Genomic DNA, 56,660 nt, shown 5'->3' with positions numbered 1-56,660 from the left:
CGGCAGCCGCCGCAGCCCGGACGCCTCGGCGAGCTCCACCACGGCGCTGCGGCCGTTCACCGCCAGCCGCGCGGTCACGGGACGGCACGTCGGCCCGCACACTTCGACCTCGACCCGCCGCCATCCGGCCGCCACCGCCGCCTCGACGGTGCCCTCCCCGCCGTCGGCGACCGGCAGCTCGACCAGCGGGACGCCGGGCCGGGCGCGGCGCAGCCCGGCCGCGAGGTGCCGGGCCGCCTGCGCCGCGGTGAGCGCCCCCGCGAACCTGCCGGGCGCCAGCAGCACATGACCTGGCGGAGACAGGTGCGGGGGAGAGTCCGCGGACACCACAGGCACGCCTTTCACGCCGGGGGGTAAGGCCCTACCTTCTGCTTACGCCATGACGGCACTATTTGACACCCGCAAGCGCGTCCGGGACTTCCAAATGAACGGAGAGTGCCCAGAAAGGACCTTGTGAAGACGTGCCGGACGGCGGCTAGCGCACGTCCAGCCACTGCTCGATCGGCTCGATCGCGAAGAAGACGAGGAACAGCAGCACCACCGGCCACAGCCACACCGAGACCTCGCGCCACCTGCCCCTGGCCAGCTTGATCAACGCGAAGCTCACCATCCCGCCGCCGATCCCGATCGTGATCGAGTAGGTGAACGGCATCAGCACGATGGTGAGGAACGCCGGGATCGCGATGTCGAGGTCGTCCCAGGCGACCTTGGCGACCTGCGTCATCATCAGCGCGCCGACGACGACCAGCGCGGGCGCCGCGGCCTGCGCCGGGACGGTCGCGGCGAGCGGGGTGAGGAACAGCGTCACCGCGAACAGCGCGCCCGTGGCCATGTTGGCGAGGCCCGTCCGGGCGCCCTCCCCGACGCCGGCGGCCGACTCGACGAACACGGTGTTGGCGGACGAGCTGGTCACGCCGCCGAACGCGGCGGACAGGCCGTCCACCGACAGGATCCGGCCGAGCCGCGGCACCTCGCCCTTCGGGCTCACGAGGCCGGCCTCGTCGCTGATGCCGAGGATCGTGCCCATCGCGTCGAAGAACCCCGACAGCACCAGCGTGAACAGCACGACCAGCGCGGTGATCACGCCCGCCTCCGCGAACCCGCCGAACAGGTCGATCTCCCCGAACAGCCCGAAGTCGGGCGTCGCGAACAGCTTGTCGGGCATGTTCGGGGTCACCACGCCCCAGCCGCCCTCCTTGATCGACGCGTTCTCCTGGATGACGACGGCCGCGACCGTCCCGGCGACGATGCTGACCAGGATCGCGCCCGGCAGCCGCCGCACGTACAGGACGATCATCAGCAGCAGGGTGAGTGCGAACACCAGCGACGGCCACGTCGACAGGTGGCCGCCGGTGCCGAGCGACAGCGGCGGGCTCATGTCGCTGGACGAGACGAACCCCGCGTCGTAGAACCCGACCAGCGCGATGAACGCGCCGATGCCGACCGCGATGGCGTGCTTGAGCGCCAGCGGGATCGAGTTCATGATCCGCTCGCGGATCCCGGTGAGCGCCAGCACCACGATGACCGCGCCCTCGATCACCACCAGGCCCATCGCCTGCGGCCACGTCATCACCGGCGCCGCCTGGAACGCCACGACCGCGTTGATGCCGAGCCCGGCGGCGAGCGCCAGCGGCGCGTTCCCGACCAGGCCCATGATCACCGTGGCGATCGCCGCGGAGAGGGCCGTCATCGTCGTCAGCTGCGGGATCGACAGCGTCGCCCCGGTGACGTCCTTCGCCCCGCCGAGGATGATCGGGTTCAGCAGGATGATGTACGCCATCGCGAAGAACGTGGTGACGCCGCCGCGCAGCTCGCGCGCCACGGTCGTCCGGCGCCCGGAGAGATCGAAGAGCCGTTCCAGCGGTCCGCCCCCGCCCGCCGGCGGTGATTCGTCGGTCCTGGCGGCGTCGGTGTCGGGCATGCGCGCGCTCCGCTTTCCACAGCGTGATCTCGAAATGGCGTGCACAGGGTAGCCGGTATAGCCTGCGCTGGTGCGGAACACGCTCCGGTACCGAATCAGCGGAATCGCAGCCCCGACCGGCCGTGATCTGGGCACACTTGTGGAGCGAGTCGACTTCATCCTCGTCCTGCGCGCGGCGCAGCCGGCGAGCTTCCCGTAGGCGGTGGTCACACGATGGATCGGGAGACACTGGGGCAGCGCATCCGCGCCCTGCGGATCCGGCAGGGCGTGAGCCAGGCGCAGCTCGCCTTCCCCGAGCTGTCCGACAGCTACATCTCGCTGATCGAGAGCGACAAGCGGGTGCCGGCCCCGAGCGTGGTGGAGCTGCTCGCGGCGAAGCTGAACTGCTCGGCGACCTACCTGGTCAGCGGCGTCAGCGAGGACGTCGTCGACGAGCTGCGCGTCACGCTCGACTACGCCGAGATCGCGCTGAGCAACGGCGCGGCCGTCGAGGCGCGGGCCCGGTTCGCCGAGGTGCTCGCCAGCGCCGACGCCGTGGCCCTGCCCGAGATGCTGCACCAGGCGCGGTGGGGCCACGCGCTCGCGCTGGAGGCCGCGGGCGAGCTGGAGGAGGCCATCGCGCAGCTCACGGAGCTGACCGAGGAGGCGTCCGCCGAGGCCGACCTCGACCACTGGGCGAAGGTCCACGTCGCGCTGAGCCGCTGCCTGCGCGAGCGGGGCGACACCAGCGCGGGCGTCCAGGCCGCCGAGAACGCGCTGCGGCACCTCATCGCGACCGGCGCCGACTCCACCGACGCCGCCGTCCACCTCGGGGCGGCGCTGCTCGCGGCGTTCATCGAGCGCGGCGACCTCGTCCGGGCACGGCAGCTCGCCGCGCAGCTCGTCGAGCGCGCCGAGCGCATCGCCAGCCCCCGCGCCCGGATGGTCGCCTACTGGGAGGCCGCGTACGTCGCCGAGATCCGCGGCGAGTACGAGGACGGCGTCACCCTCGCCGAGCGGGCCCTGATGCTCGCCGGCGACGGCGAGGACCCGCGCAACCTCAACCGGCTCCGCGTCATCTACGCGGGTCTCCTGCTGCGCGCCCGGCCCGACCAGGCCGCCCGCGCCCGCGAGCTGCTCGCTCGCGTCCGCGGCGAGATCAACGCCAGCTCGTCCGGGGAGATCGACGTCGCCTGGTGCCTGACCGAGCTGGCCCGCGCGGAGACGGCGCTCGGCCGTCCCGCCGAGGCGGTGCGGCTCGCGGAAGAGGCCCTTGACCTGCTCGGCGACGCGCCGCGCCGCGCCACCGCGGGGGCGCTGACGGTGCTCGGCGAGGCGTCGGTGCGGCTCGGCCGCCGCGACCGCGCGGTGGAGGTGCTGACCCGCGCCGCGACCTGCCTGGAAGAGATGGAGTCCTCCCGGGAGGCCGCGCAGGCGTGGTTCGACCTGGCCGAGGTCCTCGCCGAGACGGGGACGGCGGAGGAGCCGCGCATGGCCGCCTACCGCCGCGCCCTCACGTGCGTCGGGGTGTAGCCCGGAACGCCCGATAACCCGGGACGGGCCGGTGCCGGGGGCTCAGTAGGGTAGAGACGCCCCGTCGACCCCGCACAGAACCCGGCCTCCCATGAGCACCCAAGGATCACCGGACGTCAAGCCGGACGTGAGCAGGGCCGCCCTGGGCGTCGTGCGCGCAGCCGTGATCGCGGCGGTCGCGTGCGGCGCCGTCCTGGTGGGCGGGCTCGTCCTCGGCGGTTCCGTCACCGAGAAGGTCATCCCCGGCCTCGGGGACGCCGGCGTCCTCACCCGGTGGGGGCTGCCCGCGTCCCGGGCGGCGATGGACCTGCTGTCCGCGCTGACCGTCGGCGCGCTGATCGCCGCCGCAGCCCTCCTGCCCATCGAGGCAGGACGCCCCGGTGAAGGCGCCAAGGAAGGCGGACGCGGCCCGGGACGGCTGTCCAAGGACGCGATCACCTACCTGCGCGCCGCGTCCTGGCTCGCCGCCGTCTGGGCCGCGGCCGCGGCGGCCACCCTGGTGTTCACGGTCGCGGACGTCCTCGGCCAGCCGGTCGGGCAGGTCGTCACCGGCAGCGAGCTGAGCAGCTACGTCGGCTCCCTGCCGCAGGGCACCGCGCTGATGATCGTGGTGCTGCTGGCCGTCGTCGTGGCTCTTTTGGCCCGCACCACCACGACGCCCGCCGCCGCGTTCGGGCTGCTCGCGCTGGCCGGGATCGCGCTGCTGCCCGCGCCGCTGACCGGGCATTCGGCGTCCGCCGCCAACCACACCGTCGCGACGACCGGCGTCGCGCTGCACGTCGCCGCGGTCGCGCCGTGGGTCGGCGGCCTCGCCGTCGTCGGCGTCCACGCCCTGCTCCGCCGCGACCGGCTGCCCGTCATGGCCGACCGGTTCAGCCGCATGGCCCTGTGGTGCTACATCGTCGTCGGCGCCAGCGGCCTGGTGAACGTGATCGCCCGGCTGCCCGACCCGGTCGAGCTGGTCGAGACGGACTACGGACGGCTCGCCCTCGGCAAGATCGCCCTGTTCGGCGCGCTGGGCTGGTTCGGCAGGTGGCACCGCAACCGGACCCTCCCGGCCCTGGAGGCGGGCAGGCCGTGGTCGTTCGCGCGGCTCGCGTCCGTCGAGGCCGCCGTGATGGGCGCCGCGGTGGGCCTCGCCGTCGCGCTGGCCCGTACCGCGCCGCCCGCGCCGGCCGAGCCGGAGTCCGCGGTCAAGGCGCTGCTCGGCTACGAGATGCCGCCGCAGGTGACCCCGGCGCGGCTGGCGACCCTGTGGCAGCTCGACCTGCTCTTCGTCGTCCTGGTCGTCGCCCTCGGCGGCCTCTACCTCGCCGCGGTCGTCCGGCTGCGGCGGCGCGGCGACTCCTGGCCGCTGGGACGCACCGCGGCCTGGCTCATCGGGCTGGCGACGATGGTCGCCGTCACCCAGACCGGCGTCGCCAAGTACGCGCCGATCCTGTTCAGCGTGCACATGGCGCAGCACATGGTGCTGAACATGCTGACGCCGATCTTCCTGGTCCTCGGCGCGCCGGTGACGCTGGCGCTGCGCGCCCTCAAGCCCGCGCGCGTCCGCGGCGACCGGGGCCCGCGCGAGTGGCTGACCGCGATGCTGCACAGCCGGTACGTCGCGGTCATCGCGCATCCGGCGGTGGCGACGTTCATCTTCGTCGTGAGCACGTTCGCGCTGTACTTCACGCCGCTGTTCGAGGCGGCGATGCGCAACCATCTCGGGCACATGGCGATGTCGCTGCACTTCCTGGCGGCCGGGAGCCTGTTCTTCTGGGTGCTGCTCGGCGTCGACCCGGCGCCGAAGAAGCTGCCCTACCCGGGACGGCTCCTGCTGCTGTTCGTCACGATGCCGTTCCACGCGTTCTTCGGCATCGCGCTGATGAATCTGAGCCAGGCGCTGGCGCGGGGCTGGTACGCGTCCGTCGACCCGCCGTGGGGGACGACGATCCTGAAGGACCAGCACACCGGCGGCGGTATCGCGTGGGGCTTCGGCGAGGTGCCGACGTTCATCGTCCTGATCGTCCTGGCGTTCCAGTGGTACTTCCACGACCAGCGCCAGGCCCGGCGGATGGACCGCAAGGCCGACCGCGCGGCGGCCCCCGGCGGACGGGCCGAGGACGACGAGCTCGCCGCCTACAACGCCCGCCTCGCCAAGCTCGCCGAACGCGACAAGCCCGAGTGACCTCCCCTTTCCCTCTCGCGGGGGAGTGGGCACGGGGTGCCGGTCTGCCAGGATCGATGGTGTGATGCGCGTCCTCCGGCCGCTGATCGAGCGGACGACCTGGCTGCGCTGGTCCCATCTCGTCGTGGGCGGCGCGCTCCTGATGCCGTACTGGTTCCTCGCGATCAGCCTCATCCCGCTGCTGCCGATCGGCGACGAGGCCGTCAAGTTCGTGGGGATGCTGCTGTTCATGCCGGCGGCGGCGACGTTCGTCACGGGGCTGGTCCCGACGGTGCGGCTGCTGGAGGGCTCGCTCGCCAAGGAGCTGCTCAAGGGCCCGGCCGCGTCGATCGTGCCCGGGTCGGCGCGCTCGTGGGAGAGCCGGGCGCGGGCCGGGGCGTGGTTCGCGGTCCATCTGGGCGTCGGGGTCGTCGTGAGCGGGCTGAGCCTTTCGGTGCCGCCGTTCGCGGTCGTGCTGATCCTCGCGCCGCTGGTGAGCTGGGACGTCGAGTTCCTCGACGCCTGGGGGTGGCAGGACGGCTGGAACCAGTGGCTCACGCCGCTCGCGGGGTTCGCGTCGCTGGCCGCGCTGCTCGCGCTGATCGTCGGCGTGGGGGAGCTGCTGTCGCGGCTGGCGCCGTGGTTCCTCGGCCCGTCGGCCGCGGAGAAGCTCGCCGACATGGAGGCCAGGGCCGTCAAGCTCGCCGAGCGGAACCGGCTGGCCAGGGAGCTGCACGACTCGGTCGGCCACGCGCTCAGCGTGGTGACGCTGCAGGCCGCCGCGGCGGGACGGGTACTGGACGCCGACCCGGCGTTCGCCCGGGAGGCGCTCGGCGCGATCGAGGACTCGGCCCGCGCCGCGCTGGAGGACCTCGACCATGTGCTCGGGCTGCTGCGGGAGGACGCGTCCAGGCCCGCCGCCGCCCCGCAGGCCACGCTGAAGGACCTCGGGCGGCTGCTGGAGCAGACGCGGATCGCCGGGGTGAAGCTCGACGCGGAGATCGGCGACGAGGTGGAGCACGTCCCGGCGGCGGTGTCGCGGGAGGCGTACCGGATCGTCCAGGAGGGGCTCACGAACGCGCTGCGGCACGCCGGGAAGGTCCCGGTGCGGCTGCGGCTCGGGGTGGAGCGCGAACGGCTGGAGATGGAGATGACCAATCCGCTGGACACGGCGGCCGGCGCCGGCGCCGACCACGGCGGCGGACGCGGCCTCGGCGGCGTCCGCGAGCGCGTCACGGTCCTGCGCGGCGAGATGACCGCGGGGCCGGACGGTGACCGCTGGCGCTTCCACGTGTCCCTGCCGCTAAGGTCCGGGTCATGACGGGGGACGGGAACATGACGATCAAGGTTCTGCTGGTCGACGACGAGCGGCTGATCAGGGCGGGTCTCGCGGCCATCATCGAGGCCGAGGACGACCTGACCGTGGTGGGGGAGGCCGCGGACGGCGCGGAGGTGCCGGACGCGGTGAAGCGGCTGCGTCCCGACGTGATCCTCATGGACGTGCGGATGCCGCGCCTCGACGGCATCCAGGCGACCCGCCGCATCCTGGAGACGGTCCCGGAGCCGCCGCGGATCATCGTCGTCACGACGTTCGAGAACGACGAGTACGTGTACGACGCGCTGAAGGCCGGCGCGAACGGCTTCCTGCTCAAGCGGACGCGTCCGGAGGAGATCCTGCAGGCCGTCCGGATGGTGGCGCACGGCGACAGCCTGCTGTTCCCGGCCGCGATCCGGGAGCTGGCGGCGCGGCACGCGCCGTCCGGGGGCGGGGCGGACGCGGCGCGCTGGCACGGGCAGCTCACCGAGCGGGAGGCCGACGTCCTGCGGCTCATGGCCAAGGGACGCTCGAACGCGGAGATCGCCGAGGACCTGTTCGTGAGCCCGCAGACGGTGAAGACGCACGTCGGGAACATCCTCGCGAAGCTGCAGGCCCGCGACCGCACGCAGGCGGTGATCCTCGCCTACGAGACGTCCTTCATCAGGCCCGGCTGACTTTCGGCCCGGCGCTTACGCCTGATTTACCTGCCGGTAGCTAGAAAGAGCAGAAGGGAAGAAGTCCGACGAATCGGGGGATCATGGACGCCGTCACGCTGGCCGAACTCCGCAAGCCGAGGGCCTATCCGGCGGTGTCGGTGCTGATGCCGACGCACCGGTCCGTCCCGGCCAACCGGCAGGACCCCATCCGGCTGCGCAACCTGCTGGCCGAGGTGCGGCGGCGGCTGCACGACGACCCGCGGGTGGCGCCCGACGCCGCCGACCACGTGCTCCGCGGCCTGGAACGCGCCGCCGGGGAGGTCGATCTGCGGCACGCCTCCGACGGGCTGGTGCTGTTCGCCGCGCCCGGCGGCGAGCACCACGCGTTCACGATCGCGCAGAACGTGGACGAGCGCGTCGTCGTCGACAGCGGCTTCGCGACCCGCGACCTCGTCGCCGACTTCACACGCACCCCGCGCTACTGGCTGCTGTCGCTGTCGGACCACCGGACGCGCCTCTGGGACGGCCACGGCGAGGAGCTCACCGAGCGCACCGGCGGCGGCTTCCCCGTCGAGCCGGAGCCGATCGACGAGGCGGGCTCCGGGCGCCAGTCGCGCCGCGCGGCGCAGGGCGGCGACGGTGAGCGGCACAAGCAGATCATGCGGGACGTCGTCGGCGCCCTGGACCGGGTCCTGGCCCGCGACCGCCGCCCGCTGATCGTCGCGGGCGTCACCCGCCACCAGGCGTTCTTCGACGAGGTCGCGGGCCCGCACATCACCGTGGCGGGACGCGTCGACGGCAGCTTCGACGGCGCCTCGCCCAGCGCGCTCGCCGAGGCCGCCCGTCCCGCGCTCGCCGCCTACGAGGACCTCCGCGAGGTCGGCGTGCTGTCCGAGCTGGAGGCGGCGCGCAGCATCCAGCGCTACGCGGGCGGCCTCTGCGAGGTCGCGCGGCTGGTCGAGGAGGGACGCGGCGAGCACCTCGTCGTCGAGCGCGGCTACTACGCGCCCGCCGTGAAGACCGAAGACGAGCTGATCCCGGTGGACGGCATGCCCGGCGTCCTCAAGGGCGCGGACGTCGTCGACGACGCCGTGGACGACGTGATCGAGACGACGCTGGAGTACGGCGGCGAGGTCACCTTCGTCTCGGACGGCTTCCTGGTCGACCACGACCGCATCGCGCTCGTCACGCGCTACTGAGGAGCCGCGCCGCAGGACGGGGCGTGCCAGCTGACCCAGCCGATCGACCAGGACCGTCCCGCGTGCGGCCGCCATCCCGCCGGGTGGGCGGGCCAGGACGCCTCCGGGGCGGTCCCGTCCGGCAGGGGCACGACGACCGTGCACACGCCGGGTGCGGGGCGGCGGCCGTCCCGGATGTCGATGCGGCCGATGCGCGTCCACCACACGGGGTGCAGGAGGCTGGTCCTGACCGCCCAGTGGAGGGACGCGTCCGCGGCGACCCCGCCCGCCGCCGGCCCCGGAAACGGCGACGGCGGGCGGACCCGCTGCGGGGACGGCCCCATCGCGAACGTCAGCGCCGCGAGGTTGATCCCCGCCAGGGCGGCGGCCGTCACGATCGCGCCGGGGCGTCCGCGCAGCCGTGACAGCGCCAGGAACCCGCACAGCAAGGCGCCCGCCATGAGCGTCACCGCGGGCAGGTGCAGTGCGCTGCGGTCGCCGGTCAGGAACGTGGTCTCGGGGAAGTCGAACGCGATGAAGGTGTGCGTGCGGAGCCGTCCGCCCGCGTAGGCGGACACCCAGAGCGCGGCCGTCCCCAGCACGAGCAGGGACGCCGCCGCGAGCCGGATCGCCGTCCGCGGCGCGGAGCGCACCAGGGCCGCCACGCCGATCAGCGTGTAGACGAGGGCCAGGCACGACAGGTAGCGGCCGTAGGCGAAGTTCCCGACGCGATGCTCGTCCGGGAGCGCGGCCGAGGAGGCGTAGGCGATCGCGAGGGTCGCGGCGAGCAGCGTCGCCGCCATGATCCGGTCCGGGCCCGGCGCCCGGCGGCGGACCAGGACCGCCGTGACGGCGGCGAGCCCTGCCCCGGCCAAGCCCCACGTGGACACGACCAGGTACCAGAGCTGCCCGGCGGCGCCCGACAGAGCCCATTCCTGGCCCGCGATCGTGGTGATCCTCAACTCCAGCGACGCGGCGAGATCCCGCGCGCCGCCCGGATACAGCTCGCCTTGGACGCGCGCGTTCAGCAGGACCCCGGCCGCGTATCCGGCGAGCGCGACCGTGCCTCCGGCGAGCGCCGCCGTACCCCTGGCGAGCGCGGCCCGGTCCCTCGGGCGGTGCGTGACCGCCCCGCCGACGAGCACGAGCACGTGGACGACCAGGAACACCATCCCGCGCGTGTGGACCATCGCCGCATAGGACGCGACCACGCTCGCCGCGACCGCGTCGAAGGCCCGCCCGTCCCGGACGAACCGGTCGAGCGCCAGCAGCCAGGCCAGGGCCAGCGCGGGCAGGACGGCGTCCGCGAGCGCGAACGCGCCGAAGAACGTCGTGGCGGGCAGCAGCGCCGCCGCGAACGCCACGGGCAGCGCGCGCGACCGGGCGAGGCCCAGCCGCCGCGCCGCCGCGTACCCGAGCGGGAACAGCGCCGCGCCGACCACCGCGTTGATCACCATGACGAGCGTGTAGACGGTCGCCGGGTCGTGCGACACCCAGTACACCGGGGCGAGCAGCAGCGGATATCCGCCCTGGTACAGGGTGTTCCCGGACATGTCGCCACCCGCGGACCCGGCCAGCCACCGGGCCGCCACCAGGTAGCCGGTCTCATCCGGGTTGGCCGCCGGGGCCGTCCGCGCCCGCGCGAACCACAGGCGCACGATCACCTGTGCCGCCATGCCCGCCGCCAGCAGCCACGGCGGGACGGCGGGTCGGCGGGCGGGACGCGGGTCCGGCGGGGCCGGCGGATCGTCACGGCGGGGCGGCGCGGTCGCGAGCGTCATGGCGCCCACGCTCCGCGCCGACTGTCATGATCTTGTGCGGACGATGTCCGGATCTCGTGACATAACCGGATCTCTGATCATTCGTGCCCGATACTGGCGGGGTGGCGAGCATTCTCTTCGTCGAGGACGATCCCGCCGCCCGGGCCGCCCTGGAGCTGGCGCTCACCCGCCAGGGGCACGGGGTGACGTCCCGGGCCACCGGCGAGGACGGGCTGGACGCGCTGCGCGCCCGGCGCCCCGAGATCGCGATCCTGGACGTCATGCTGCCCGGCATCGACGGCATCGAGGTGTGCCGCCGGATCCGCCGCGAGGACCCGCTGCCGGTCATCCTGCTGACCGCGCGCGGCGACGACCTCGACGTCGTCCTCGGCCTGGAGGCGGGCGCCGACGACTACGTGGTCAAACCCGTCGAGCCGCGCGTGCTGGACGCCCGCATCCGCGCCGTCCTGCGCCGCGCCGACCACACCCGCGTCGACCGGTCCGTCTACGGCGACCTCGTCATCGACCGGGCCTCGCTGAAGGTCACCAAGGCCGGGACCGACCTGCGCCTCACCCCGACCGAGCTGCGGCTCCTGCTGGAGCTGACCCGGCGGCCGGGCCAGGCCCTCACCCGCCAGCACCTGCTGTCCGAGGTGTGGGAGCACACGTATCCCGGCGACTCGCGGCTCGTGGACGCGTGCGTGCAGCGCGTCCGCGCGAAGATCGAGGACGAGCCCGCCGAGCCGCGCCTGATCGAGACCGTCCGGGGCTTCGGCTACCGGTTCGCCGCGCCGTGACCGGGGTCGGCGGCCGCCGGTTCACCGGCCTGCGCCTCCGCCTCGCGGCGGCGTTCACCGCGGTCGCGCTGCTGGCCGCGCTGATGGCGTCCGGCATCTCCTACGTCCTGCTCAGGCGCGTGATGCTCCAGCGCGCCCAGGACGCGGTGCTGACGGACGTCCGCGACACCCTCGCGCAGCAGATCCCGTCCGCCCTGCCGCCCGACGTGACGCCGCTGATCGGCGCCAGGCTGGAGCGCACGCTCAGCTCGGTCCCGGGACGCAGGGTGGCGGCGGTGCCCGTGGCGCTGGACGGCGGTGTCAACCTCCCGCCCCATGGCAGACTGCACGTTCCCGTCACCCGGGAGTTCGCCCGGCGCGCGGTCCAAGGCGTGGTCTTCCAGCGCGTCGTCCGGGACGGCACGCCCTATCTGCTCGTCGGCGCCCGCGTCCTCGGCTACAGGGTGTCGCCGGCGGAGCCGTGGCGGGAGACGCCGCCCATGGTGTTCGTCTCCGCGAGCCTGAGCCGGGAGGCCGCCGACCTGCGCCTGTTCACCCGCGCGCTGATGATCGCGGACGCGCTCGCGGTGGTGTTCGCGGCCGGTCTCGCGCTGCTCGCGACCCGCGGCGTGCTGCGTCCGGTGCGGCGCCTCGGCGCCGCCGCGCGCGCTCTCGGCGAGGGCGAGCTGGAGACGCGCGTCCAGGTGCGCGGCCGCGACGAGCTGGCCGACCTCGCCCGCACCTTCAACCGCACGGCCGAGGCGCTGGAGCGGACGGTGACGGAGCTGCGCGCGATGGAGGCCGCGTCCCGCCGCTTCGTGGCCGACGTGTCCCACGAGCTGCGGACCCCGCTGACCTCGATGATCGCCGTGACCGACGTGCTGGCGGAGAACGCCGCGGGCGAGGACGGCGCGGCGGCGAGGCTGGTCGCGGGCGAGACCCGGCGGCTCGGGCAGCTCGTCGAGCACCTCATCGAGATCAGCCGGTTCGACGCGGGCGCCGCCGGCCTCGTCCTGGACGACGTGAACGTCGCCGACGCGGTCACCGCCACCCTGGAGGCGCGCGGCTGGCGGGACGAGGTGGCGGTCGAGGGCCCAGGGGACCTGTTCGCCCGGCTGGACCCGCGGCGGTTCGACGTCATCATCGCCAACCTCGCGGGGAACGCCCTCAAGCACGGCCGTCCGCCCGTCTCGCTGCGCTTCGCGGCGGCGGACCACGGCGTGCGGGTCGTGGTCGCCGACCGCGGCCCGGGCCTGCCGGACGATCTGGTCGCCGTGGTCTTCGACCGCTTCGTCAAGGCGGAGGCCGCGCGTTCCCGCAGCGAGGGCAGCGGACTCGGCCTCTCGATCGCCAAGGAGAACGCCGTGCTGCACGGCGGGACGCTGGAGGCGGCCAACCGGCCGGAAGGTGGCGCGGTGTTCACGCTGTGGCTGCCCGCCGGGGACGGGGACGAGCGCCCATGAAACGACCGAGCCGAGCACCGCGGGCCCTGGCGCTCGCGGCCCTGCTCGCCCTGACGGGGTGCGGCATCCGGCCGACCGGGGTCATCGACGCCGGAAAGCCGCCGTCCGCCGAGGGATACGCCGCCACGATCACCCTCTACCTGACGCACGGCGGGAAACTGCGGCCCGTCACACGGCCCGGCGTGCCCGGCGAGCCGTTCCTCGCCATCGAGCAGCTGGCCATGCAGCCGACGACGCAGGAGCGTGGCCGGGGACTGCGTACCGAGGTCCGCCATCCGCTCGATGCCTACACGGTCTCCAGCGCGTCCGACCCGGTCGGCACACGCTCCACACTGATCGTCCTGCCGCCCGGCGACCGGCCCATGCCGCCGGCCTGGCCGCGGATGGCGGTGGCGCAGATCGCGTGCACCGGGGAGGCCATCGCCGGCATCGAGCGCGTCAGGCTGTGGCACGCCCCGGACGCCGACAAGAGCGGATGGGGATACGCGACGTGCGACCAGTTCGCCGACCTGCTCGAATGATCAGCCCGTGCCCGGACGCGCTCAACCCCTCGTGAGCCACTGGGTGGTGGCGTCGCCGAGGACGGAGCGGACGGCGAGGACGGCGATGCCGAGGCTCAGGACGGGCATCACGACCCAGCGCTCCACCTTGCCGTCCGTCCTCGGGATGACGGGCACGTCGATCCGGTACGGCAGCGGCCAGAACACCGGGCAGCCGCGCGGTGTCAGGCAGTCGCCGACGACGTGCGCGAAGCAGCCGAGCCCCACCGCGAACCCGACGAAGCTCATGTCGATGTTGTGCATCAGCCAGACCGCGGCGAGCGCGAGCGCGCAGTCGGCGAGCGCCGACTGGGGCTCCTTGCCCTCGAAGTCCAGGCCGACGCCCCGCAGCCCCAGGCCGACGATCATGAACAGGCAGGCCCACCAGGCGTAGACGTAGTGGGTCGCGAGGACGTCCATCGCCAGGCCCATGGCGACCGCGAACAGGAGCGAGTGGGTCGCCTGCCGGTGCCCGCCGGAGAGCTTCCCGATCCACTTGCACATGTGCTCGGTGATGGGCCCGAACGTGTTGGCGATGCGCCCGTTGTGATGGTCGATGTCGGGCAGGATCGCCGCGCCCGCGCACACCACGGCGCCCGCCGCGACCTGCTCCGCCGACAGCGACACCGCGTAGTCGCCCAGCAGCCGCTCCTGAGCGATCACCGGCACGGCGCCGAGCCACGCCAGCGCGCCGCTCAGGGCGTGCGTCTTGCCCATCATGTGCCCGTTCCCCCGCCTCTTCAGCACGTCCCGCCGCCCGGTTCAGAGCGGGACTCTAGCCCGCTACTGATCGTTTTCAGCGGCGACGCGCCGAAGCTGGCGCTACGCCCGTTTGATGCGGGACGCGCCGTGCGGGTTCCGCCGTGCGGCCTCCTTTGGGCGGCTTCCTCTGGGCGGCCTACGCCGGGACGGGGATGAAGCGCCAGGCGCCCGAATCCTCGCCGGCCTCGTAGGGCGAGTCGAGGCGCTTGGCGACGACGCCCGGCAGGCCCTGATCGGCGGCGGCGTCGCGGACGGCGTCGCCGTCACCGGGGAACCACGGGGCCGTCTGCCACCGGGGGCCGGAGAGGTCCAGCCCGTCGAGCCGCTCCCGGCGCTCCCGGTACGGGACGTCCAGCAGCGGGTGCCCGTCGAGATGCAGCAGGTCGTAGATCATGTAGATCTCGCGGCCCTCCAGGACGGCCAGCTCGCCGTCCAGCAGCGCGGGCCGGGCGCCCAGCGAGGCGCCGAGCCGGGCGCCCAGCCCGCCGGGCCCGTCGACGGCGCGGCCCCGGTCGTCGGTGAACCGCGTCCGTCCGCCCTCGACGTAGGCGGGCATCCGCTTGCCGCCCCACGCGAACTCGAAGCCCCATGCCTCCTGGTCGCGCGGGAGCCGGGCCCTCTCGACCGGGCGCATCGGCCGCAGCGAGTCGGGCAGCGGCTCGGCGTCGGGGTCGGCGGGCGGGTCCATCCGGTGGATCATCCAGTTCCTGCCGCGCGTCCGGAACAGCACGTACCGGCCGGAGACCCGCGACCCGTGGATCACGATCTTCACCTCGCGCTCGGACCACTTCTCCGTCTCGTACGTCCCGCGATCCCAGATGAACATCTTCCCTGCGCCGTACTCGCCGCGCGGGATCTCGCCCTCGAACGTCGCGTACTCCAGCGGATGGTCCTCGGTGTGGACGGCGAGGTGGTTCGTGTCCGGGCTCCACGGCAGGCCCTTCGGGACGGCCCACGAGACGAGCACGCCGTCGCGTTCGAGCCGCAGGTCCCAGTGCAGGCTGGTCGCGTGGTGCTCCTGGACGACGAACGTGTCGTCGTCGCCGTGCGGCAGCGCCCTCTCGTCCGGGACGGGCTCGGGGGTCCGTCCGGGGTCGCGCTTGCCCCGGTACTCGGCGAGCCGGTCGGCATCGCCGTCCTTCTTCTTCTGTTTCTTCGGGGTCACGCCCGATTCGTACCCGCGATCAGCGGAGGCGCACGGTCAGCGGATCCACACGATCGGCGGAGGCGCACGGTCAGCGGATGAACACGGCGTAGTCGGCGAGGTCGCCGGTGAGGGACGGCGGCAGCCCCGCCACCGCGGACAGCTCCTCGGCGGACACGAACCCGCCCGTCTCGGCCCGCACCCGCTCGATCTTCCCCGCCAGCTCGGGCGTGATGCCGGGCAGCAGCGTGAGCGCCTCCACCGGCGCGTGGTTGACGTCGACGAGCCCGCCGTCGTTGTACTGGCGCTGCAGGTCGGGACGTCCGATCCGCAGCTCCTTGGCCAGGCCCGGGTCGGAGGCGGCCAGCTCCCGCGCCTTGTCGCGCAGCAGCCGCCGCCGCTTGACGCGCTCGACCACCGCCTCGTTGTCGACCGCCGACAGCCCGTGCGGGTCGAACACGCGGCGGCGGATGATGAACGCGTGCGCGCAGCCGACCACGGCGAGGACGAACAGCAGCACCCCGACCGTGCGTTCGGCGCCGTCGTCCTTGCCGATGTCGGGGAGCATGAACAGCATCAGCGTGAACACGCCGATGTAGGCGGCCGTGGAGATCATCAGATGCGCGCTGCGCCGCCACAGCGCCGCCGCCGCGAACGTGAACGGCGTGGCGTAGCCGAGGGTCAGGAAGGGCAGCGCCGCCCACGTCACGCTGAGCGCCGCGCGCCCCGGCGGCATGCTGTCGGACGGAACCCTCGGCTCGTACGGCGCTGGGGCGTTCATCTCTAGAGGGTCTCCCGGCCGGATGTGGGGCGAATCGGACTCTAGATCAAGAGGTCTGTCACGGCAGGGTGAGGATTTCGTGGCCGTCCTCGGTCACCAGCAGCGTGTGCTCGAACTGGGCCGTGCGCTTGCGGTCCTTGGTGACGACCGTCCAGCCGTCCTTCCAGATGTCGTAGTCGTGGGTGCCGAGCGTCAGCATCGGCTCGATCGTGAACGTCATCCCCGGCTCGATGATCGTCGTGGCGCCCGGGTCGTCGTAGTGCGGGACGACCAGCCCCGAATGGAACGTGGTGCCGATCCCGTGGCCGGTGAAGTCGCGGACGACCCCGTACCCGAACCGCTTCGCGTACGACTCGATGACCCGTCCGACCACGTTCAGCGCCCGGCCCGGCCGCACCGCGCGGATGCCGCGCATCGCCGCCTCGTGCGTGCGCTCCACGAGCAGCCGCGACTCCTCGTCCACGTCGCCGCACAGGAACGTCGCGTCGGTGTCGCCGTGCACGCCGCCGATGAACGCGGTGATGTCGACGTTGACGATGTCGCCGTCGCGCAGGACCGTGTCGTCCGGGATGCCGTGGCAGATCACCTCGTTGATCGAGGTGCACAGCGACTTCGGGAAGCCCCGGTACCCGAGCGTGGACGGGTAGGCGCCGTGGTCGAGCAGGAACTCGTGCCCGATCACGTCCAGCTCGTCGGTCGTGACGCCGGGCCGGACGTGCTTGCCGACCTCCTCCAGGGCCTGCGCGGCGATCTTCCCCGCCACCCGCATCCGCTCGATGATCTCGGGCGTCTTGACGTCGGGCTCGCCGGTCTTCGGCCGCTTCTTCCCCACGTACTCCGGCCGCGGAATGCTGGACGGGACCTTGCGCATGGGGGAAACGTGTCCGGGCCGGAGAAGCTGGGTCGTCATAGTGGCGAGTGTAGTCAGCCGGGATCGGGCAACGAATCCCGTGCGCGCACATGATCGAGAGGAGCGCCCATGGCCGCCGACGACGGTGACTGGTGGTTCTGCCTGAAGCACATGAAGGTCGAGCACGGGCCCGGCTGCCCCGGCAAGGACCGCATGGGCCCCTACGAATCCGAGAGCGCCGCGGCGGCCGCCCTCACCCTGGCCCGCGAACGCAACGAGGCATGGCGCCGCGACAACGCCGACGACTAGACCACCGCCGGATCACCTTTCAGGAAACGAACACCGGTGGCGTTAATGTGGTCCATACGGGCTCCGCGCGGGTCTTCCTCGGCGTGGCATTGGGGAATCTCGCCATTCCTCTGATGATCTCCGCGGGTGTCGCCGCCGTCGTCAGCATCTGGCACGGCCTCTTCTTCATCGCCGCGGAGCACGCGGGCACCCTGTCCTGGAGCGTCCAGGCGGCGGCTCTCACGGGATCCGCGGCCATCGCCCTGCTCATCGGCGTGGCCGGTGGAATCAGCGCCGCCCGGCAGGCCGGGCGCTGGCGCCCGGGCGCCGACTGAGCTACGGCGCGCCCACCCGGCTACTCGACGACCGGGCCCGACACCGTGTCCAGGAGCTTGGCGAGGCGGCGGCGGAGACCGCGGGGGCTTCGTGCCGGTTCCTGGCCGGCCGCGGCGCTGACCAGGTGCTGCGCGCCGTCGAACGAGATGATCGACTCGTCCGGCGGGACGGTCAGCGCCTCGTGGGCGAGGCCGCGCAGGTCCTTGTCGCCGCCGTCCAGCGCGAGGACGGTCGCCCCGACGCGGCGGGCGTCGTCCACACGCTCCAGCAGCGGGACGGGCGCCTCCTCCTCGGCGACGACGAACAGCGTCTCGCCGCGCCGCGCCGCCTCCAGCCGCTCCAGCCCGATCCGCAGGTGCGCGGGCGCGTCCGCGGGCGGCTTCCAGCGCACCAGCGTCGGCGCGAGGCCGGGGACGTCCGCGAGGCGGCTCTCGTCGTCCAGGTGCGCGGCCAGGTGCCACGGATCGTCGCCGGGGGTGCCGACGAGCAGCAGCCCGCCCGGCGTCCGGGACGTGACCCGCAGCGCGCGGCCGAACTCCTCGGTCCGCTCCAGCCAGCCCGTCGTCGACAGGACCTCGCGCAACATCACGATCTGCTCGGCGTCCACGGGAACCATGGTGCCCCACGCCACGCGCCGGGCAGGCGGTTTCCGCGATGCGGGGGAGCCCGGGGCGCGCCGCCCGGACGCCCGCCTGGCAGACTCGGCGGCATGACTGAGCAGCAGCGCAAGACGCCCTATGACCTCCCGGACGTGAGCGGCCTGTCGATCGGGATCCTCGGCGGAACCGGGGACCAGGGCAAAGGGCTCGCGCGGCGGTTCGCGCTCGCCGGCCACCGGGTGACGATCGGGTCGCGGAAGGCGGAGCGCGCCCAGGCCGCCGCCGACGACCTCGCCGGGGGACAGGACGCGGGCCTGCCCGTGTCCGGGGCGGAGAACCCGGTGGCCGCCGGAGGATCCGACGTCGTGATCGTCGCGGTGCCCTGGGAGGGGCACAAGGCCACGCTGGAGTCGCTGCGCGCCGAGCTCGCCGGAAAGATCGTCGTGGACTGCGTGAACCCGCTCGGCTTCGAGAAGGGCAAGGGCGCGTTCGCGCTGCCGGTCGAGGAGGGCAGCGCCGCCGAGCAGGCCGCCGCCGTCCTGCCGGACAGCCGCGTCGTCGCCGCGTTCCACCACGTCTCCGCCAAGCTGCTGCTCGACCCCGGCGTGGACGGGATGGAGCTGGACGTCCTCGTCCTCGGCGACGACCGGGAGGCGACCGACCTCGTCCAGGCTCTCGCCGGGCGCATCCCCGGCATGCGCGGCGTCTACGGCGGCAGGCTGCACAACGCCCACCAGATCGAGGCGCTCACCGCGAACCTCATCTCGATCAACCGCCGCTACAAGGCCCACGCCGGCCTCCGGATCACCGACGTCTGATCGCCGTCCGATGAAGAGCGACCCGCGGGCGGTGGCGGCGGTGCGGCCGCCGCGCCTCCTGCTGCCCTCGGTCAGCCGCAGCCCGCTGCGCGCGGTCACGCAGCGGGTCGTCTTCGCGATCGCGCTGCTCCTCGCCGTGGTCGCGGTCGTCTACGCCGACCGCGACGGCTACCGCGACAGCGCCGGCGGGCCCCTCTCGCTGCTGGACGCGTTCTACTACGCCACCGTCACCATCACGACCACCGGTTACGGCGACATCACGCCGGTCAGCGCCACCGCCCGGCTGGTCAACATCGTCTTCGTCACGCCCGTCCGGGTGCTGTTCATCATCGTCCTCGTGGGCACGACCCTCGAGGTGCTCGCCCAGCGCACCCGCGAGGAGTGGCGCCAGGCCCGCTGGAGGAATCGCGTGCGCGACCACATCGTGGTGGCCGGCTACGGCACGAAGGGCCGCAGCGCCATCGAGACGCTGCTCCGCACCGGCGTCGACCGCGACCGGATCGTCGTGGTGGACCCCGACCCGAAGGCCGTCGAGGAGGCGGCCGCCGCCGGGATCGCCGGCATCGTCGGCGACGCGTCCCGCAACGTGGTGCAGCGGCGGGCGGCGGTGCCGCTGGCCAAGGAGATCGTGGTGGCGGCCGACCGGGACGACGCCGCGGTGCTGATCACCCTGACCGCGCGGGAGCTGAACCCGTCCGCCCGGATCCAGGCGGCGGTCCGCGAGTCGGAGAACGCCTCGCTGCTGCGGCAGAGCGGCGCCGACCGGGTCGTGACGTCGTCGGAGGCGGCGGGACGGCTGCTCGGGGTGTCCACCAGCCGCCCGCACGTCGGCGACGTCCTCGCGGACCTGATCGAGCACGGCAGCGGCCTCGACCTGGCCGAGCGGGACGCGCGCCCGGACGAGGCGGGCCGCCCGATCGGCGAGGTCGACGAGCCGGTGCTGGCGGTGGTGCGCGACGACCGCGCGCTCACGTTCGACGACCCGGACTGCTCGCCGATCAGGCCCGGCGACCGGCTGATCGTGGCACGGTCCCTGCCCCGCCTGCGCCCGGGCGGCGCTCACCGCGAAGGGTCGGATTCCTGACATTCCAGGGAGCGGTGCGCGGCCCTGGCGCGTCCGATTACTGGCAAAATGATCGGGTCGGCGACAGGTGGGTGGAGATGAGAGAGATCCGGTCGGCGGACCCGTGGAGCGCGTTCCTGGCCCCGTCCGGGCGGAGCGCGGCGGCGGCGGCCCGGCCCGGCACCGGCGAGTACCGCCGCCCGCCCGGCGATCAGCCCGGGGAGCCCGGGGAGCCCGGCGGGCCCGGTGAGCAGCAGGACGCGGAGGACGTGCGCAGGCGCGTGCTGGCGCAGCTGAGGGCCGCGCAGGGCCCGATGTCGCTGGAGCGGATCCACCACGCGACGAGGCTCGGGCTGCTGGAGGTCGCGAAGGCCGTCGACGCGCTGCGCGCCCGCGGCCTGGTCTCCGTGGAGCGCGAGGTCGACGAGATCGTCAGGCTGACCGAGTCGGACGGCTGACCGAGGAGTGACCGGGGACCGTCGAGCGGAGCTCGTCCGTTGGATGGCGGCGGGTGGGGGGTGGAGGACGGACTGATGATCGGATACCTCGTCGCCGTCTCGCTGAGCTGCCTCGTCGGCATCGCCGAGCTCGTCAGCCGGTACCGGGACCGGCCCACCACGCTGGTCCGGGTGCCGAGCACCTGGGCGTACGTGCTGATCAACGGGGCGGCGGGAGCGGGCTCGCTGCTGGCCCTGCACACGTTCGACTGGCGGTTCGGCGTGCAGTCCCCGGACGTCGTCGCCGCCACGCAGGTGCTGGTCGCGAGCTTCGGCTCGATGATGGTGTTCCGCAGCGCGATCTTCACTGTCCGGGTCGGGGACGAGGACGTCGCGGTCGGGCCTAGCACGCTGCTGACCGCGCTGCTCGCCGCCGCCGACCGCGGCGTCGACCGGATGCAGGCCAAGACCCGCGCGCACGAGGCGGGCGAGATCATGCGTGGAGTGTCGTTCGCCAAGTCGAGGCTCGCGCTGCCGACCTACTGCCTTGGGCTGCTGCAGAACGTGTCCGCCGAGGACCAGGCCGACCTGCGGACCGCCGTGGACGCCCTCGCCGGCAGCGAGATGACCGACGGCCAGATGGCCCTCAACCTCGGCCTGCTGCTCATGAACGTCGCCGGCCCCGACGTGCTGCGGTCGGCGGTCGAGACGCTCCGCGCCGAGATCATGTCGGACGACCCGGACGCGCACCGCGTCCCGCCGCCGAGGGACGGCCAGACCCGCGACGGCCAAGCCCGCGAGGGCGGCGACGCCGCCCTCGCGGATCTGGCCCGCGCCGACCCCGACCGCTGAGGCCCGGGCCGGCGGACGGTCAGCGGTAGCTGTGCTCCGGCGCCGGGTACACGCCGCTCACGACCTCGTCGGCGTAGGTGCGGGCGGCCTCGCCGAGCAGCGTGTTCATGTCCGCGAACTTCTTGACGAACTTCGCCGTGTGCGGGGTGAGCCCGGCCATGTCCTGCCAGACGAGGACCTGCGCGTCCGTCTGGTTGCCGCCGCCGATCCCGATCGTCGGGACCGACAGGGACGACGTGACCCGCGCCGCGAGGTCCTCCGGCACGCATTCGAGGACGACGGAGAACACGCCCGCCGCTTCGAGGGCCTTGGCGTCCGCCATGAGCTCGTCGCCGTCCTGCCCGCGGCCCTGCACCCGGTAGCCGCCGAAGACGTTCACCGACTGGGGGGTGAGGCCGAGATGGCCCATCACCGGGATGCCCGCGGCGACCATCGCCTCGACCTGCGGGAGGATCCGGCGGCCGCCCTCCAGCTTCACCGCGTGCGCGCCGGTCTCCTTGAGGAACCGCGTCGCGGCGGCGAGCGCCTCAGGCACGCCCGTCTGGTACGAGCCGAACGGCAGGTCGGCGACCACCATCGCGCGCTTGGAGCCGCGGACGACGGCCGCGGTGAGGGGGATCAGATCGTCCACGGTGACGGGGATCGTCGAGTCGTAGCCGTACACGACCATCGCGGCGGAGTCGCCGACGAGCAGCACGGGGATGCCGGCCTCGTCGAAGATCCGCGCGGTCATCGCGTCGTAGGCGGTGAGCATCGGCCACTTCTCGCGCCGCTCCTTGGCGGCGGCGATGTCGCGTACGGTCACCCTTCGCCCGCTCGTACCGCCGTACAGTGCGGTCGGCTGTGCTGGGGGTGCGACAGAAGAAGACATGCGAGAGACCTCCGGTCTTGAGGCGCCACGGTGGCGTACCCAGACGGAACCGATCGTGCCACTTCGGAAACGATTCGGGTAGCCCCGCCATTCCCGGAGACCCCCGCCGGAAGGCCCTGCGGGACCGCGCGTGTGGGCCTGGCGGAGGCAGTGTGATGTCTCGAACAGACGCCGGAGCGCCCGGAATGTGGCCGAGGGGGGCATATACCGAAGGGATTTCCCCGTGGTAAGCGTGATCTTCTCCCCTTGAAACGGTGTCATGCCCCATACTGTCGCTGGATAGTGCTGATACGACCGGCTGTCTGGGAGCGCGTCAGGTGAGATCCGTCATGGCGCCGCGAGGCGATGCGCCCGCTACCGATTCCGCGTCCCGGACGCTGGTCCTGGGCATCGACGGTTCCCGGCGGATCGTGCAATGCGGCCCGAACGCAAGGGCCGTCCTCGGCCGTGCCCCCGAGGACCTGATCGGCCATCCCGCCACCGAGCTGGTGGGGGACGACGGCAAGGCCGAACTCGAGGCACTGCTGGAGGCCAACGACGCCGGGCAGGAGCGCAACGGCGTGATCACCGTGCTGCGCGGCGACGGCACGTCCACCGAGGCCGTCATGACCGCGCAGCCCCTGGTCGGCGGCGACTCCGAGGCCGCGCCCGCGACGCTGCTGTTCGTCCGGGTCGCGCTGCCGCCGAGCGAGCGCTACCAGGACCCGGCGCTCATGCGGCGGGCGCTGATGGACGACCAGCTCACCCGGTTCGGCGCGTCCCTCGACCTCGACCAGTCCGCCCGCGGGCTCGTCGACGTCGTCGTCCCGCACTACTGCAACGCCGCGTCGGTGCTGGTGCTGGAGAGCCTGGTCGCGGCCGACGAGGTGCACGCCGAGTCCGGGTCGGCCGTGCTGCGCCGCATCGCGGTGACCTCCGACGACGGGAACGCGGCCTGGACGTCGACGTTCCCCGTCGGCGAGGTGCTGGTGTTCCCCGAGGGGACCCCGTACCGCCAGGTCATGGACACGGCCCGGCCCGTCCACCTGCCGCACATCGACGTGGACGCCGCGTCCGAGATCGGCAAGCTGTGGAAGCGCCGCCCGGCGGGGGAGCTGCTGTCCGGCGTCTCGATGGTGCTGCTGCCGATGATCGCCCGGGACACGCTGCTCGGGTTCATCGCCTGCACCCGCGTCCCCGGCTTCCGCAACTTCGACGCCTACGACGTCGAGATCGGCATGGAGTTCGCCACCCGCGCCGCGATCGTGATCGACAACGCGCGGCTGTTCAGCCGGGAGCGGGCCACCGCCCTCGCGCTGCAGCGCAGCCTGCTGCCGAACCGGCTGTCCGCGCCGTCGTCGGTCGAGGTCAGGCACCGCTACCTGCCCGGCAGCAAGCTCGTCGAGGTCGGCGGCGACTGGTACGAGTCGATCGCGCTGCCCGGCGCCCGCGTCGCCCTGATCGTCGGCGACGTCGCGGGTCACGGCGTCCGCGCTGCCGTCACCATGGGACGGCTCCGCACCGCCCTGCACACGCTCGCGAACCTGGAACTCCCGCCCGCCGACGCCCTGCACGTCATGCACGAGCTGATGATCGAACTCGGCGAGCAGGAACCGCATTTCGCCACCTGCGTGTACGCGGTGTACGACGCGACCACCGGCACGATCGAGATCGCGTCCGCCGGGCACCTGCCGCCGCTGCTCGCCGGCCCGAACGGCGACAACGAGTACCTGCAGGTCCCGCCCGCGCCGCCGCTCGGCGTCGCGGGCGGCGCCGCGATCGAGAGCCGCGAGTTCACCGTCGAGGACGGCAGCCTCTTCGTCATCTACACCGACGGCCTCGTCGAGAACCGGGGCCGCGACATCGACGACGGCCTCGCCCGCCTCCAGACCGTGTTCGGGCCCGACTCCGTCGGCCACTCGATGGAAGATCTGGCGAAGGCCACCCTCGCCGGCGTGTACGCCGACCAGCACCGCGACGACATCGCCGTCCTCATCGCCCGGCTCCGCCGCCTCCCCGAAGACCGCTACGCCTCCTGGACGCTGCCCGCCGACCCCGCCGCCGTCCGCCGCGCCCGCGGCCTCGTCTCCAGCCGCCTGGAGGACTGGGGCCTGGAGGAACTCGGCTACACCACCGAACTCCTGGCCTCGGAACTGATCACCAACGCGCTCCGCTACGCGCCCGGCCCGATCGAGCTGCGCCTCCTCCTGGAACGCACCCTCGTCTGCGAGGTCCTGGACCGGTCCGCCGCGCTGCCCAGGCTCCGCCGCGCCGAGGACGACGACGAGAACGGCCGCGGCCTCCTCGTCGTCAGCCAGCTGGCCCACCGCTGGGGCACCCGCCGCACCGCGGCGGGCAAGGTCGTCTGGTGCGAGCAGATCGTCCCCGGCGTCGACCCGGACGCCTCCGAACAGGTCCCCGGCTGGCCCGGCGAAACCTGGCCCGGCGAGAACCACCACAGAGAGTAATCGGGCGCGCTTACCTCTCGCGCCAGCGGTTGGTGATGGGGAGGCGGCGGTCGCGGCCGAAGTTCTTCGGGGTGATCTTGGGGCCGGGCGGGTATTGGCGGCGTTTGTACTCCGCCAGGTCCACCAGGCGGATGACGCGGTCGACGAGGGCGGCGTCGTGGCCGGCGGCGATCAGGGCGTCGCGGCCCATGTCGCGTTCGACGTAGTCGGTGAGGACGGGGTCGAGGACGGCGTACTCGGGCAGGCTGTCGACGTCGCGCTGGCCGGGCCGGAGTTCGGCCGACGGCTCCTTGACGAGGATCGCCTCGGGGATGGGCTCCTCCGCGAAGCCGTGCAGGAACGGCGTGCTCTTGCCGGCCATCGTGTTGCGCCAGCGGGCCAGCTCCCAGACGGTGAGCTTGAAGACGTCCTTGATGGGGCCGAAACCGCCCGCGGAGTCGCCGTAGAGGGTGGAGTACCCGGTGGCGAGCTCGCTCTTGTTGCCGCCGGTCAGGACGAGGTGGCCGTGCTCGTTCGACAGGCCCATCCAGACGTTCGCGCGGATCCGGGCCTGGAGGTTCTCGGCGGCGATGCCGTGCAGGTCGAGCTGCGCCTCGAACGCCTCCACCATGGGCGCGATGGGGACCGTCCGGGAGTTGACGCCCTGCCGTTTGACGAGCTCCTCGGCGTCGACCACCGAACCCTCGGAGGAGTAGCGGCTCGGGAGGAGGATGGCGTGGACGTTCTCCGGCCCGATCGCGTCGGACGCGATCGTGGCGACGAGCGCCGAGTCGATGCCGCCCGAGAGGCCGAGGACCACCGAGCGGAAGCCGTTCTTGCGGACGTAGTCGCGCGTGCCGAGGACGAGGGCCGCGTACACCTCGGCGAGGTCGTCCAGCGGCTCGGCGACGGTCTGCGGCTCGACCGGGTAGGCGGGCAGCGGGTCGGCGGAGACGACGCGCCGGTCGATGGTGATCGTGGTGCCGTCCAGCGCGTCCACGGGGGTGCCGTGGGCCGGTTCGGGGGACGGGGCGGCGGCGGGCACCGCGAGGTCGGCGACGAGGAGGTGCTCGACGAACTGCGGCGCGCGGGCGAGCGGCGCCCCGTCCGCGCCGACGATGAGGGAGTCGCCGTCGAAGACCAGCTCGTCCTGGCCGCCGACCAGGTTGACGTAGGCGAGCGCGCAGCCGGCCTCGCGGGCGCGGCGGGCGCACAAATCGAGGCGGGTGTCGTCCTTGTCGCGCTCGTACGGGGAGGCGTTGATGGACAGGAGCAGCCCGGCGCCCGCGGCGCCCGCGGCGGTGACCGGGCCGCCGTCCTGCCAGAGGTCCTCGCAGATGGCGGTGGCGACGTCGACGCCGTGGACGCGGACGACGGGCAGCCGGTCGCCGCGCACGAAGATCCGGTACTCGTCGAAGACGCCGTAATTGGGGAGGTGGTGCTTGGCCGAGCGGACCAGGACCTCGCCGCCGTGCAGCCACGCGGCGGCGTCCAGCGGCGCGCCGGCGGGCTGCCCGGGACGGACGAGCCCGACCGTCCGCCGGTCGAGGTAGCCGACGACGACGGGCAGGTCGCCGAGGCCCTCGTCGGCGAGCCGCCGGGCGAGGCGTTCGAGGGCCGTCTGGGACGCCTCGACGAAGGACGCGCGGAGCGCGAGGTCCTCCACCGGGTAGCCGGTCAGCATCATCTCGGGGAAGGCGACCAGGTGCGCGCCCGCGTCGGCGGCGCGCCTGGTCCATTCCACGACTGTGCCGGCGTTGCCGTCGAGGTCGCCGACGGTCGAGTTCACCTGCGCGAGCGCGATCCTGAGCTGTGCCACCCACCAAGGATAAGTCGCCCGGATCAGTTTCGTCACTCTGACGAAAAGGTGGCCTTCAGCACACCGTCGTGGCGGCGCCGGATCGCGGGGGCGAGCGCGAGCAGCGCGGCCGCGGCGGCGAACGCGAGGCCCATGCAGGTCAGCCACAGTGCCGGGCCCCCGCCGAGGGCGAGCAGCTGCGTCCCGCCGAGCGGCGCCAGCAGGAAGCCCCCGGACCACGCCATCCCGTACAGGCCGTTGTAGCGCCCGCGCAGGTGGGCCGGGGCGAGGTCGGCGACGATGGCCTGCAGGACGGTCGCCGCGATGATCTCGCCGAGCGTCCAGACCAGGATCGCCGCGGTGTAGGCGAGGAGCGAGGACACCGGCGCCGTGAGCCCGAACCCGATCCCGACCAGGACGCAGCCCGCCGCCATCACCAGGCTGTGGTCCCGCCGCGCGAGCCACGCGTTGACCAGCGGCTGGACGGTGATGATCACCACCCCGTTGGCGGCGATCGCGATCCCGTAGTCGCGCGGGCCGAGGCCGTCCTCCTTCATCGCCAGCGGCATCGTCGTCATGGCCTGCATGAGGACGAAGACGTACACGAGGCTGATCAGCGCGTAGCCGACCATCACCCGGTCGCGCAGCACCTCGCCGAACCCCTTGACCACGCCCGCGCCGCCGCGCCCGCCGGCGCGGGTCTCCGGGATCGCCCGCCACACCAGCAGCCCGAACCCGGCGCAGGTGAGCGCGTCGATCCAGAACAGCCACAGGAAGCCCTGCTGGGCGAGCACCCCGCCGACCACCATCGCGACCGCCCAGCCCAGGTTGATCGCCCAGAACAGCAGCCCGAACGCGCGCGGGCGGTCCTGCGGGGGGATGATGTCGGCGATCATCGCCTGCGCCGCGGGCCGGTGCATGTCCAGCAGCATGCCGACCAGCAGCGCCGCCGCGACGATCGCGACGATCCCGTGGGCGTAGCCGAGCGCCAGCAGGCTGACGCCGCTGCCGACGGTCGCGAGGGTGAGCGTGGCGCGGCGTCCGATCCGGTCGGCGAGCGCGCCGCCCGCGAGCGTCCCGCAGAGCGAGCCCGCGCCGAGGGTCGCCATCACCACGCCGGCCTCCCCGAGCGACAGGCCGCGGACGGTCGTCAGGTAAAGACCGAGGAAGGGCTGGACCATGGTCCCGAGCCGGTTGAGGAGCGTTCCCGTCCAGAGCGCCCAGAACGCGCGGGGGAGGCCGCCGACCCGGGGACGGAAGAAGGCCGCGAACCTGCCCGACGAGGGGCCGACAGGAGTGTCTTCCAGAGTCGTCACTTTCACGATGGTGACGGCTCCGCGCCCCGGCCGGTAATCCTTTAGCCTGGACTAAATGATCGAGTTCGTGTTCACGCCGGACGACGTGGCGCGGGTCAGGTTCGCGTTCTCCCCGCTGTGGGAGATGGTGCGCAGCCTGCGGGTGCTCGCAGACCCGTCCGGCCACGCGCTGCACCTGCCGTGGGTGCACGCCGCCCGGCCCAGGCTGCGCGGGCTCGACATCGGCCCGCTCCGCGAGGTCGTGGCCGCCGCGGGGTACATTCCCGACTTCCTCACCCCGCCGCCCGCCACCCCGCTGCCCGACCTCGCCGCCGAGCTGGAGACCGTCCGGGCCACGCCGCCCGAGGTCGTCGCCGCCGAGCTGCGCTGGACGGCGCGCGGCAGCCGTCCGACGCCCGCCCGCCACGCGATGGCCGCCGACCCGGAGCGCACCCTGGAAACGCTCGCCGACCTGCTCGGACGGTACTGGGCCGCCGCCATGGAACCGTTCTGGCCGCGCGTCCGCGACCTCCTTGAGGGCGACGTGCTGCGCCGCACCGCCGCGCTCGCCGTCGAGGGCGCCGCCGGGGTGTTCGGCGACCTGCACGAGGCGGTCTCCTGGCGGTCCGGCACCCTCCGCGTCGATCGGCACTGGACGTTCAGCGGCGAGCTGGCCGGACGCGGCCTCATGCTCATCCCGAGCGCCTTCGTATGGCCGAATGTCTCGGTGATGGTGCCGCCCTACCAGGCCATGCTCAGCTACCCGCCGAACGGCGTCGCGACCCTCTGGGAGACGGGGCCTCCGGCCGGGGACCGGAAGGACGCGCTCGCCGCGCTCATCGGCCGCCGCCGCGCCGAGCTGCTCACCGCCCTCGCGACGCCCGCGTCGACGACGGAGCTGGCACGGCGGATGGGCGTGACGGCCGGGGCGGTCAGCCAGCACCTCGGCGTCCTGCGCGCCTGCGGCCTCGTCACCGGGCACCGCCTGGGCCGCCGCGTCCTCTACGTCCGCACCCCGGCCGGCGACGCCCTCGCCCAAGGCTGAGCCGCACCCCAACGACCCGCCAGCGCCGGCCGTCAGCGCCGGCCGTCAGGGCGGGCCGTCAGGGTGGACCGTCAGGGCGAGACGGAGCGATGCAGTGACCGCATCGCGTGTCCCGGCGCCGGAGGCAATCCAGGGCCATGGGAAGAGCGGAACTCGATGTAGCGACCGGATTCGGCCAGCCAGTCGATGTGGGCGCGCGGGGTGTCCAGCAGGACCTTGACGACCCGCGCGGCGGCGGCGCGCTGCGCCACGGTGAGCTCCAGCCGGTCGAGCATCTCGGGGAGGCTGCGGGCGGCCCGCCAGGCGTCCTCGATCCGGTCGGCGATCTTCTCGGCGACCATGCCGGCGATCCGGCCGGCGGACCGCGCCGGGTCCAGCCCGTGCGCGCGGGCGAGCACGGCGGGCAGGGCGTGGACGTCGCCGCGCGCCGACTCCAGCTCGTGCGACGCCACGTCGTTCGACCAGGCCACGACGTCGGCGACGCTGTGCGCGAGCGTCTTCCACCGCGGCGTCCGCAGCAGCCGCGCGGGCAGCTCGACGCCGAGGACGGGCTCGACCAGGTCGTACAGGAACGGTCCACACGCGCGGCGGCGCAGCGGCGCGTACTGCGCCTCGGTCGGGACGTGCCTGATCCGGCGGTTGACCGACTCCTCCGCGCAGCCGTCCCGGTGCGCCTCCAGCTGCAGCATGAAGCGGCGGCGCCATTCGCGGCTCATGCCGGCAGCGGTGGACTGCCACAGCTCCACCAGCGCCGCCTCCAGCGCCCGGGCGCCCGGCCGGGCGTGCCCGCGCCGCATCGCGCGCAGCAGGTCGTCGTACATCGCGTGGACGGCGCTGCCGCTGTCGGCGAGCGGCGGCTGGTCCAGCGTGTCGTCCAGCGCGAGGGTCCAGGTCAGCCAGCGGGCGAACAGCTCGACCGCGGCGAGGTCGGCGGACGGGAACACGCGGGCGGCGAGCCGCTCGCAGCGGGCCCGGCCGAGCGGCGAGGTGTCCGGATCTCCGAGCACCAGCCCGCGGCCGCGCGCCCAGGTCTCCACCTGCGCGCCCAGCCGCCACGACTCAGGATGCATCGCCGACGGGGACGCCAGCGCGGTCACCCGGTCGGTCATCGAGAGAAGAAGAGAGATGTCCACGACCCCGCCCACGCTAATGATCACTTCACCGGACGGGCATGATCGCCACGTCAATTTTCGGGAAACGGATATGCGGGGACGGTCACGGGCGGACCCGCCGCACGGCGTGGCATAGTTCGACGATCGCGCAAAACGCTCCCACAGGAGGCAAACGTGTCCAGACGAACCACGCGTTGGGCACTGGGCGCCGGGCTGGCGGCCCTGGCGCTGACGGCGACGGCGTGCGGCGGCGACGAGGGCGCCACCGTGCAGGGCGTGAAGCTCATCGAGAAGGGCGCGCTGACGTCCTGCACGCACCTGCCCTACCCGCCGTTCCAGTTCGAGGACAAGAAGACGGGCAAGGTCGTCGGCTTCGACGTGGACATCATCGACCTCGTCGCCAAGAAGCTCGGCGTCACCCAGAAGATCGTCGACACCCCGTTCGAGACGATGAAGACGGGGTCGGCCCTGAACGCCGGCAAATGCGACATCCAGATGGGCGGGATGACCATCAAGCCGGACCGCGTGAAGTTCATGGACGTCTCCACCCCCTACTTCGACGCGACCCAGTCGCTGATGGCGAAGAAGGGCAGCGGGATCACCTCGCTGGACGACGTCAAGTCCAAGAAGCTCAAGCTCGGCTCCCAGGCGGGCACGACGGGCGAGGACTTCGTCCGCGGCAAGGGCCTCGACCCGCGCTCGTTCGACAACTCCACCGCCGAGCTGGACGGGCTGCGCACCGGCCAGGTGGACGTGATCGTCCAGGACGACCCGGTCGTCCGGGGCTGGCTGAAGGACCCGGCGAACTCGGCGTACGAGGTCGTCGCGAACCTGAACACGGGCGAGCAGTACGGCATGTGGATGCGCAAGGGCCACAACCCCGAGCTGGTGAAGATGACCAACGACGTGATCGCGCAGGCGAAGTCGGACGGCACCTACAAGCGCATCTATGAGAAGTGGATCGGCCCGATGCCCCCGGCGGCGGGCGGCAGCGGATCGTGACGGCGGAGCCTATGAAGACGGCGGCGCCGGGCGGCATGTCCCGGCGCCGCCGCCGGCAGCTCTCGCTCGGCGGGCAGTACGGGCTGTTCATCGTCGTCGTCGTGCTGGCGATCGTGCTGGCCGACTGGGGCACGCTGCAGCACAACTTCGCCAACTGGGAGGTCGCCAAGGGCCTTTTCCCCGAGGTGATCACGGTCGGTCTGCGCAACACCGCCGTCTACACCGCGGTCGGGTTCGGGCTCGGCCTCGGCGGCGGGCTGCTGATCGCGCTGATGCGGCTGTCGTCCGTCCCGCCGTACCGGGCGTTCGCGACCGCCTACATCGAGATCTTCCGCGGCCTGCCGCTGCTGCTGATCTTCATCTTCGTGGGGGTGGGCGTGCCGCTGGCGTTCCCCGGCACGAACATCCCCGGCGGCGCGGTGGGCCAGGCGGGCCTCTCCCTGGGCCTCGCCGCCGCCGCGTACATGGCCGAGACGATCCGGGCCGGGATCGTCGCCGTGCCGAAGGGCCAGATGGAGGCGGCGCGGTCGCTCGGCATGTCCTATCCCCGGGCGATGTGGTCGATCATCATCCCGCAGGCGTTCCGGATCATCATCCCGCCGCTCACCAACCAGCTGGTGCTGCTCTGCAAGGACTCCTCGCTCGTGCTGTTCCTCGGCATCACGCTGGAGGAGCGGGAGCTCACCAAGTTCGGCCGCGACCTGGCGGGGCAGGTCGGCAACACCACCCCGATCATCGTGGCCGGCATCTGCTATCTGCTCATCACGATCCCGCTGAGCCTGCTGGCCCGGCGGCTGGAGGCGCGGCAGCGGGAGGCCCGATGACCAGCTTGGACAAGAAGGCCGGGGAGCCGGACGGGCACGGCGCGATCGAGATCAGCGGGCTGCGCAAGTCGTTCGGGACGAACGAGGTGCTGCGCGGCATCGACTTCCGCGTCGAGCCGGGCGAGGTCGTCTGCGTGATCGGCCCGTCCGGGTCGGGCAAGTCGACGCTGCTGCGCTGCGTCAACCTGCTGGAGGAGCCGACGTCCGGGACGGTCCGGGTCGTCGGCGCGGACGTCACCGACCCCGACGTCGACATCGACGCCGTCCGCCGCCGCATCGGCATGGTGTTCCAGTCGTTCAACCTGTTCCCGCATCTCACGGCCCTCGGCAACGTCATGATCGCGCAGCGGAAGGTGCTGAAGCGGGACAAGTCGGAGGCCGAGCGGATCGCGCGGGAGAACCTGGAGCGCGTCGGGCTCGCCGACAAGATCGGCTCCTATCCGGCGCAGCTGTCGGGCGGGCAGCAGCAGCGCGTCGCGATCGCGCGGGCGCTGGCGATGGGGCCCGAGGTGATGCTGTTCGACGAGCCGACGTCCGCGCTGGACCCGGAGCTGGTCGGCGACGTCCTCGGCGTCATGCGCGGGCTGGCGGAGCAGGGGATGACCATGCTCGTCGTCACCCACGAGATGAGCTTCGCCCGCGAGGTCGCCGACCGGGTCGTGTTCATGGACGCCGGCGCGGTCGTCGAGGAGGGCCCGCCCGCGCGGGTGATCGACGACCCGTCCCACGAGCGGACGCGGACGTTCCTGTCCCGCGTCCTCGATCCGGCGGCGGCACGGGTCGGAGAGGGCGAATAAGTCGGATATCTTCCGGTCAGCGGGAACGTTCTGATGGAACGTGCGCGCGTAACGTCGCGGTAACAGCGGCGCGGCATACTTCCACGTAGGACGTAGCGGCAGGCAGTACCGAGGGAGTGGGACTTGGACCGTCAGCAGGAGTTCGTGCTGCGCACGCTGGAGGAGCGCGACATCCGCTTCATCCGGCTGTGGTTCACCGACGTGCTCGGGTTCCTGAAGTCGGTGGCCGTCGCCCCCGCCGAGCTGGAGGGCGCCTTCGGCGAGGGGATCGGCTTCGACGGGTCGGCGATCGAGGGCTTCGCCCGCGTGTACGAGGCCGACATGATCGCCAAGCCGGACCCGTCCACGTTCCAGGTGCTGCCCTGGCGGTCGGAGTCGCCCGGCGTGGGCCGCATGTTCTGCGACATCCTCATGCCGGACGGGACGCCGAGCTTCGCCGACCCCCGCTATGTCCTCAAGCGGGCGCTGGCCAGGGCCGCCGACCTCGGCTTCACCTTCTACACCCACCCCGAGATCGAGTTCTTCCTGCTCAACGACAAGCCGGAGGACGGCCGCGAGCCCGAGCCGGCGGACGCGGGCGGCTACTTCGACCACACCCCGCACAGCGCCGCGCACGACTTCCGCCGCAACGCGATCACGATGCTGGAGGCGATGGGCATCTCGGTGGAGTTCAGCCACCACGAGGGCGCCCCCGGCCAGCAGGAGATCGACCTGCGGTACGCCGACGCGCTCACCACCGCCGACAACATCATGACGTTCCGGCTGGTGATGAAGGAGGTCGCGCTGGAGCAGGGCGTGCACGCGTCCTTCATGCCGAAGCCGTTCACCGAGCACCCCGGGTCCGGCATGCACACGCACATGTCGCTGTTCGAGGGCGACCGCAACGCGTTCTACGAGCCGGGCGCGGAGTACAAGCTGTCCAAGGTCGGGCGGGCGTTCATCGCCGGGCTGCTGCGCCACTCGTCGGAGATCACGGCGGTGTGCAACCAGTTCGTCAACTCCTACAAGCGGCTGTGGGGCAACGTCGGGTCCGCGGCCGGGGCCGGGGGAGAGGCGCCGTCCTACATCTGCTGGGGGCACAACAACCGGTCGGCGCTCGTCCGCGTCCCGATGTACAAGCCGCACAAGGGCCACTCGACCCGCATCGAGTTCCGGTCGCTGGACACGGCGGCGAACCCCTACCTGTCGTTCGCGGCGATCCTCGGCGCTGGGCTGAAGGGCATCGAAGAGGGCTACGAGCTGCCGCCGGGCGCCGAGGACGACGTGTGGGCCCTCACCGTCGCCGAGCGGCGCGCCCTCGGCATCGAGCCGCTCCCGCAGGACCTGGACGAGGCGATCCACGCGATGGAGCGCAGCGAGCTGGTGGCCGACATCCTGGGGGAGCACGTCTTCGACTTCTTCCTGCGGAACAAACGGCAGGAATGGGAGGACTACCGGCGCCAGGTGACCGAGTTCGAGCGGAAGCGCCTTCTCGCCGTCCTCTGACCAGGGGAGCCGGATTACGGTGGACCCGTGACCGAGTCCCGCACTCCCGAGCGCCGCTCGTCCCTCGCCGGGCGCCTGGCGCGGCTCGGCTTCACCGACGCCGCCCGCGCCGAGCGGCTCCTGCTGGACGCGGAGTCGGGCGCCGGCATCCGGCCCGGCGACGATCTTCTCGACGCCCTCGGCGGCACCGCCGACCCCGATCTCGCGCTGGACGGGCTGCTCCGGCTGCTGCCGTCCGCCGACGGGAAGGGAGTCGGCGGCGAGCTGCGGGAGGCCCTCGCCGGGGAGCCCGGGACGCGGGAGCGGATCACGGCCGTCCTCGGGGTGAGCGCCGCGCTGGGCGATCACCTCGTCCGGCATCCGGAGCATTGGCGGGTCCTGCGCGACGATCAGGACGCCCCGGCCGGGCATCCCCGCGAGGATCTGCTGGCCGCCGTCGGCGCCGATCCGGGCGACGGGGAGCCCGTGGCGTCCGGGTCCTGTCAGGAGACGCTCGTCGCGCTGCGCGTCGCGTATCGAAGGCGGCTCTTGGCGCTGGCGGGACGCGACCTGACCGGCCTTGCGGACATCGCCGTCGTGGCCGCCGAGCTGGCCGATCTCGCCGCCGCCGCGCTGGAGGCGGGCCTCGCGATCGCGCGCGCCGACGTCCCCGAGCACTCGACATGCCGTCTCGCCGTGATCGGCATGGGCAAGTGCGGCGGCCGCGAGCTGAACTACGTCAGCGACGTCGACGTGATCTTTGTGGCGGAGGCGCGCGAGGGAGAGCCCGAGCAGGCGGCGCTGCGCACCGCGACGCGCCTGGCTTCGGCGATGATGCGGGCCTGCTCGTCCAGCACCGAAGAGGGCGCGTTGTGGGAGGTGGACGCGGCGCTCCGCCCGGAGGGCAAGGCGGGCCCGCTGGTGCGGACCCTCGCCAGCCACCGCGCCTACTACGAGCGCTGGGCCAAGACCTGGGAGTTCCAGGCGCTGCTGAAGGCCCGTCCGGTCGCGGGCGACGCGGAGCTCGGCGCCCGCTACATCGACATGATCGCCCCGATCGTGTGGGACGCGGCCGAGGGGGAGAGCTTCGTCGAGGACGTCCAGGCGATGCGCCGCCGCGTCGAGGCCGACCTGAACCAGCGCACCGCCGACTCGGAACGGCAGCTCAAGCTCGGCCCCGGCGGGCTCCGGGACGTGGAGTTCTCGGTGCAGCTGCTGCAGCTCGTCCATGGCCGGTCCGACGAGACGCTCCGCGCCCGCGCCACCCTCGACGCGCTCGACGACCTGTCGCGGGGCGGCTACGTCGGACGCGACGACGCGTCGGCACTGTCGTCGGCGTACCGGTTCCTGCGGCGCGTGGAGCATCTCGTCCAGCTTCACCGGCTGCGGCGGACGCATCTCGTCCCGGACGACGAGGACGGCCTGCGCCGCCTCGGCCGCGCCCTCGGCCTGCGCCCCGACCCGGTCAAGGAGTTCACCGCGCTCTGGCGGCGGCACGCCCGCGAGGTCCGCCGCATCCACGAGAAGCTGTTCTACCGGCCGCTGCTGCTGGCCGTGGCGCGGCTGCCCGGCGAGGAGGCGCGGCTCACCCCGGCCGCTGCGGGGGCCCGGCTGGAGGCGCTCGGCTTCGCCGACCCGGCGGGCGCGCTCCGCCACATCGAGGCGCTCACCTCCGGTGTGTCGCGGCGCGCCGCGATCCAGCGGACGCTGCTGCCGGTCATGCTCGGCTGGTTCGCCGACGCCCCCGACCCGGACGCGGGCCTGCTCGGGTTCCGGCAGGTCAGCGACGCGCTCGGCACCACCCCCTGGTACCTGCGGCTGCTGCGGGACGAGGTGACCATCGCCGAGCGGATGGCGTGGATCCTCGGCTCCAGCCGCTACGCCACCGACCTGCTGCTGCGCGCCCCGGAGGCGGTCGCGCTGCTGGGCTCCGACGCCGGGCTGTCCCCGCGCCCGTTCGGGACGGTGCGCGCGGAGGCCCTAGCCGTCGTCCGCCGCCACTGGGACTCCCGCGGGGCGCCCGCGGGCTCCGGCGGGCCTGCGGGCTCTGGCCCCGGGTCTGCGGGCTCCGGGGGGTCTGCGGGGTCTGGCGGGGCAGCGGGGTCTGCCGGGACAGCAGGGTCTGCCGGGACAGCGGGGTCTGCGGCGGAGGAGGCGGTCGCGGCGGTGCGGGCGCAGCGCCGCCGGGAGCTGTTCCGGGTGTCGGTCGCCGACCTGCTCGGCCTCGTGGACGTCCGGACGGTCGGGGAGGCCCTCACCGACATCGCCGCCGTCACCGTCGAGGCCGCGCTCCAGGCCGCCGTCAACAAGTTCGAGACCGGTTCAGGGGAGCCGCTTCCGACACGGCTGGCGGTCGTCGCGATGGGCCGGTTCGGCGGGCACGAGCTCGGCTACGGCAGCGACGCCGACGTCATGTTCGTCCACGACCCGGAGCCCGGCGCGGACGAGCGGGCCGCGGGACGCGCCGCGCACGCCGTCGCCGAGGAGCTGCGCCGCCTGCTCTCCCTCCCCGCGCCCGACCCGCCGCTGGAGATCGACCCGAACCTGCGTCCCGAGGGGCGGCAGGGGCCGCTCGTCCGGACGCTGGCGTCCTACGCCGCCTACTACGCCCGCTGGTCGGAGCCCTGGGAGGCGCAGGCGCTGCTGCGCGCCGACCCGCTGATCGGCGACCAGGGGCTGCGCGACCGGTTCCGCGCCCTGATCGACCCGGTCCGGTGGCCGGACGGCGGCATCGACGACGACGCCGTCCGGCAGATCCGGCGGCTGAAGGCGCGGATGGAGTCCGAACGGCTCCCGCGCGGTGTCGACCGGCGGCTGCACACCAAGCTAGGCCCCGGCGGGCTCGCGGACGTGGAATGGGTCGCGCAGCTCCTCCAGCTCCGGCACGCCCACGAGGTCCCCGGCCTGCGCACGACCCGGACCCTGGACGCGCTCGACGCGGCGGTCGAGGCCCGGCTGCTGGACGCCGAGGACGCCGCCGTCCTGACCGAGGCGTGGTGCCTCGCCACCCGCATCCGCGGCTCGATCATGCTGGTCCGGGGCCGCGCGTCCGACCTGCTGCCCAGCGATCATCACCGGGAGCGCACGGCCGTCGCCCGCGTCCTCGGCTATCCCGGGACCGGCGATCTCCTGGAGGACTACCGCCGCCACGCCCGCCGTGCCCGCACGGTCGTCGACCGGGTCTTCTACGGCGCGGACTAGCGAACTTGCGGACTGGGCGAGGCTGCGGGCCCGCGGGCTAAGCGGGCTGCGATGTACGACCAGAGTTGTACGAGGAGCGCGTGGCTCCACTGGCGGCGGTGACGCCGGCGGCCGCGCTGGGGACGTGGCCGGGGGACGGTTCGCCGGCGCCCCGGCGGACGCGGCTCGCGATGCCGTGCGCGATGCGGGCCCGCATCATGATGATCGGTTCGGGATGCCTGACGTAGAGGACCCAGGACAGCCACGCCGCGCCGCCGACCAGGGCGAACCCGGCCACCGCGTCCAGCACGTAGTGGTTGGCGGTGGAGAGGATCACGTACACGGTCGTGACGGGGTAGAGCGCGCCGAGCGCCTTGGCCCATTTCTGCGTGGCGAGCTTGACCACGACGATCCCGACCCACAGCGACCATCCCGCGTGCATGGACGGCATCGCCGCGTACTGGTTGGTGAGCGTCCCGGACGCGTCGCTGGCGTACAGGCCGAGCGAGTGCAGCGCGGTCACCGGGTCGACGAAGCCCTCGCTGTGCAGGAACCGCGGCGGGGCCAGCGGGTACAGCCAGAAGCCGATCAGCGCCATGCCGGTGGCGATCATGATCGAGGTGCGGAGCCACCGGTAGTGTTCCGGCCGGTAGCGGTACAGCCAGACGACGACGCCGAGCGTCACGATGAAATGCATCGTGGCGTAGAAGATGTTCGCGGCGCGTGCCAGCCAGGGCACCGACAGCAACGTCTGGTTGAGATGAAGCTCAACGTCCAGCCCCAGGTAGCGCTCTACGCCGAGGATCTGGTCGGCGTGGGCGAAGGCGGGCCCCGTGCCGTCCTGAACCAGGACGATGCGCGTCAGCGTATAGCCGGTATAGAAGAGGACGACCAGAAGAAGCTCACGCCACACCGGAGGAGCGGTGAGCACCCGTCGCCGCTTCGTCGCGGCCGCTGCTTTGGGGGGCGGTTGAGCCATGGTATCCATCTTTGCCGCACGGCCCCCTAATTGAGATCACCGCGACGAATGGTCTTCATCTCAGACTTGAGTAGTACGACCCTGATGCGGTATCCGGACTTTCGGGGGATGGGCCCCGGGGACGCCTCCCCCTCCCGGCTCCCCCCGTGTGGAGCCTGTGGAGTTGATCAGGAGTCAGCATAGGAGGCCCGGGGTAGATCAGGGTCGCCCCCCGCGACACGAACGGGGGGACGAATGGCCCGCTTTAGGGCGATACCTGGCATTGCGGTAGTCGGTGCCACCGCGTTGGCCGCTTCTGGTCTGGCGTACGCCTCAGGAAGTACACATGCCGCCGGAAGTACGCGTAAGGGCCATGCGGCAGTGATGAGCATATCGGCCGCGGGCGTCCGTCCGCCCGAATGGAAGCGATGCACGGGCCTCCCGTCGCCGCCCCCGGGAACCGCGCCGCCCCCCACCGGGTTCCGCTGCGCGACGGTCAGGGTGCCGCTCGACCATGCCAGGCCGTCCGGCGAGAAGATCGGCATCGCGCTGATCAAGGTTCCGGCCACCGAGCCGCGGCGCCGCATCGGCTCGCTCGTGTTCAACTTCGGCGGCCCCGGCGGCGAGGGCGTCGGCGCGCTCGCGCAGGCCGCGGGGCAGTACTCCGACCTCGGCGCCCGCTACGACCTGGTCGGGTTCGACCCGCGCGGCGTCGGGCGGAGCGCCCCGGTGACGTGCGCCGGAGCCCGGCAGCTGGACGAGATCACCGCCCGGGACGACAGCCCCGACACCCCCGCCGAAGAGAAGGCGTACATCGGGGGCCGCGCAGCCTACGTCAAGCAGTGCCAGGCGCGGTCGGGCAGGCTGCTGCCGCATGTCGGCACGCTGAACGCCGCCCGCGACCTGGACATGATCCGCGTCGCGCTCGGCGACGAGAAGCTGCACTACTTCGGCATTTCCTACGGCACCTGGCTCGGCGGCGCGTACGCGCACCGGTTCCCCGGCCGGGTCGGACGTGCCGTCCTCGACGCCGCCGTCGACACCAAGATCGGCAGCAGGGACCTCGCGCTGCAGCAGGCCGCGGGGTTCCAGCGCGCCCTCGGCGCCTTCGGGGCCGCCTGCGCCCGGCTGGGCCCGAAGGCGTGCCCGCTGGGCAACGACGGCCCGTCCGTCGTGAGGTCCACGGCACGGATCCTCGCCGGGCTCGACCGCAGGCCGCTGAAGACGTCCGGCGGCCGCGAACTCACCCAGAGCCTCGGCACGACCGGCGTCGCCGCCGCCCTCTACTCCCGCGACGCCTGGCCGTACCTCGCGCAGGGGCTCGTCGACGCCGTCAAACGCCGCGACGGCTCGCTGCTGCTCGCGCTCGCCGACGTCCTGAACGGCCGCAGGCAGGACGGGACGTACAGCAACCTGTCAGCCGCCAACACCGCGATCACCTGCGCGGACGGCACCGACCGCCACACCCCGGCCGACGTCCGGCGGCTCCTTCCCGCGTTCCGGGACGCCTCGCCGATCTTCGGGACGTCCATGGCATGGGCCCTGCTGCAATGCACCGGCTGGCCGGTGAAGGGCGACGACGCGGCCCGTGAGGTGTCCGCCCCGTCCGCCGCGCCGATCCTCGTCGTCGGCAATACCGGCGACCCGGCCACCCCGTACGCGTGGGCGCCCGCGCTGACGAGGGCCCTGGGCGGACGGGCGACGCTCCTCACCCTCCAGGGGGAGGGCCACGGCGCCTACGACACCGGCGACCTGTGCGTCCGCGCGAGGGTGAACGCCTACCTCCTCGACGGGGCCGTCCCGCCCGCCGGAACCACCTGCGCCTAGCCGTCGTCCGCACGAGACGGCTCGCTTTTTGGCAACTTTCACCATTGATCCCAGCACCGGTATGGACTGGTCTAGACCAATATGCCGGAGGAGGATCATGATGAATAACGGTGGCCGAATACTCGTGTCGATCGCCGCGGTCGCGGCGCTGGGGCTGGCGCTGGCCCCGCCCGCCCACGCGCAGGCGCCGCCCGGCGGCGGCCGGGCCTGTGACGTCGACGCCCAGTTGTCGAAGATGACCGATGCCGAGAAGGTCGGTCAGATGGTCATGGTGTCCACCGGGGTCAAACCGGACGGCATGCCCGACGACCAGACCCGCCGCGCGATCCAGGAACTGAAGATCGGCTCGACCCTCACCCACGAGCCGGAGAACCCCGGGATCGCCGCCCGCTACGCCAACCAGATGCAGCGATGGGCGCAGGACACCCGCCTCGGCATGCCGCTGCTCGTCTCGGGCGACTTCGAGTTCGGCACGACCCACAACGTCCGCGAGGGCACGACTCCGCTCCCCAACGCGATGGGCCTCGGCGCCGCCCGCGACCCCCGCCTCGCCCGCGAGGCCGCCGTGATCACCGCGGCGGAGGCCCGCGCGATGGGCTTCCACTGGGGCTACGCGCCGGTCGCCGACGTCAACACCAACCCCGCCAACCCGATCATCGGCGTCCGGTCGTTCGGCGAGCGCAGCGACCTGGTGACCGGCCTCGTCGAGGCGCAGGTGCGCACCTACAACAAGGCCGGCCTGATCGCGACGCCCAAGCACTTCCCCGGGCACGGCGACACCGAGTTCGACAGCCACCTGGAGCTCCCCGCCGTCACCTACGACCGGGCGACCCTCGAAAAGGTGCACCTGCCCCCGTTCCGCAGCGCCATCGAGGCCGGCGCCGACTCGATCATGACGGCGCACGTCGTGGTCAAGGCCATCGACCCCGACCTGCCCGCCACGCTGTCGCCCAAGGTCCTGACCGGCCTGCTCCGCGACGAGATGGGCTTCGACGGCCTGATCGTCACCGACGCCATGGACATGGACGCCATCGACAAGAACTGGGGCACCCGCCAGGCCACGGTGATGGCGGTCGAGGCGGGCGCGGACGTCATCATGTCCACCGGCGAGTTCGAGACCCACGCCGAGGCGGTCGACGCGCTCGCCGACGCCCTGGCCGACGGGTCGCTGAGCAGGGAGCGGGTGGACGAGTCCGTCCGGCGCATCCTCGGCCTCAAATGCAAGTACAAGGTGGGCGACCACCGCTACGCCGACCCCAGGACGGCCGAGAAGGTCTCCGGCAACCAGATGTTCCAGCGGCGCGCCCTGAACATGGGCCTCGCCGCGACGACCCTGGTACGCAACGACGGCGGCGTCCTCCCGTTCGACCCGGAATCCGACGACCGGACGCTCGTCGCGGGCGCCGTCCAGACCAAGGTGTTCGCGGACGAGGTCGCCGGCGTCTCGGACGGCCCGGTGGAGACCTGGCAGTCCGTGACGACCAACCCGACCGACGCGGAGATCGCCGACGCCGTCAAGCGGGCCGCGTCCGCCGACCGGATCCTCGTCGCGACGTTCTCGTCCGGCCCGCTGCCCGCGGGCCAGGCCAAGCTCGTCAAGGCGCTGCAGGCGACGGGCAAGCCGGTCGCGGCGCTCGCGATCGGGCTGCCGTACGACCTCACGTCCTACCCGGACGTCAAGGCGTACGTCGCGACCTACGGGACGACCGCCCGCACCCAGCGGATCGACCTGACCATGCACAAGGCCGCCGCGCGCGTCGTCTTCGGCGAGCAGCCGGGCGGACGCCTGCCGGTCACGATCAAGGGCCTGTACCCATACGGCCACGGCCTGCGCTACTGACGAGCTCCGCTCGACGGCCCAGACCGCCCGGACCGCCCGGGTGCGCCGCCTCCCCCGATCGGCGCATCCGGGCCCCGGCCCGGGCCTGCGAGACCTCGGCTCAGACGACCTGCTCGACCTTCATGGGCTCCCGGAGGGCGTTGCCGACGGTGCAGTACTTCTCGTGCACCCGCCCGGCCACGGCCTTCAGCACGTCCTCGGCCTTCGCGTCGCCTTCGGGGAGCTCGACGTCATAGGTGATCGTGATCGTGCCGAGGGTGCTCGTCGCGACCTTGTCCGCCTGGACGGTCGCGGCGAGCCGCGCCATCCGGTGCCCGCGCTGCGAGGTCAGCGGCTCCACGGTCACCAGCTCGCAGCCGCCGAGCGCGGCCAGCAGCAGCTCGACCGGCGTGAAGACGCCCTCGGCGTCCGAGTCGCCGATGGCGACCTTCGCGCCCCGGTCGTTGACCGCCTGGAACCCGTCCTCGGTGCGCTCCACCCTGACCTCGGTCATTGCCAACCCCTCTGATCGCCTGGTTCGTCCGCGTGAACAGCGGCCTGGGGCGGGTTCTTCCCCGATCAGGACGCGACGCTCAGGACGCGACGCTCTCAAGACGCGGCGCTCCTCAGGACGCGGCGAGACGCTCCTGCTCCTCCTGGACGATCTGCCGCGCGAGGGCCTGCTCGGAGATGTCGACCGCGTCCGGCGTCCGCTCAGCGAGATCGCTCCGGCGCGCGTACTCGTCGAACAGCCTGGTCTTGAGCTGCAGAATCTCCAGCATTCGCTCGTCCACGCTGCCGGGCGTCAGCAGCCGGTGGACCTGGACGGTCCGCACCTGCCCCATCCGGTGGGCGCGGGCGATCGCCTGCGTTTCCATCGTCGGCTTCACCTGCGGCTCGCAGATGATCACGACGGACGCGGCCTGCAGATTCAGCCCGACCCCGCCCGCCTGGATCTGCGCCAGAAGAACGGTGTGGCCAGAGGCGGCGGTGAAAGCGTCGACGAGTTCCTGGCGTCTCACCGGCGGAACGTCACCCGAGATCGGCCCGCGAGCGTTCGGCAGCGCGGCCTGGACGGCGGCCAGCACGTCCCGGAAATAGGAGAAGATCACGACCTTGAGCTCGTTCGCCGCCGCCTCCTCGACCAGCTCCACCAGCCGGTCGAGCTTCGCCGACTTCTTCGGGACGGCATAAGCGGCCCTGCGCATCGCCATGAAATTGCCCTCGGCCACGGCCCGCCGATAGGCCCTGGCGTCGGCCCTGCTGAATTCCTCCAGCTCGTCCACATACACGACCTCGGGCAGCTCGACGAGCACGTCCCGCTGGTTGCGCCGCAGGTAGACCGGTGAGACCGCCGACCGGAACGCCCGCGCCCCCACCGCCGCGTCATGCGGCCGGATCTGCTTAGCCACCTCCGGCCGCAAATGCGCGACCAGACTGCGGAACTCCTCGACCCGGTTCTCCATCGGCGTTCCGGTCAGAAAGAGAACATTCTCCGTCCGCTTGCACCAATACGCGACGGCCTGAGCACGCCGCGTCTCGTGATTCTTGGCGTAATGGGCCTCGTCCACCACGAACATCCCGAGATTCACGTGCTCCGGCACGTCCAGCGAATGGAGCGTGGCGAGCGTCGTAACGGCGATCCCGCCGTCCTCGGCCCACTTCTTCAACGCGCTCTGCCGCCCCGACCCGTGCAGGGGGTGCGCCGCCAGCGTGCAACGCGACTCGATCTCCCGCACCCAGTTAATCAACACACTCGCTGGACAAGCGACAAGAAAATGCGTCGCCCCCTGAGCCCGCAAATGCGCCATCGCCGCGATCGCCTGAATGGTCTTCCCCAGCCCCATCTCGTCGCCCAGGATCACCCGCCGCTGGACGAGCGCGAACCGCGCCCCGAACGACTGGTACCCGCGCAGCGAGACCCGCCGGAACCCGTCGTCCAGCGGCTGGCTCTTCACCCGCGCCGCCAGATCGCCCGGCAGGAACCCCTCCGCCGCCTCCCGCTCGGGCACCAGCGCCGCGAGATCGGCCAGCAGGGTCTGATAGTCAGCGGCCCGCAACTCGAAGTCGATCCACGCCTCATCGCCCGAAACGGCAGGCCGCAGCAGATCGACCGAGCCCTGCGACATCAGCAGCCGCGAATCCCGCTCCTCCTCGACCCGCAACGCCTCCGCCAGCTGATCGACCGCCTCCCGCGCCCGCTCCCGCCGCGACGGCCGCGCGAAGATCTTCCGCCACCACGAAGCCAGCGGCCGCGCGTCCCGCACGAGCGGCCCGAACCGCTGCTCGACCTCCTGAGCGGCGGCCCGCGCACGTGGCAGCTCGGGCCCCGCGTTCACCAGCCGGTGCAACGCGATGACCAGCGGCGTCGTCACCTCGTCCCGCCGCTCCACGTCGATCCGGACGCCCACCGACTGCTCGGCCGCGTCCGCCAGCCCGCCCGCCGCCGCGTGGAGCTGCTGCGCGGTCTGCGGCCCGATCCCCGGCAGCAGCTGCAGCCGGTACCGCGTCGCCTCCAGCACATCGGCAACACTCGCGAACCCGGCCTCTTCCAAAGGCCCGAGCCGGAGCCGTCCGTCCGTGACGTCCTTCAGCCGAGCCAGCGGAATCGCCCGCAACTGCGCCCGCGCCGCCTCCACCCGCAACGGCTTCAGCGCACTCTGCACCTCCGACACGGCCCGCCGATGATCGGCCAGCAGGTCACGCGCGGCACCCAGCAGCGAGTGAGCGTCCCGCAGGACGCCCTTGGGCTCGTCCGTCATCCCGCTCCCTCGTCCGGAGGTCCAGCCACATGATGCCAGCGCCCTCCGACTGTGACGCGCTTCGCCGATTATGCCGGGGGGTGACGCTTGAACGACATGGTGCTATCTTCATTAGCACCATGTTGCTGAGGTTGCCGAAGGGTGATCCGCGGCCACTGCACGAGCAGGTGGCCTCGGCGATCCGGCGTGCCATCGCCGAGGGAGAGTGCGCGGTCGGCGGCGGCCTGCCCCCCGCGCGTGACCTGGCCGCGATGCTCGACCTGAACCCCAACACCGTGCTGCGCGCCCTGCGCCAGCTGCGCGACGAGGGCCTGCTGGAGTTCCGCCGCGGCCGGGGCATCCGGGTCGTGGCCGGTCCCGAGTACGGGGAGTTCACCGAGCAGGTACGGCAGATCGTCGCGGAGGCCGCCCGGCTCGGCCTGTCCCGGGACGAACTGGTCGAGATGATCGAGACCGCCTGAGAGCGTCCGGGAGTTGAGAGCGATGGGCAGAGGACGATACGTGTGGCCGGTGGTGGTCGTCGGTGCGGCGGCCGGAGCCGGGGCCGCGCTGCTGTGGACGCTCCCGGACATGTTCGGGGACGCGCTGCCGGACAAGATCGCCGTCCACTGGGGGCCGAACGGCCAGGCCGACCGGTGGGTTCCGTCCTCGGACCTTCGCGGGTCCGGGACGGTCCCCTGGCTCGTGGCATGCGCGATCGCATTGGGGATCGGGCTTTACGGGTGGCCGCGCCGGATGCTGCGCGGCTCGATGGGCGCGGTGCTGGGCGGCGGCCTGGGCTTCTTCGGCGCGATCCAGTACTCCACCATCGCCGTCAACGCGGGAGCGACCGACTGGCGTGAGACGTCCATTCCCTGGTGGCACGTCGTGCTGGTGCTGACCGCGCTACTGCTCGGCGGGACCTTCGGTTACTGGGCGGGCTCGCGCGGCCCGGACCACCGGCCAGAGGGAGCCGAGCCGCCGGAGACGGCGCGGATCCCGCTGGACAGGCACGAGCGCACGGTATGGATCGGCTACTGCCACAACCGCTGGATTCCGTGGGCCGGCGGCGTCCTCACCCTGTCGAGCATGGGCCCGCTGGTGACGGAGGAGGATCCGGATCTCAGCTTCGTGCTCATGATCAGCGGTTCGTTGCTGTTCACGGCCCTGGTCCTGTCGGCCCTCACCTCGGTGCGCGTGCTGGTGGACGAGCGCGGGCTGCAGGTGCGGCTCGGCCTGCCGGGCCTTCCGGCCAAGCGCATCCCGCTGGACCGCGTGGTCTCGGCGTACGAGGCCGAGTTCCGGCCGACCCAGGTCGGCGGGTGGGGCTACCGGATCACACCGGACCACACCGTCCTGATGCTACGCGGTGGCCCCTGCCTGGTGGTCAGACAGACCGGCACCGGACGGGATTTCGTCGTCAGCGTCGACGACGCCGACCGAGGCGCGGCCCTGCTCAACACCCTCCGCGAACACACCCCCCGCTGACGAAACCTGCGCCTAGCCTGGACTCATGGACGATCTGGCGGGAAGGCCCACGGGCGAGCGCATTCAGGTCCTCCGTGAGCGCAAGGGCCTCACGCGTCCCACGCTCGCCGGGCTGGTCGGCAAGTCCGCGTCCTGGCTCAAGGGCATCGAGACCGGCCGCCGCCTCCCGCCCCGCCTCCCCACCTTGGTCAGGCTGGCCGAGGCGCTCGGCGTGGGCGACGTCGCCCTACTCGCCGGAACAGACATGGATCTCGGCGACGCGGCGTCCATCCCGCTCGCCTCGTTCTCCCGCATTCCCCACGGGGCGATCCCGGCGATCCGCGACGCCGTCCGCGAGCCCCTCCTCACCGCCCCGGCATCACATGTGGACATCCCCACTCTCTCCGCCCGCATTTCGCAGGCATGGCGACTGTGGCACGGCTCGCCCACCCACCGCACCGACGTCGGCCGCGTCCTTCCCGCCCTCCTCCGCGACGCCCGCGTCGCCGCGCGCCAGCCCGACGAATACAGAACCGCAAACGCCCTGCTCTCGGACGTCTACGCCCTCGTCCAGCACGAGATCGTCTGGGCGGCCGAACCCGAACTGATCTGGGTCGTCGCCGACCGCAGCCTCACCGCCGCCCACGCCGCGGACCAACCGATACCTCTGGCAGGCGCGGCCTGGACCCTGGCGATCGTCCAACGCTCGATGGGCGACCTCGACGGCGCGGTCGACCTCGTCACCGAGGCGTCGGCCATCATCAAGCCGCGCCTGGAAGACGGCCCCATCGAACTGCAAGCCATGTATGGCGCCCTCCAACTCCACGCCGCCACGACCAGCGCCCGCGACGGCCGGGAGGGCGACGCGCTCCGCCACCTGGACGACGCCCAGGCCACGGCCGAACGCCTGCCCTCCGGCTACCACCACCCGTGGACGCAGTTCGGCACGTCGAACGTCGCCGTCCACGCGGTCTCCGTCCGCGCCGACCTCTCCAAATCCTCCGCCGCCCGCGACGAGGCCCAGCGCATCGACCCCGACACCATCCCGAGCCGCGAACGGCGCGCCCGCCTCATGGTCGAAACGGCCCGCACCTACCACCAGCGCCGCGACTACTCCGCCACCCTCGACTGGCTCGAACGCGCCTACCCCGTCTGCAACGACTCGGTGCACTACTCGCCCCAAGCACGCCAAATGGCGTCCGACGCCGTCGACCACGGCGGCCCCATGATCGACCGCCGCGCCCGCACGTTCGCCCACCTCCTCGACCTCCCCGTCTGACCGCACCCCGCACCCCGGCATCAGGGGCGCACCTCGCACCCCTCCACCTGCGGGCGCGAAGCGTGCCCCTCACCCCACATCACCGGCACCAAGCTCTCCGTGACGAACCCACTACGTTCTGGAGGGCAGAGTGCGCACGCCGGAAAACAATCAGTTGTTCGCATGGGACGTGTTCACGGTGAACGCGGGCCAATGCGGCGTCACTGACGATCGGGACGTTGCCATCAGGCATGTGCACCGCGCGTTGCGGGGGTTCGAGGAGGGGGCGTCCGGGAAGGTGCGGCGGGTCGCGCTCGCGCCGGACGGCACCGCCGCCTACGTCGACCTGCGGACGGTCGGCGAAGCGTGGCGGGACGCGTCCACGGGCGCCGTCGTGTGGCGGGGCGAATGAACCCGGCCCGCCACCTGGACGACCTCGCCGACGCGCTCGCCTTCGCCGGATGGTCCTGCCTGCCCCGCTACGACGAGACCCCGCCCCTGCTGCGCGTGGTCTCCCCGTCCTTGCCGAGGATCGGCGAGAGCATCAGCGTCAAGGCCGGGGTGGGCGGCGTGCCATGGTTCATCTCCTCGACCGGCGACCCGCTGACCCCCTGCCACGACCTCACCGGGGCGTGCCTGGAGATATCCACCCGACTCGCGCCCTTCGTCACGGCCGCGCGCCTCCCGGAGATCCGTTCTCGGAGACGCCGCCGCGTGCCGTTCCTCACCCGCTGGCGGTGAAGGAGATCCAGGTGTCGGGCGGGAACTGAGGACGGGACGGGACCGGGCGGTGTTCCTCGGTCCAGGCACCCGGCGCGATCTCGGTGGCTACGCGGCGCCAGAAGCGGACGGCCGGGACGTTCTCGTCCTGGAAGGCGACCTCCCAAGCCCCCGGGTGCCTGGTGATCACCTCTTGGACGCTTCGCAACCCGAGCCCGGTCCTGCGGGCGCCGCGGACGATGAAGAAAGCGCTCAGCACCCGCTTCTCGCCCTTGAGCCCCCGGACGGTCGCGAACCCGACAGGGTTGGCGTCGCTGCTCAGCAGATACGCGGCCCAGTCGGGGTCATGGAAGGCGGCATGCAGGCGTTCGCTTCGGAACGTTCCGTCCGGACGGGGCAGCAGGCCGCGGAACTGCGAGACGTCGTGCTGGAACATCAGCCACAGGCGCTCCAGAACGGAGCGGTCGGCCGAGTCGGCGAGGCGAACTGTCAGGTCAGGCATGAAGGTCCTTGGCAAGTACGGGCTGAAACGCGAAAGAGCCTCCTGAGATCGCTCTCAGGAGGCTCTTACCGCTAGCGAGATCTTACCAAGCGCCAGACACCTGCTCAGATGTCGTAATAGAGCTCGAATTCGTGGGGGTGGGGGCGGAGGCGGATGGGGTCTATTTCGAACTCGTTCTTCATCGTGATCCAGGTCTCGATGAGGTCGGGTGTGAAGACGCCGCCTTCGAGGAGGTAGTCGTGATCGGACTCGAGGGCCTCTAGGACTTCGGGGAGGCTGCCGGGGACCTGCGGGATGGCGCGGGCCTCCTCCGGCGGGAGCTCGTAGAGGTCCTTGTCGACCGGCTCGGCGGGCTCGATCTTGTTCTTGATGCCGTCCAGGCCCGCCATCAGCATCGCGGAGAAGGCCAGGTACGGGTTGCAGGACGGGTCCGGCACGCGGAACTCGACGCGCTTGGCCTTCGGGTTCGACCCCGTGATCGGGATGCGGATGCAGGCGGAGCGGTTGCGCTGGGAGTAGACCAGGTTGACCGGGGCCTCATAGCCGGGGACGAGCCGGTGGTAGCTGTTCACCGTCGGGTTCGTGAACGCCAGCAGGGACGGGGCGTGCTTGAGCAGGCCGCCGATGTAGTAGCGCGCGTTGTCGGACAGGCCCGCGTAGCCGACCTCGTCGTAGAAGAGGGGCGCGCCGTCCTTCCACAGGGACTGGTGGCAGTGCATGCCGGAGCCGTTGTCGCCGAAGATGGGCTTCGGCATGAACGTGACGGTCTTGCCGGCGGCGCGCGCGACGTTCTTGACGATGTACTTGTAGAGGAGGAGCTGGTCCGCGGTCTTCAGGAGGGTGTCGAACCGGAAGTCGATCTCGGCCTGGCCGGCGGTGCCGACCTCGTGGTGCTGCATCTCGACGTGGATGCCGCAGGCCAGGAGCTGCGAGACCATCTCCGAGCGCAGGTCGGTGTAGTGGTCCATCGGCGGGACGGGGAAGTAGCCGCCCTTGTACGGGGGCTTCGCGCCGAGGTTGCCGCCGGGCTCCTCGCGGCCGGTGTTCCACGCGCCCTCGACGGAGTCGAGGTAGTAGTACCCGGCGTTCGCCTTGGTCTCGAAGCGGACGTCGTCGAAGATGTAGAACTCGGCCTCGGGGCCGAAGTAGCAGGTGTCGGCGACGCCGGTGCCGCGCAGGTAGTCCTGCGCCTTCTTCGCCACGTTGCGCGGGTCGCGGCTGTACGGCTCGCCGGTCAGCGGGTCGTGGACGAAGAAGTTCAGGTTCAGGGTCTTGTGCTGGCGGAACGGGTCGACGACGGCGGTGGACGGGTCCGGCAGCAGGAGCATGTCCGACTCGTGGATCTCCTGGAACCCGCGGACGGACGAGCCGTCGAACATCAGCCCCTCGGTGAAGACGCTCTCGCCGAAGCTCTCGACGGGGAACGTGAAGTGCTGCATCTTGCCCGGCAGGTCCACGAACCGGCAGTCGACGAATCGCACACCCTCGTTCCTGATGTAGCTCAGGACCTCATCGGCGCTGCTGAACATCCGGCCTCCTTGAGCGCTTCTCGGCTCCTGGCAGGCTAGGACGGCGCCGTTTCCCGGCCGTGTCTCATATGTTTCCGGTGTGTTACGCGTCCAGCGGCAGCCCAGTCGGGGGCGGGTCGGGGCCTGCGGAGGGACGGGATAGCGTAGGCCCCATGAGCAGTGGTAAAGGCGGGCCGCGCTGGACGCAGACGTGGCTCGGCGGGGCGCCCTCGGCCGGGGTCGATCTCGGGAAGCCGGGGGAGCGGATCGGGTTCCCGGAGAGCGGCAGCGGCGCGGTCGCGTCCTACCCCCGGCGGCTGGTCGCGCTGTTCGTCGACTGGGGGCTGTCGATGCTGGTGGCGAGCCTGCTCGCGCGGTCGCTCGGCTGGAATCCGGCCGAGCGCAGCATGTGGACGCTCGTGATCTTCGCGATCCAGGCGTGGCTGCTGACCGCGTTCATCGGCGTGACGATCGGCAAGCGGCTGTGCGGCATCCGCGTCGCCCGGCTGGACGGGCGTCCGGTGGGGCTCGTCTGGGCGCTGGCCAGGACGCTGCTGCTGGTCCTCATCGTCCCCGCGCTGATCTGGGATAGGGATTACAGGGGCCTGCACGATCGGGCCAGCAACACCGCTGTCGTGAACATCTGAGCATGGCAAAAGCGCCCTCCGGCGGGAGGGCGCTTCAAGCGTCAGCGCATCTTCGGCTTCGGGCCCTTGGGCATCTTCGCGCCCTTCGGGATCGGGCCCTTCGGCATCTGCATCGACCGGGGGAGCGCCTGGAGGCGGTCGTTCAGCTCGGCCACCTGTCCCTTGGTGAGGTTGCGGGGCAGCTTCATCAGGTGCCGCTGCAGCTTGTCGACCGGGATCTGGCCCTCGTCGTCGCCGACCTGGACGTCATAGATCGGCACCTGCTGCGCGGCGCGGGACAGGCGCTTCTTCTCGGCGCCGAGGAGCTGCCCGACCCGGTTGCGCGGACCCTCCGACACCAGCACCACCCCGGCGCGGCCCACCGCCCGGTGCACCATGTCGAGGTTGCGGTTGCCGCTGACCGCCTCGGTGACCGTCCAGTTCCCGCGCATGTTCTTCAGGATCGCGGCGGCCGCGCCCGGCTGCCCGGCGATCACCTTGTACTGCGCGCGCTGCGCCAGCTGGCCGAACACGATCATGCCGACGGCGACGGCGGCGAGGACGCCCAGCGGGATGAAGAACCACAGCTGGCCGAAGAGCAGCCCGATCAGGATGACGACGGCCAGCGTCCCGATCGCCGACGCGAACACGATCGGCAGGGCCTTCGGGTCGGCCTGCCGGAGCACCTGGGCGACCATGCGGATCTGCTTGAGGCGGCCCGGACGCTCCTGGGCCCCGTCCGTGGGCGTTTTCGACATGGATACAAGGATAGTCGGGTCGGGCGCCCGTCCCGACAGCCCCCTGATCTACGCGCGTGCTTCGACGGCCTGCTTGTAGAGGCGCCCGGCGCGGTAGCTGGAGCGCACGAGCGGGCCGGACATGACGCCCGCGAAGCCGATCTCCTCGGCCTCGGCGGACAGCTCGACGAACTCCTCCGGCTTCACCCACCGCTCCACCGGGTGGTGGCGGGCGCTCGGCCGCAGGTACTGGGTGATCGTGATCAGTTCGCAACCGGCGGCGTGCAGGTCGCGCAGGGCCTGGGAGATCTCCTCGCGCGTCTCGCCCATGCCGAGGATCAGGTTCGACTTGGTGACGAGGCCGTCCTCGCGGGCGCGGGTGACGACCTCCAGGGAGCGCTCGTACCGGAAGCCGGGACGGATCCGCTTGAAGATCCGCGGGACGGTCTCCACGTTGTGCGCCAGCACCTCGGGCCGGGACGAGAACACCTCGGCGAGCTGCTCGGGGACGGCGTTGAAGTCGGGGATCAGCAGCTCGACGCCGCAGCCGGGGATCGCGGCGTGGATCTGCCGGACGGTCTCGGCGTACAGCCAGGCGCCGCCGTCGTCCAGGTCGTCGCGGGCGACGCCGGTCACGGTGGCGTACTTCAGGCCCATCGTCGCGACGGACTCGGCGACGCGGCGCGGCTCGTCCCGGTCGAGCTCGGCGGGCTTGCCGGTGTCGATCTGGCAGAAGTCGCAGCGCCGGGTGCACTGGTCGCCGCCGATCAGGAACGTGGCCTCGCGGTCTTCCCAGCATTCGTAGATGTTGGGGCAGCCGGCCTCCTGGCACACCGTGTGCAGGCCCTCCGACTTCACCAGGCCGCTGAGCTCCCGGTACTGCGGGCCCATCTTCAGCCGCGTCTTGATCCAGTCGGGCTTGCGCTCGATGGGGGTCTGGCTGTTGCGCGCCTCGACGCGCAGCAGCTTGCGCCCCTCTGGGGTCACCGTCGTCACGGGAACCAGCGTACGTCGCGATCTACGATGTCGGCACACCGCCCGCCGCCCTGCCCTCACCGCCCCGCCGACACCGCTCGCCGCCCTGCCCTCAGCGCTCCGCCGCGACCGCCCTCAAGGCCGCCGTCCGGGCGGTTTTCGACCGGGTGGGGCTCAAAGGCGTCTCGGAGCGATATCGAACGTATGACAGTGGCCCGTCCGATCCGCCGATTCAGTGTGTTTCGGCCATGCCCAACAGTGGATCTCTCTAATGTGACTCCCTGTCGTCACGCAACAGCGTCAGCAGGAGGACCGCCGTGGGTCTGGCAATGTCGTACCTCAGGGTGCCGCCGGTGCTGGAGGGTGAGCAGGATCCCGGACGGATCGCCCGCCATGTCTTCGGCGACGCCGAATGGCGCCGGCGCGGCGCGTCCGTCCTGTTCGATCTGGGCTGGGCGTGGCAGGCGATGCACTACCTCTGCACCGGCGACGCGTGGGACGGGCGGCAGCCCGAGGCCGACGTGGTGTGCGGCGGGCGGCTGCTCACCGAGGACGGCGCCGACGAGCTGGGCATGGACGTCATCTACCTGGCGCCCGACCGGGTGAAGCCCGCCGCCGACCACCTCACCGGGACCCCGTTCGGCAAGCTCGCCGGACGGTTCGACCCGGCGGCGATGGGCAAGGCCGGCGTCCAGGACGCGGACAGGCTCGACGTCGCCGCCCGCGACAAGCTCCTCAAGCCCGCCTACAAGGGGCTCGGGGAGTTCTTCAAGGCCGCCGCGACCGAGGGGCAGGCCGTCTACAAGGTGATGGCCGCCGAATCCTGAAGGCCCGCGAGGGCTTCGAGCTGCGCCGTCGTGCGGTGCAGCGTGCCCTCCGCGCCGAGGACGGCGGCCAGGCGGCGCTCCACCAGCGGGACGATCTCGGCGACCGTGACGGCCCGGCCGAGCTCCCGGCTGAGGTTCGTGGAGCCCGCGTCCCGGATCCCACACGGGACGATCCGGTCGAACCAGCTCATGTCGTTGTCGCAGTTCAGCATGAACCCGTGCATCGCGACCCCGCGCATCACCCGGGCCCCGATCGAGCCGACCTTGCGGTCGGGAGTGCCCGCGACCCAGAGCCCGCTGCGCCCCTCGACCGTGATGGTCTCCAGGCCGAGGTCGGCGCAGACGTCCATCATCATCCGCTCCAGCAGCCGCACGTAGCCGACGACGTCGACGGGGTCGCGCAGCTTGACGATCGGGTAGCCGGTGAGCTGCCCCGGGCCATGCCAGGTGATCTTGCCGCCGCGGTCGACGTCCACGACCGGCGCGCCCGGGTCGCCGAGCGGCCGGTCGAGCTTCCCGGTGCGCTTGCCCGCCGTGTAGACCGGCTCGTGCTCCAGCAGCAGGACGGTGTCGGGGATCGCGTCGTCCACGCGCAGGGCGTGGGTGCGTCGCTGCAGCTCCCAGCCCTCCACATAGGGGACGGCCGCAGCGCCGAACCCCGCGTGCACCACCACCAGCTCGCGTACGTCCACATCGCTCACACGAGCCAGCTTAAAGCCCTGGAAATCGCGCGGTTCTACAGGGAGGCGAGTAGCCGGGGCTCCAGGCGGAACTCCTTCGCCGTCCGCGGGCCGTCCGGCTCGACGCGGTAGGCGCCCGCGTCCTTCCGGTAGGAGACGGCCTGGACGAACTCGGTGCCGACGTAATGCAGCGCCACGCCCTCGTCGGCCGCGTAGCCGTCGGGCAGGGTCCCCTCGCCGACGAGCTGCTGCAGCAGCGGCCGACGCTGCGGCTCGCTGTCGTAGTGCACGCCGCACGAGTAGGGCAGGAACCCGAGGCCGTCGGTCAGCGGCCGGAGCTGCGGCCCGAACGAGTCGGTGGTGCCGCCGACGTGCCAGCACAGCGCGCCCGCGCTCTGCCCGGACAGCACCACGCCCTCGTGCCACGCCTCCCGCAGGACGTCGTCGAGCCCGTGCAGCCGCCACAGGGCCAGCAGGTTCGCGACGCTGCCGCCGGACACGTACACCAAGTCCTGGTTGAGCAGGTGCGACCGGACGTCGGGGACGTTCGGCATCGGGAACAGCGCCAGATGGCTGACCTCGGCGTCCATCGCGGAGAACGCGGTGTAGAAGCGGGACACGTATTCGGCGCCGTCGCCGAGCGCCGTGGTCACGAAGCAGATCCTCGGGCGGTCCTGGCCCGTCAGGTCGAACGCGTAGCGCAGCAGCGGGCTCGGCGCGAGGCCGTTCCGCCCGTCCGGGACGAAGCTGCCCCCGCCGATCGCGAGGATGTGCGGCTGTCCGTCGGTGCTCAATTCATCCTCCTCGTAGACCACGCTCGCCCAATGTCACGGTACGACTACGTCACCGTACGACCATCGAACGGGATCGGCTTCGACTTTGACGTTTCTTGGGGATCACAGGACGTCCCGGAGGGCCGCCTCCACGTCCTCGTGCGCGAACCGGAACCCGGCCTCCCGCAGCCGCCGCGGCAGGACCCGCTGGCTGATCAGCGGCCCCTCGTCGGCGAAGCCGCGCAGCGCCGCCCGCAGCGCGACCTTCGGGACGGTCAGCCGCGTCGGCCGGTGCAGGACGCGGCCGAGCGCCCGCGTGTAGTCCTCGTTGGTCACCGGGTTCGGTGCGGTCAGGTTGACCGGGCCGGCGAGCTCGTGGTCGATGAGGAAGCGCAGCGCGGCGACCTGGTCGCGGATGGAGATCCAGCTCGTCCACTGGCGGCCGTCGCCGAGCCTGCCGCCGAGCCCGAGCCTGAACAGGGGGAGCGTGGTGCCGAGGATGCCGCCTTCGCGGGCGAGGACGATGCCGCTGCGCGGGTGGACGACGCGGACGCCGGCCTCCCTGGCGGGCGCGGCGGCGGCCTCCCAGTCGCGGACGAGCGCGGCCAGGAACCCGCGCCCCTCGGGGCTCTTCTCGTCGGCCTCCCGCCCGCCGGTGTCGCCGTAGTAGCCGATCGCGGACGCGCAGACCAGCACGGGCGGCTTCCGGCCGGCGGCGGCGATGGCCTCCGCGATCGTCCGGGTGCCGTCCAGGCGGCTGTCCCTGATCTTGCGTTTGTACGCCTTCGTCCAGGGCCGGTCGCCGATGCCGGCCCCGGCCAGGTGGACGACGGCGTCCGCGCCGTCCAGCGACGCCGCGTCGACGCAGCCGTCCGCCGGAGACCATCGCGCCTCGTCGGACCTGGACGGTTCCCTCCTGATCAGCCTGACGACCTCGTGGCCGTCCCCCCGAAGCGACCGCACCAGCGCCGAGCCGATCAGGCCCGACGAGCCCGTGATGGTGACCCTCATGACACCACCCTAGGCGGAGTCCGCCACCGTTTGCTGAGATTCTCAGCCTCTGGGGTGCGTTTTCCGGTCAGCGGCCTTCGTCCATTGGCCAGCGGAACGCGTCATAGGCCGGGAATGCGGAGACCCCGCCGCGGCGTGGCCGGCGGCGGGGTCCCTGAGCGGTCTGGACGGGGTCAGAGCCCGAGCTCGGACTCGAAGTTGCCCTCCTCCAGGCGGTGCTTGATCGTGGCGAGGAAGCGCGCGGCGTCCGCGCCGTCGATCAGGCGGTGGTCGTAGGTCAGCGCCAGGTACACCATCGACCGCACCGCGATGACCTCGCCGAGGTCCGGGTCGTCGATGACGGCGGGACGCTTCACGACCGCGCCGGTGCCGAGCATGCCGACCTGCGGCTGGTTCAGGATCGGGGTGTCGAACAGCGCGCCGCGGCTGCCGGTGTTGGTCAGCGTGAACGTGCCGCCGGCCAGCTCGTCCGGGCTCACCTTGCCGGCGCGGGTGCGCTCGGCGATGTCGGCGATCCGCTGCGCGAGGCCGCCCAGGTTGAGCTGGCCCGCGTTGTGCACCACCGGGACCATCAGGCCGCGCTCGGGGACGTCCACCGCGATGGAGAGGTTCTCCACCTCGTGGTAGGTGACCTCGTTGGTCTCGGCGTTGATGACCGCGTTCAGCTTCGGGTGCGCCTTGAGCGCCTCGACCGTCGCCAGCGCGAAGAACGGCAGGAACGACAGCTTGACGCCCTCGCGGGACTGGAAGTCGGCCTTGGCCTGCTCCCGCAGCCGCGCGATCTTGGTGATGTCCACCTCGACCACGGTGGTGAGCTGCGCGGACACCTGCAGCGACTCCACCATGCGGCGCGCGATCGTCTGCCGCATCCGCGACATCTTCTCGGTCCGCCCGCGCAGCGCGAGCTGCTCGGCCGGGGCGCCCGCGGGCGCGGGAGCGGCGTGCCTGCCGGCGGGTGCCTGCGGCGCGGCGGCCGGAGCCGCGGCCGGGGCGGGGGCCGCGGGCGCGGCCGGGGCCTGGGCGGCCTGCTGCTGCGCGGCCTGCTGGGCGGCGCGGGCGGCCTCCAGGACGTCCTGCTTGCGGATGCGCCCGCCGACGCCCGTGCCCTTCACCGTGGACAGGTCCACGTTGTGCTCGGCGGCGAGCTTGCGCACCAGCGGCGTGACGTACGGGCCGTCGCCGGACGGCGCCTCGGGCTGCGCGGGCGTCGGC

Annotated in this window: 53 protein-coding genes (1 of these 53 running past the window's edge); 30 read left to right on the top strand and 23 right to left on the bottom strand. The window is 72.4% G+C overall.

All coding sequences use genetic code 11. The features are described from left to right. Both E1287_RS15550 and E1287_RS15545 read right to left on the bottom strand, forming a co-directional pair. Positions 1-327, bottom strand: partial view of a glycerate kinase gene (locus E1287_RS15550; protein WP_243719053.1) — the start only. It extends 837 nt beyond the left edge of the window; only the first 327 of its 1,164 coding nucleotides appear in the window; it begins with the start codon at positions 325-327; the stop codon falls past the left edge of the window. A 148-nt stretch (positions 328-475) separates the two neighbouring features. Beyond that, positions 476-1,921: an NCS2 family permease gene (locus E1287_RS15545; RefSeq protein WP_131965644.1), complete on the bottom strand. Its 1,446-nt coding sequence runs from the start codon at positions 1,919-1,921 to the stop codon at positions 476-478. Positions 1,922-2,134: 213 nt separating this feature from the next. Here E1287_RS15545 and E1287_RS15540 point away from each other — a divergent pair, with 213 nt between their 5' ends. From E1287_RS15540 to E1287_RS15520, 5 genes are all read left to right on the top strand, one after another. Beyond that, a complete protein-coding gene (locus tag E1287_RS15540) occupies positions 2,135-3,433 on the top strand; it encodes a helix-turn-helix domain-containing protein (RefSeq protein ID WP_131965643.1) in 1,299 nt (432 codons plus the stop codon). A gap of 91 nt (positions 3,434-3,524) precedes the next feature. Continuing rightward, entirely contained in the window at positions 3,525-5,606 is a 2,082-nt protein-coding gene (locus E1287_RS15535; RefSeq protein WP_131965642.1) for a cytochrome c oxidase assembly protein, read from the top strand. Positions 5,607-5,670: 64 nt separating this feature from the next. Further along, positions 5,671-6,906, top strand: coding sequence for a histidine kinase (locus E1287_RS15530; RefSeq protein WP_131965653.1), 1,236 nt, complete (start codon positions 5,671-5,673; stop codon positions 6,904-6,906). Positions 6,907-6,920: 14 nt separating this feature from the next. Then, positions 6,921-7,577, top strand: coding sequence for a response regulator transcription factor (locus E1287_RS15525; RefSeq protein ID WP_131965641.1), 657 nt, complete (start codon positions 6,921-6,923; stop codon positions 7,575-7,577). An 83-nt stretch (positions 7,578-7,660) separates the two neighbouring features. Then, positions 7,661-8,758 (top strand): hypothetical protein, encoded by a 1,098-nt coding sequence (locus E1287_RS15520; RefSeq protein ID WP_131965640.1) that lies wholly within the window; start codon positions 7,661-7,663, stop codon positions 8,756-8,758. Here the strand turns inward: E1287_RS15520 and E1287_RS15515 are convergent. Next, on the bottom strand, positions 8,752-10,518 hold the full coding sequence (locus E1287_RS15515) for a hypothetical protein (protein ID WP_131965639.1): 1,767 nt from the start codon (positions 10,516-10,518) through the stop codon (positions 8,752-8,754). The genes E1287_RS15520 and E1287_RS15515 overlap by 7 nt on opposite strands. A gap of 101 nt (positions 10,519-10,619) precedes the next feature. On the opposite strand from E1287_RS15515, the gene E1287_RS15510 reads away from it, so the two are divergent. Genes E1287_RS15510 through E1287_RS15500 form a run of 3 tightly spaced genes read left to right on the top strand, consistent with a single transcriptional unit; the run spans position 10,620 to position 13,257 of the window. Further along, positions 10,620-11,294 carry a response regulator transcription factor gene (locus tag E1287_RS15510; protein ID WP_131965638.1) on the top strand — a complete coding sequence of 225 codons (675 nt, stop codon included), beginning with the start codon at positions 10,620-10,622 and terminating at the stop codon, positions 11,292-11,294. Continuing rightward, on the top strand, positions 11,291-12,736 hold the full coding sequence (locus E1287_RS15505) for a HAMP domain-containing sensor histidine kinase (protein WP_243719049.1): 1,446 nt from the start codon (positions 11,291-11,293) through the stop codon (positions 12,734-12,736). The genes E1287_RS15510 and E1287_RS15505 overlap by 4 nt, the downstream gene beginning before the upstream one ends. Further along, the gene (locus tag E1287_RS15500; RefSeq protein ID WP_131965636.1) at positions 12,733-13,257 is read left to right on the top strand and encodes a hypothetical protein; all 525 of its coding nucleotides are present in this window, start codon (positions 12,733-12,735) and stop codon (positions 13,255-13,257) included. The genes E1287_RS15505 and E1287_RS15500 overlap by 4 nt, the downstream gene beginning before the upstream one ends. Positions 13,258-13,278: 21 nt before the next feature. Here the strand turns inward: E1287_RS15500 and E1287_RS15495 are convergent, their stop codons facing one another. The 4 genes from E1287_RS15495 to map form a co-directional block, all read right to left on the bottom strand. Continuing rightward, positions 13,279-13,995: a metal-dependent hydrolase gene (locus E1287_RS15495; protein ID WP_207934232.1), complete on the bottom strand. Its 717-nt coding sequence runs from the start codon at positions 13,993-13,995 to the stop codon at positions 13,279-13,281. Positions 13,996-14,173: 178 nt separating this feature from the next. After that, positions 14,174-15,202, bottom strand: a complete 1,029-nt coding sequence (locus tag E1287_RS15490) for a DNA polymerase ligase N-terminal domain-containing protein (protein ID WP_131965635.1) — start codon at positions 15,200-15,202, stop codon at positions 14,174-14,176. Between the two features lie 70 nt (positions 15,203-15,272). Beyond that, complete coding sequence (locus tag E1287_RS15485; RefSeq protein ID WP_131965634.1) at positions 15,273-15,962, bottom strand: helix-hairpin-helix domain-containing protein; 690 nt, start codon at positions 15,960-15,962, stop codon at positions 15,273-15,275. 58 nt (positions 15,963-16,020) lie between these two features. Further along, positions 16,021-16,872, bottom strand: coding sequence for a type I methionyl aminopeptidase (gene map / locus E1287_RS15480; RefSeq protein WP_131965633.1), 852 nt, complete (start codon positions 16,870-16,872; stop codon positions 16,021-16,023). Between the two features lie 69 nt (positions 16,873-16,941). On the opposite strand from map, the gene E1287_RS15475 reads away from it, so the two are divergent. Continuing rightward, on the top strand, positions 16,942-17,121 hold the full coding sequence (locus tag E1287_RS15475) for a hypothetical protein (RefSeq protein WP_131965632.1): 180 nt from the start codon (positions 16,942-16,944) through the stop codon (positions 17,119-17,121). Between the two features lie 113 nt (positions 17,122-17,234). Continuing rightward, a complete protein-coding gene (locus tag E1287_RS15470) occupies positions 17,235-17,435 on the top strand; it encodes a hypothetical protein (RefSeq protein WP_131965631.1) in 201 nt (66 codons plus the stop codon). Positions 17,436-17,455: 20 nt separating this feature from the next. Here E1287_RS15470 and E1287_RS15465 read toward each other — a convergent pair whose 3' ends face one another. Beyond that, positions 17,456-18,052 (bottom strand): hypothetical protein, encoded by a 597-nt coding sequence (locus E1287_RS15465; RefSeq protein WP_131965630.1) that lies wholly within the window; start codon positions 18,050-18,052, stop codon positions 17,456-17,458. Between the two features lie 93 nt (positions 18,053-18,145). Between E1287_RS15465 and npdG the strand changes: the two genes are divergently transcribed. The 4 genes from npdG (at position 18,146) to E1287_RS15445 (ending at position 21,205) form a co-directional block, all read left to right on the top strand. Beyond that, positions 18,146-18,853, top strand: coding sequence for an NADPH-dependent F420 reductase (npdG, locus tag E1287_RS15460; RefSeq protein WP_131965629.1), 708 nt, complete (start codon positions 18,146-18,148; stop codon positions 18,851-18,853). Between the two features lie 10 nt (positions 18,854-18,863). Further along, positions 18,864-19,937, top strand: coding sequence for a potassium channel family protein (locus E1287_RS15455; protein WP_131965628.1), 1,074 nt, complete (start codon positions 18,864-18,866; stop codon positions 19,935-19,937). Positions 19,938-20,014: 77 nt separating this feature from the next. Further along, positions 20,015-20,374 carry a hypothetical protein gene (locus tag E1287_RS15450; RefSeq protein WP_131965627.1) on the top strand — a complete coding sequence of 120 codons (360 nt, stop codon included), beginning with the start codon at positions 20,015-20,017 and terminating at the stop codon, positions 20,372-20,374. Between the two features lie 75 nt (positions 20,375-20,449). Beyond that, the gene (locus E1287_RS15445; protein ID WP_243719047.1) at positions 20,450-21,205 is read left to right on the top strand and encodes a hypothetical protein; all 756 of its coding nucleotides are present in this window, start codon (positions 20,450-20,452) and stop codon (positions 21,203-21,205) included. Positions 21,206-21,224: 19 nt separating this feature from the next. On the opposite strand, the gene panB is transcribed toward E1287_RS15445, so the two are convergent. Next, positions 21,225-22,076: a 3-methyl-2-oxobutanoate hydroxymethyltransferase gene (gene panB / locus E1287_RS15440; protein WP_131965626.1), complete on the bottom strand. Its 852-nt coding sequence runs from the start codon at positions 22,074-22,076 to the stop codon at positions 21,225-21,227. Between the two features lie 329 nt (positions 22,077-22,405). Between panB and E1287_RS15435 the strand changes: the two genes are divergently transcribed. Beyond that, positions 22,406-24,523, top strand: coding sequence for a SpoIIE family protein phosphatase (locus E1287_RS15435; RefSeq protein WP_131965625.1), 2,118 nt, complete (start codon positions 22,406-22,408; stop codon positions 24,521-24,523). Between the two features lie 10 nt (positions 24,524-24,533). On the opposite strand, the gene E1287_RS15430 is transcribed toward E1287_RS15435, so the two are convergent. Both E1287_RS15430 and E1287_RS15425 read right to left on the bottom strand, forming a co-directional pair. Beyond that, positions 24,534-26,321 (bottom strand): NAD+ synthase, encoded by a 1,788-nt coding sequence (locus E1287_RS15430; RefSeq protein ID WP_131965624.1) that lies wholly within the window; start codon positions 26,319-26,321, stop codon positions 24,534-24,536. Between the two features lie 32 nt (positions 26,322-26,353). Then, positions 26,354-27,616, bottom strand: a complete 1,263-nt coding sequence (locus tag E1287_RS15425) for an MFS transporter (RefSeq protein ID WP_347813976.1) — start codon at positions 27,614-27,616, stop codon at positions 26,354-26,356. Positions 27,617-27,671: 55 nt separating this feature from the next. Here E1287_RS15425 and E1287_RS15420 point away from each other — a divergent pair, with 55 nt between their 5' ends. Then, entirely contained in the window at positions 27,672-28,640 is a 969-nt protein-coding gene (locus tag E1287_RS15420) for a DUF5937 family protein (RefSeq protein WP_131965623.1), read from the top strand. 71 nt (positions 28,641-28,711) lie between these two features. Here E1287_RS15420 and E1287_RS15415 read toward each other — a convergent pair whose 3' ends face one another. Continuing rightward, positions 28,712-29,749, bottom strand: a complete 1,038-nt coding sequence (locus E1287_RS15415) for a terpene synthase family protein (protein WP_207934231.1) — start codon at positions 29,747-29,749, stop codon at positions 28,712-28,714. A gap of 177 nt (positions 29,750-29,926) precedes the next feature. Between E1287_RS15415 and E1287_RS15410 the strand changes: the two genes are divergently transcribed. The 5 genes from E1287_RS15410 (at position 29,927) to E1287_RS45640 (ending at position 37,040) form a co-directional block, all read left to right on the top strand. Next, the gene (locus E1287_RS15410) at positions 29,927-30,754 is read left to right on the top strand and encodes a transporter substrate-binding domain-containing protein (protein WP_131965622.1); all 828 of its coding nucleotides are present in this window, start codon (positions 29,927-29,929) and stop codon (positions 30,752-30,754) included. A gap of 11 nt (positions 30,755-30,765) precedes the next feature. Continuing rightward, entirely contained in the window at positions 30,766-31,578 is an 813-nt protein-coding gene (locus E1287_RS15405; RefSeq protein WP_131965621.1) for an amino acid ABC transporter permease, read from the top strand. Further along, on the top strand, positions 31,575-32,375 hold the full coding sequence (locus E1287_RS15400) for an amino acid ABC transporter ATP-binding protein (protein WP_165969017.1): 801 nt from the start codon (positions 31,575-31,577) through the stop codon (positions 32,373-32,375). The genes E1287_RS15405 and E1287_RS15400 overlap by 4 nt, the downstream gene beginning before the upstream one ends. A gap of 123 nt (positions 32,376-32,498) precedes the next feature. Then, a complete protein-coding gene (gene glnA, locus E1287_RS15395; protein WP_131965620.1) occupies positions 32,499-33,860 on the top strand; it encodes a type I glutamate--ammonia ligase in 1,362 nt (453 codons plus the stop codon). Between the two features lie 27 nt (positions 33,861-33,887). After that, on the top strand, positions 33,888-37,040 hold the full coding sequence (locus E1287_RS45640; protein WP_131965619.1) for a bifunctional [glutamine synthetase] adenylyltransferase/[glutamine synthetase]-adenylyl-L-tyrosine phosphorylase: 3,153 nt from the start codon (positions 33,888-33,890) through the stop codon (positions 37,038-37,040). Positions 37,041-37,077: 37 nt separating this feature from the next. On the opposite strand, the gene E1287_RS15385 is transcribed toward E1287_RS45640, so the two are convergent. Next, the gene (locus E1287_RS15385; protein WP_243719046.1) at positions 37,078-37,998 is read right to left on the bottom strand and encodes a phosphatase PAP2 family protein; all 921 of its coding nucleotides are present in this window, start codon (positions 37,996-37,998) and stop codon (positions 37,078-37,080) included. Positions 37,999-38,361: 363 nt separating this feature from the next. On the opposite strand from E1287_RS15385, the gene E1287_RS15380 reads away from it, so the two are divergent. Together E1287_RS15380 and E1287_RS15375 are read left to right on the top strand one after the other, a co-directional pair. Continuing rightward, on the top strand, positions 38,362-39,804 hold the full coding sequence (locus E1287_RS15380; RefSeq protein ID WP_165969016.1) for an alpha/beta hydrolase: 1,443 nt from the start codon (positions 38,362-38,364) through the stop codon (positions 39,802-39,804). Positions 39,805-39,901: 97 nt separating this feature from the next. Beyond that, positions 39,902-41,644, top strand: a complete 1,743-nt coding sequence (locus E1287_RS15375; RefSeq protein WP_131965617.1) for a glycoside hydrolase family 3 protein — start codon at positions 39,902-39,904, stop codon at positions 41,642-41,644. A gap of 100 nt (positions 41,645-41,744) precedes the next feature. Here E1287_RS15375 and E1287_RS15370 read toward each other — a convergent pair whose 3' ends face one another. Continuing rightward, a complete protein-coding gene (locus E1287_RS15370) occupies positions 41,745-42,137 on the bottom strand; it encodes an OsmC family protein (protein WP_131965616.1) in 393 nt (130 codons plus the stop codon). 112 nt (positions 42,138-42,249) lie between these two features. Then, positions 42,250-44,385 (bottom strand): SNF2-related protein, encoded by a 2,136-nt coding sequence (locus E1287_RS15365; RefSeq protein WP_131965615.1) that lies wholly within the window; start codon positions 44,383-44,385, stop codon positions 42,250-42,252. A 119-nt stretch (positions 44,386-44,504) separates the two neighbouring features. Here E1287_RS15365 and E1287_RS15360 point away from each other — a divergent pair, with 119 nt between their 5' ends. The 5 genes from E1287_RS15360 (at position 44,505) to E1287_RS15340 (ending at position 47,830) form a co-directional block, all read left to right on the top strand. Continuing rightward, a complete protein-coding gene (locus E1287_RS15360; RefSeq protein ID WP_131965614.1) occupies positions 44,505-44,846 on the top strand; it encodes a GntR family transcriptional regulator in 342 nt (113 codons plus the stop codon). Between the two features lie 22 nt (positions 44,847-44,868). Then, positions 44,869-45,852, top strand: a complete 984-nt coding sequence (locus E1287_RS15355; protein WP_131965613.1) for a DUF1648 domain-containing protein — start codon at positions 44,869-44,871, stop codon at positions 45,850-45,852. A 25-nt stretch (positions 45,853-45,877) separates the two neighbouring features. Next, entirely contained in the window at positions 45,878-47,110 is a 1,233-nt protein-coding gene (locus E1287_RS15350) for a helix-turn-helix transcriptional regulator (RefSeq protein WP_131965612.1), read from the top strand. 130 nt (positions 47,111-47,240) lie between these two features. Beyond that, entirely contained in the window at positions 47,241-47,501 is a 261-nt protein-coding gene (locus tag E1287_RS15345) for a hypothetical protein (RefSeq protein ID WP_131965611.1), read from the top strand. After that, positions 47,498-47,830, top strand: coding sequence for a hypothetical protein (locus tag E1287_RS15340; RefSeq protein ID WP_131965610.1), 333 nt, complete (start codon positions 47,498-47,500; stop codon positions 47,828-47,830). Before E1287_RS15345 ends, E1287_RS15340 begins: the two co-directional genes overlap by 4 nt. On the opposite strand, the gene E1287_RS15335 is transcribed toward E1287_RS15340, so the two are convergent. After that, positions 47,814-48,311 (bottom strand): GNAT family N-acetyltransferase, encoded by a 498-nt coding sequence (locus E1287_RS15335; RefSeq protein ID WP_131965609.1) that lies wholly within the window; start codon positions 48,309-48,311, stop codon positions 47,814-47,816. The two genes, E1287_RS15340 and E1287_RS15335, sit on opposite strands and share 17 nt — an antisense overlap. A 104-nt stretch (positions 48,312-48,415) precedes the next feature. Next, the gene (glnA, locus tag E1287_RS15330; protein WP_131965608.1) at positions 48,416-49,840 is read right to left on the bottom strand and encodes a type I glutamate--ammonia ligase; all 1,425 of its coding nucleotides are present in this window, start codon (positions 49,838-49,840) and stop codon (positions 48,416-48,418) included. Positions 49,841-49,992: 152 nt separating this feature from the next. Here glnA (E1287_RS15330) and E1287_RS15325 point away from each other — a divergent pair, with 152 nt between their 5' ends. Further along, the gene (locus E1287_RS15325; RefSeq protein ID WP_131965607.1) at positions 49,993-50,466 is read left to right on the top strand and encodes an RDD family protein; all 474 of its coding nucleotides are present in this window, start codon (positions 49,993-49,995) and stop codon (positions 50,464-50,466) included. A gap of 41 nt (positions 50,467-50,507) precedes the next feature. Here the strand turns inward: E1287_RS15325 and E1287_RS15320 are convergent, their stop codons facing one another. After that, positions 50,508-51,203 (bottom strand): DUF4191 domain-containing protein, encoded by a 696-nt coding sequence (locus E1287_RS15320; protein ID WP_131965606.1) that lies wholly within the window; start codon positions 51,201-51,203, stop codon positions 50,508-50,510. Positions 51,204-51,251: 48 nt separating this feature from the next. After that, on the bottom strand, positions 51,252-52,178 hold the full coding sequence (gene lipA / locus E1287_RS15315) for a lipoyl synthase (RefSeq protein WP_131965605.1): 927 nt from the start codon (positions 52,176-52,178) through the stop codon (positions 51,252-51,254). Positions 52,179-52,474: 296 nt separating this feature from the next. Here lipA and E1287_RS15310 point away from each other — a divergent pair, with 296 nt between their 5' ends. Next, positions 52,475-52,984, top strand: coding sequence for a YfbM family protein (locus tag E1287_RS15310; protein WP_131965604.1), 510 nt, complete (start codon positions 52,475-52,477; stop codon positions 52,982-52,984). On the opposite strand, the gene lipB is transcribed toward E1287_RS15310, so the two are convergent. The 4 genes from lipB to sucB form a co-directional block, all read right to left on the bottom strand. After that, positions 52,957-53,685: a lipoyl(octanoyl) transferase LipB gene (gene lipB, locus E1287_RS15305; RefSeq protein ID WP_243719044.1), complete on the bottom strand. Its 729-nt coding sequence runs from the start codon at positions 53,683-53,685 to the stop codon at positions 52,957-52,959. The genes E1287_RS15310 and lipB overlap by 28 nt on opposite strands. A gap of 35 nt (positions 53,686-53,720) precedes the next feature. Further along, positions 53,721-54,458, bottom strand: coding sequence for a peptidase E (locus E1287_RS15300; RefSeq protein ID WP_131965603.1), 738 nt, complete (start codon positions 54,456-54,458; stop codon positions 53,721-53,723). A 102-nt stretch (positions 54,459-54,560) separates the two neighbouring features. Continuing rightward, entirely contained in the window at positions 54,561-55,448 is an 888-nt protein-coding gene (locus E1287_RS15295; protein ID WP_131965602.1) for a TIGR01777 family oxidoreductase, read from the bottom strand. A gap of 173 nt (positions 55,449-55,621) precedes the next feature. Further along, positions 55,622-56,660 (bottom strand): 2-oxoglutarate dehydrogenase, E2 component, dihydrolipoamide succinyltransferase (gene sucB, locus E1287_RS15290; protein ID WP_131965601.1); only part of this gene is annotated, 1,039 nt, incomplete at its 5' end.

Origin of the sequence: Actinomadura sp. KC06, assembly GCF_004348735.1 — a bacterium.
Lineage (GTDB): Bacteria > Actinomycetota > Actinomycetes > Streptosporangiales > Streptosporangiaceae > Spirillospora.
This window is presented reverse-complemented; position numbering and strand designations above follow the sequence as displayed.

Coding starts and splice junctions, on each gene's coding strand:
- E1287_RS15545 (WP_131965644.1), bottom strand. CDS start 1,921: ATGCCCGACACCGACGCCGCCAGGACCGACGAATCACCGCCGGCGGGC.
- E1287_RS15540 (WP_131965643.1), top strand. CDS start 2,135: ATGGATCGGGAGACACTGGGGCAGCGCATCCGCGCCCTGCGGATCCGG.
- E1287_RS15535 (WP_131965642.1), top strand. CDS start 3,525: ATGAGCACCCAAGGATCACCGGACGTCAAGCCGGACGTGAGCAGGGCC.
- E1287_RS15530 (WP_131965653.1), top strand. CDS start 5,671: ATGCGCGTCCTCCGGCCGCTGATCGAGCGGACGACCTGGCTGCGCTGG.
- E1287_RS15525 (WP_131965641.1), top strand. CDS start 6,921: ATGACGATCAAGGTTCTGCTGGTCGACGACGAGCGGCTGATCAGGGCG.
- E1287_RS15520 (WP_131965640.1), top strand. CDS start 7,661: ATGGACGCCGTCACGCTGGCCGAACTCCGCAAGCCGAGGGCCTATCCG.
- E1287_RS15515 (WP_131965639.1), bottom strand. CDS start 10,518: ATGACGCTCGCGACCGCGCCGCCCCGCCGTGACGATCCGCCGGCCCCG.
- E1287_RS15500 (WP_131965636.1), top strand. CDS start 12,733: ATGAAACGACCGAGCCGAGCACCGCGGGCCCTGGCGCTCGCGGCCCTG.
- E1287_RS15495 (WP_207934232.1), bottom strand. CDS start 13,995: ATGATGGGCAAGACGCACGCCCTGAGCGGCGCGCTGGCGTGGCTCGGC.
- E1287_RS15485 (WP_131965634.1), bottom strand. CDS start 15,962: ATGAACGCCCCAGCGCCGTACGAGCCGAGGGTTCCGTCCGACAGCATG.
- map (WP_131965633.1), bottom strand. CDS start 16,872: ATGACGACCCAGCTTCTCCGGCCCGGACACGTTTCCCCCATGCGCAAG.
- E1287_RS15475 (WP_131965632.1), top strand. CDS start 16,942: ATGGCCGCCGACGACGGTGACTGGTGGTTCTGCCTGAAGCACATGAAG.
- E1287_RS15470 (WP_131965631.1), top strand. CDS start 17,235: ATGATCTCCGCGGGTGTCGCCGCCGTCGTCAGCATCTGGCACGGCCTC.
- E1287_RS15465 (WP_131965630.1), bottom strand. CDS start 18,052: ATGGTTCCCGTGGACGCCGAGCAGATCGTGATGTTGCGCGAGGTCCTG.
- npdG (WP_131965629.1), top strand. CDS start 18,146: ATGACTGAGCAGCAGCGCAAGACGCCCTATGACCTCCCGGACGTGAGC.
- E1287_RS15455 (WP_131965628.1), top strand. CDS start 18,864: ATGAAGAGCGACCCGCGGGCGGTGGCGGCGGTGCGGCCGCCGCGCCTC.
- E1287_RS15450 (WP_131965627.1), top strand. CDS start 20,015: ATGAGAGAGATCCGGTCGGCGGACCCGTGGAGCGCGTTCCTGGCCCCG.
- E1287_RS15445 (WP_243719047.1), top strand. CDS start 20,450: ATGATCGGATACCTCGTCGCCGTCTCGCTGAGCTGCCTCGTCGGCATC.
- panB (WP_131965626.1), bottom strand. CDS start 22,076: ATGTCTTCTTCTGTCGCACCCCCAGCACAGCCGACCGCACTGTACGGC.
- E1287_RS15435 (WP_131965625.1), top strand. CDS start 22,406: ATGGCGCCGCGAGGCGATGCGCCCGCTACCGATTCCGCGTCCCGGACG.
- E1287_RS15420 (WP_131965623.1), top strand. CDS start 27,672: ATGATCGAGTTCGTGTTCACGCCGGACGACGTGGCGCGGGTCAGGTTC.
- E1287_RS15415 (WP_207934231.1), bottom strand. CDS start 29,749: ATGACCGACCGGGTGACCGCGCTGGCGTCCCCGTCGGCGATGCATCCT.
- E1287_RS15405 (WP_131965621.1), top strand. CDS start 30,766: ATGAAGACGGCGGCGCCGGGCGGCATGTCCCGGCGCCGCCGCCGGCAG.
- E1287_RS15400 (WP_165969017.1), top strand. CDS start 31,575: ATGACCAGCTTGGACAAGAAGGCCGGGGAGCCGGACGGGCACGGCGCG.
- E1287_RS15385 (WP_243719046.1), bottom strand. CDS start 37,998: ATGGCTCAACCGCCCCCCAAAGCAGCGGCCGCGACGAAGCGGCGACGG.
- E1287_RS15380 (WP_165969016.1), top strand. CDS start 38,362: ATGAGCATATCGGCCGCGGGCGTCCGTCCGCCCGAATGGAAGCGATGC.
- E1287_RS15375 (WP_131965617.1), top strand. CDS start 39,902: ATGATGAATAACGGTGGCCGAATACTCGTGTCGATCGCCGCGGTCGCG.
- E1287_RS15370 (WP_131965616.1), bottom strand. CDS start 42,137: ATGACCGAGGTCAGGGTGGAGCGCACCGAGGACGGGTTCCAGGCGGTC.
- E1287_RS15365 (WP_131965615.1), bottom strand. CDS start 44,385: ATGACGGACGAGCCCAAGGGCGTCCTGCGGGACGCTCACTCGCTGCTG.
- E1287_RS15360 (WP_131965614.1), top strand. CDS start 44,505: ATGTTGCTGAGGTTGCCGAAGGGTGATCCGCGGCCACTGCACGAGCAG.
- E1287_RS15355 (WP_131965613.1), top strand. CDS start 44,869: ATGGGCAGAGGACGATACGTGTGGCCGGTGGTGGTCGTCGGTGCGGCG.
- E1287_RS15350 (WP_131965612.1), top strand. CDS start 45,878: ATGGACGATCTGGCGGGAAGGCCCACGGGCGAGCGCATTCAGGTCCTC.
- E1287_RS15340 (WP_131965610.1), top strand. CDS start 47,498: ATGAACCCGGCCCGCCACCTGGACGACCTCGCCGACGCGCTCGCCTTC.
- E1287_RS15335 (WP_131965609.1), bottom strand. CDS start 48,311: ATGCCTGACCTGACAGTTCGCCTCGCCGACTCGGCCGACCGCTCCGTT.
- glnA (WP_131965608.1), bottom strand. CDS start 49,840: ATGTTCAGCAGCGCCGATGAGGTCCTGAGCTACATCAGGAACGAGGGT.
- E1287_RS15325 (WP_131965607.1), top strand. CDS start 49,993: ATGAGCAGTGGTAAAGGCGGGCCGCGCTGGACGCAGACGTGGCTCGGC.
- E1287_RS15320 (WP_131965606.1), bottom strand. CDS start 51,203: ATGTCGAAAACGCCCACGGACGGGGCCCAGGAGCGTCCGGGCCGCCTC.
- E1287_RS15295 (WP_131965602.1), bottom strand. CDS start 55,448: ATGAGGGTCACCATCACGGGCTCGTCGGGCCTGATCGGCTCGGCGCTG.